Annotated in this window: 56 protein-coding genes, 1 tRNA gene and 3 pseudogenes (2 of these 60 cut by a window edge); 34 read left to right on the top strand and 26 right to left on the bottom strand. The window is 56.7% G+C overall.

Annotated features, from left to right (window positions below; all coding sequences use genetic code 11):
- The 12 genes from secY to RFER_RS21345 form a co-directional block, all read left to right on the top strand.
- Window positions 1–427: the final stretch of a preprotein translocase subunit SecY gene (gene secY, locus RFER_RS21395; RefSeq protein ID WP_011466467.1), read on the top strand. The gene continues 884 nt to the left of window position 1, outside the view; 427 of the gene's 1,311 nt are visible here — the last part of the coding sequence; its start codon lies beyond the left edge, outside the window; it ends in the stop codon at window positions 425–427.
- 14 nt (window positions 428–441) lie between these two features.
- A complete protein-coding gene (infA, locus tag RFER_RS21390; RefSeq protein ID WP_007869286.1) occupies window positions 442–660 on the top strand; it encodes a translation initiation factor IF-1 in 219 nt (72 codons plus the stop codon).
- A gap of 65 nt (window positions 661–725) precedes the next feature.
- Window positions 726–839: a 50S ribosomal protein L36 gene (gene rpmJ, locus RFER_RS23655; protein ID WP_084795560.1), complete on the top strand. Its 114-nt coding sequence runs from the start codon at window positions 726–728 to the stop codon at window positions 837–839.
- Window positions 840–863: 24 nt separating this feature from the next.
- Entirely contained in the window at window positions 864–1,229 is a 366-nt protein-coding gene (rpsM, locus tag RFER_RS21385; protein ID WP_011466465.1) for a 30S ribosomal protein S13, read from the top strand.
- 19 nt (window positions 1,230–1,248) lie between these two features.
- A complete protein-coding gene (rpsK, locus tag RFER_RS21380; protein ID WP_011466464.1) occupies window positions 1,249–1,653 on the top strand; it encodes a 30S ribosomal protein S11 in 405 nt (134 codons plus the stop codon).
- 95 nt (window positions 1,654–1,748) lie between these two features.
- Window positions 1,749–2,372: a 30S ribosomal protein S4 gene (gene rpsD / locus RFER_RS21375; protein WP_011466463.1), complete on the top strand. Its 624-nt coding sequence runs from the start codon at window positions 1,749–1,751 to the stop codon at window positions 2,370–2,372.
- A 117-nt stretch (window positions 2,373–2,489) separates the two neighbouring features.
- Window positions 2,490–3,479, top strand: a complete 990-nt coding sequence (locus tag RFER_RS21370) for a DNA-directed RNA polymerase subunit alpha (protein WP_011466462.1) — start codon at window positions 2,490–2,492, stop codon at window positions 3,477–3,479.
- 81 nt (window positions 3,480–3,560) lie between these two features.
- Window positions 3,561–3,959, top strand: coding sequence for a 50S ribosomal protein L17 (rplQ, locus tag RFER_RS21365; RefSeq protein WP_011466461.1), 399 nt, complete (start codon window positions 3,561–3,563; stop codon window positions 3,957–3,959).
- Window positions 3,960–3,981: 22 nt separating this feature from the next.
- A tRNA-Met gene (locus tag RFER_RS21360) sits at window positions 3,982–4,058 on the top strand.
- Between the two features lie 543 nt (window positions 4,059–4,601).
- Window positions 4,602–5,729 (top strand): DUF3800 domain-containing protein, encoded by a 1,128-nt coding sequence (locus RFER_RS21355; RefSeq protein WP_011466460.1) that lies wholly within the window; start codon window positions 4,602–4,604, stop codon window positions 5,727–5,729.
- Between the two features lie 112 nt (window positions 5,730–5,841).
- Window positions 5,842–6,438, top strand: coding sequence for an SMEK domain-containing protein (locus RFER_RS21350; RefSeq protein ID WP_166485886.1), 597 nt, complete (start codon window positions 5,842–5,844; stop codon window positions 6,436–6,438).
- An 18-nt stretch (window positions 6,439–6,456) separates the two neighbouring features.
- Entirely contained in the window at window positions 6,457–6,939 is a 483-nt protein-coding gene (locus RFER_RS21345; RefSeq protein ID WP_011466458.1) for a hypothetical protein, read from the top strand.
- A 34-nt stretch (window positions 6,940–6,973) separates the two neighbouring features.
- Here the strand turns inward: RFER_RS21345 and RFER_RS21340 are convergent.
- Both RFER_RS21340 and RFER_RS21335 read right to left on the bottom strand, forming a co-directional pair.
- Window positions 6,974–7,374 (bottom strand): annotated as a pseudogene (locus tag RFER_RS21340) (IS110 family transposase); the annotation flags it as partial.
- A gap of 412 nt (window positions 7,375–7,786) precedes the next feature.
- Window positions 7,787–9,787, bottom strand: coding sequence for a P-loop NTPase fold protein (locus tag RFER_RS21335; protein ID WP_041791095.1), 2,001 nt, complete (start codon window positions 9,785–9,787; stop codon window positions 7,787–7,789).
- Between the two features lie 535 nt (window positions 9,788–10,322).
- Between RFER_RS21335 and RFER_RS21330 the strand changes: the two genes are divergently transcribed.
- Complete coding sequence (locus RFER_RS21330) at window positions 10,323–10,949, top strand: choice-of-anchor E domain-containing protein (protein WP_011466455.1); 627 nt, start codon at window positions 10,323–10,325, stop codon at window positions 10,947–10,949.
- Between the two features lie 203 nt (window positions 10,950–11,152).
- On the opposite strand, the gene RFER_RS21325 is transcribed toward RFER_RS21330, so the two are convergent.
- Both RFER_RS21325 and RFER_RS21320 read right to left on the bottom strand, forming a co-directional pair.
- Window positions 11,153–12,427 carry a hypothetical protein gene (locus tag RFER_RS21325; RefSeq protein ID WP_011466454.1) on the bottom strand — a complete coding sequence of 425 codons (1,275 nt, stop codon included), beginning with the start codon at window positions 12,425–12,427 and terminating at the stop codon, window positions 11,153–11,155.
- 116 nt (window positions 12,428–12,543) lie between these two features.
- Window positions 12,544–15,228 carry a LuxR C-terminal-related transcriptional regulator gene (locus RFER_RS21320; RefSeq protein WP_011466453.1) on the bottom strand — a complete coding sequence of 895 codons (2,685 nt, stop codon included), beginning with the start codon at window positions 15,226–15,228 and terminating at the stop codon, window positions 12,544–12,546.
- A 219-nt stretch (window positions 15,229–15,447) separates the two neighbouring features.
- Here RFER_RS21320 and RFER_RS21315 point away from each other — a divergent pair, with 219 nt between their 5' ends.
- The 5 genes from RFER_RS21315 (at window position 15,448) to RFER_RS21290 (ending at window position 22,388) form a co-directional block, all read left to right on the top strand.
- Window positions 15,448–16,689 carry an acyl-CoA dehydrogenase family protein gene (locus RFER_RS21315; RefSeq protein WP_011466452.1) on the top strand — a complete coding sequence of 414 codons (1,242 nt, stop codon included), beginning with the start codon at window positions 15,448–15,450 and terminating at the stop codon, window positions 16,687–16,689.
- Window positions 16,690–16,731: 42 nt separating this feature from the next.
- Complete coding sequence (locus RFER_RS21310; protein WP_011466451.1) at window positions 16,732–17,847, top strand: saccharopine dehydrogenase family protein; 1,116 nt, start codon at window positions 16,732–16,734, stop codon at window positions 17,845–17,847.
- 95 nt (window positions 17,848–17,942) lie between these two features.
- Entirely contained in the window at window positions 17,943–19,184 is a 1,242-nt protein-coding gene (locus RFER_RS21305; protein WP_011466450.1) for a thiolase family protein, read from the top strand.
- A 26-nt stretch (window positions 19,185–19,210) separates the two neighbouring features.
- The gene (locus RFER_RS21300; protein WP_011466449.1) at window positions 19,211–20,812 is read left to right on the top strand and encodes an AMP-binding protein; all 1,602 of its coding nucleotides are present in this window, start codon (window positions 19,211–19,213) and stop codon (window positions 20,810–20,812) included.
- Between the two features lie 415 nt (window positions 20,813–21,227).
- Entirely contained in the window at window positions 21,228–22,388 is a 1,161-nt protein-coding gene (locus RFER_RS21290; protein ID WP_011466448.1) for an IS30 family transposase, read from the top strand.
- A gap of 400 nt (window positions 22,389–22,788) precedes the next feature.
- Here the strand turns inward: RFER_RS21290 and istB are convergent, their stop codons facing one another.
- A complete protein-coding gene (gene istB / locus RFER_RS21285; protein ID WP_011466447.1) occupies window positions 22,789–23,622 on the bottom strand; it encodes an IS21-like element helper ATPase IstB in 834 nt (277 codons plus the stop codon).
- Window positions 23,615–25,139 (bottom strand): annotated as a pseudogene (gene istA, locus RFER_RS21280) (IS21 family transposase). The gene istB and the pseudogene istA overlap by 8 nt, the downstream one beginning before the upstream one ends.
- Before the next feature lie 75 nt (window positions 25,140–25,214).
- On the opposite strand from istA, the gene RFER_RS24310 reads away from it, so the two are divergent.
- Both RFER_RS24310 and RFER_RS23800 read left to right on the top strand, forming a co-directional pair.
- Window positions 25,215–25,415, top strand: coding sequence for a hypothetical protein (locus RFER_RS24310; protein WP_166485782.1), 201 nt, complete (start codon window positions 25,215–25,217; stop codon window positions 25,413–25,415).
- On the top strand, window positions 25,399–25,800 hold the full coding sequence (locus RFER_RS23800) for a hypothetical protein (protein WP_085998766.1): 402 nt from the start codon (window positions 25,399–25,401) through the stop codon (window positions 25,798–25,800). The genes RFER_RS24310 and RFER_RS23800 overlap by 17 nt, the downstream gene beginning before the upstream one ends.
- Window positions 25,801–25,986: 186 nt before the next feature.
- On the opposite strand, the gene RFER_RS21270 is transcribed toward RFER_RS23800, so the two are convergent.
- Window positions 25,987–26,913, bottom strand: coding sequence for a hydroxymethylglutaryl-CoA lyase (locus RFER_RS21270; RefSeq protein WP_011466445.1), 927 nt, complete (start codon window positions 26,911–26,913; stop codon window positions 25,987–25,989).
- A gap of 10 nt (window positions 26,914–26,923) precedes the next feature.
- A complete protein-coding gene (locus RFER_RS21265) occupies window positions 26,924–28,129 on the bottom strand; it encodes a CaiB/BaiF CoA transferase family protein (protein ID WP_011466444.1) in 1,206 nt (401 codons plus the stop codon).
- 563 nt (window positions 28,130–28,692) lie between these two features.
- Here RFER_RS21265 and RFER_RS21260 point away from each other — a divergent pair.
- The 6 genes from RFER_RS21260 to RFER_RS21235 are packed head-to-tail and all read left to right on the top strand — an operon-like array spanning window position 28,693 to window position 33,690.
- Window positions 28,693–29,424 (top strand): Sua5/YciO/YrdC/YwlC family protein, encoded by a 732-nt coding sequence (locus tag RFER_RS21260; protein ID WP_011466443.1) that lies wholly within the window; start codon window positions 28,693–28,695, stop codon window positions 29,422–29,424.
- 40 nt (window positions 29,425–29,464) lie between these two features.
- The gene (dctP, locus tag RFER_RS21255; RefSeq protein ID WP_011466442.1) at window positions 29,465–30,466 is read left to right on the top strand and encodes a TRAP transporter substrate-binding protein DctP; all 1,002 of its coding nucleotides are present in this window, start codon (window positions 29,465–29,467) and stop codon (window positions 30,464–30,466) included.
- Window positions 30,467–30,497: 31 nt separating this feature from the next.
- Window positions 30,498–31,004, top strand: coding sequence for a TRAP transporter small permease (locus RFER_RS21250; protein ID WP_041791089.1), 507 nt, complete (start codon window positions 30,498–30,500; stop codon window positions 31,002–31,004).
- A 1-nt stretch (window position 31,005) separates the two neighbouring features.
- Window positions 31,006–32,274 (top strand): TRAP transporter large permease, encoded by a 1,269-nt coding sequence (locus RFER_RS21245; protein ID WP_011466440.1) that lies wholly within the window; start codon window positions 31,006–31,008, stop codon window positions 32,272–32,274.
- A gap of 32 nt (window positions 32,275–32,306) precedes the next feature.
- Window positions 32,307–32,987 (top strand): cysteine hydrolase family protein, encoded by a 681-nt coding sequence (locus RFER_RS21240; protein WP_011466439.1) that lies wholly within the window; start codon window positions 32,307–32,309, stop codon window positions 32,985–32,987.
- A gap of 22 nt (window positions 32,988–33,009) precedes the next feature.
- Window positions 33,010–33,690, top strand: a complete 681-nt coding sequence (locus RFER_RS21235) for a Sua5/YciO/YrdC/YwlC family protein (RefSeq protein ID WP_011466438.1) — start codon at window positions 33,010–33,012, stop codon at window positions 33,688–33,690.
- A 71-nt stretch (window positions 33,691–33,761) separates the two neighbouring features.
- On the opposite strand, the gene RFER_RS21230 is transcribed toward RFER_RS21235, so the two are convergent.
- From RFER_RS21230 to RFER_RS21195, 8 genes are all read right to left on the bottom strand, one after another.
- A complete protein-coding gene (locus RFER_RS21230; RefSeq protein WP_166485781.1) occupies window positions 33,762–34,976 on the bottom strand; it encodes an MFS transporter in 1,215 nt (404 codons plus the stop codon).
- Window positions 34,973–36,208, bottom strand: a complete 1,236-nt coding sequence (locus tag RFER_RS21225) for a CaiB/BaiF CoA transferase family protein (protein WP_011466436.1) — start codon at window positions 36,206–36,208, stop codon at window positions 34,973–34,975. The genes RFER_RS21230 and RFER_RS21225 overlap by 4 nt, the downstream gene beginning before the upstream one ends.
- 7 nt (window positions 36,209–36,215) lie before the next feature.
- On the bottom strand, window positions 36,216–37,661 hold the full coding sequence (locus RFER_RS21220) for an MmgE/PrpD family protein (RefSeq protein ID WP_011466435.1): 1,446 nt from the start codon (window positions 37,659–37,661) through the stop codon (window positions 36,216–36,218).
- An 84-nt stretch (window positions 37,662–37,745) separates the two neighbouring features.
- Window positions 37,746–38,105, bottom strand: a complete 360-nt coding sequence (locus RFER_RS21215; RefSeq protein ID WP_084795559.1) for a UTRA domain-containing protein — start codon at window positions 38,103–38,105, stop codon at window positions 37,746–37,748.
- Window positions 38,106–38,141: 36 nt separating this feature from the next.
- On the bottom strand, window positions 38,142–38,423 hold the full coding sequence (locus RFER_RS21210; RefSeq protein WP_041791087.1) for a GntR family transcriptional regulator: 282 nt from the start codon (window positions 38,421–38,423) through the stop codon (window positions 38,142–38,144).
- Between the two features lie 208 nt (window positions 38,424–38,631).
- Window positions 38,632–39,495: a GntR family transcriptional regulator gene (locus tag RFER_RS21205; protein ID WP_084795558.1), complete on the bottom strand. Its 864-nt coding sequence runs from the start codon at window positions 39,493–39,495 to the stop codon at window positions 38,632–38,634.
- Between the two features lie 375 nt (window positions 39,496–39,870).
- Window positions 39,871–40,089: a hypothetical protein gene (locus RFER_RS21200; protein ID WP_041791085.1), complete on the bottom strand. Its 219-nt coding sequence runs from the start codon at window positions 40,087–40,089 to the stop codon at window positions 39,871–39,873.
- Window positions 40,090–40,255: 166 nt separating this feature from the next.
- Window positions 40,256–41,053: a class I SAM-dependent methyltransferase gene (locus RFER_RS21195; protein ID WP_011466431.1), complete on the bottom strand. Its 798-nt coding sequence runs from the start codon at window positions 41,051–41,053 to the stop codon at window positions 40,256–40,258.
- A gap of 187 nt (window positions 41,054–41,240) precedes the next feature.
- On the opposite strand from RFER_RS21195, the gene RFER_RS21190 reads away from it, so the two are divergent.
- Together RFER_RS21190 and RFER_RS23155 are read left to right on the top strand one after the other, a co-directional pair.
- Complete coding sequence (locus tag RFER_RS21190) at window positions 41,241–42,236, top strand: DctP family TRAP transporter solute-binding subunit (protein WP_011466430.1); 996 nt, start codon at window positions 41,241–41,243, stop codon at window positions 42,234–42,236.
- 150 nt (window positions 42,237–42,386) lie between these two features.
- Entirely contained in the window at window positions 42,387–42,677 is a 291-nt protein-coding gene (locus RFER_RS23155) for a CoA transferase (RefSeq protein WP_244095767.1), read from the top strand.
- Between the two features lie 455 nt (window positions 42,678–43,132).
- Here the strand turns inward: RFER_RS23155 and RFER_RS24305 are convergent, their stop codons facing one another.
- The 6 genes from RFER_RS24305 to RFER_RS21165 all read right to left on the bottom strand — a co-directional run bounded on the left by RFER_RS24305 (window position 43,133) and on the right by RFER_RS21165 (window position 47,408).
- Window positions 43,133–43,294, bottom strand: coding sequence for a CoA transferase (locus RFER_RS24305; RefSeq protein WP_244095766.1), 162 nt, complete (start codon window positions 43,292–43,294; stop codon window positions 43,133–43,135).
- A complete protein-coding gene (locus RFER_RS25140; protein WP_166485779.1) occupies window positions 43,224–43,400 on the bottom strand; it encodes a CoA transferase in 177 nt (58 codons plus the stop codon). Before RFER_RS25140 ends, RFER_RS24305 begins: the two co-directional genes overlap by 71 nt.
- Before the next feature lie 9 nt (window positions 43,401–43,409).
- Window positions 43,410–44,561, bottom strand: a complete 1,152-nt coding sequence (locus RFER_RS21180; RefSeq protein ID WP_011466423.1) for an acyl-CoA dehydrogenase family protein — start codon at window positions 44,559–44,561, stop codon at window positions 43,410–43,412.
- A gap of 74 nt (window positions 44,562–44,635) precedes the next feature.
- On the bottom strand, window positions 44,636–45,154 hold the full coding sequence (locus RFER_RS21175) for a MaoC family dehydratase (RefSeq protein ID WP_011466424.1): 519 nt from the start codon (window positions 45,152–45,154) through the stop codon (window positions 44,636–44,638).
- A 39-nt stretch (window positions 45,155–45,193) separates the two neighbouring features.
- Window positions 45,194–46,036, bottom strand: coding sequence for an HpcH/HpaI aldolase/citrate lyase family protein (locus RFER_RS21170; RefSeq protein WP_244095765.1), 843 nt, complete (start codon window positions 46,034–46,036; stop codon window positions 45,194–45,196).
- Window positions 46,037–46,130: 94 nt separating this feature from the next.
- Complete coding sequence (locus RFER_RS21165; RefSeq protein ID WP_011466428.1) at window positions 46,131–47,408, bottom strand: acetyl-CoA hydrolase/transferase family protein; 1,278 nt, start codon at window positions 47,406–47,408, stop codon at window positions 46,131–46,133.
- Window positions 47,409–47,575: 167 nt separating this feature from the next.
- On the opposite strand from RFER_RS21165, the pseudogene RFER_RS23650 reads away from it, so the two are divergent.
- A pseudogene (locus tag RFER_RS23650) lies at window positions 47,576–48,215 on the top strand (IS6 family transposase).
- 296 nt (window positions 48,216–48,511) lie between these two features.
- Here RFER_RS23650 and RFER_RS21155 read toward each other — a convergent pair.
- The 4 genes from RFER_RS21155 to RFER_RS24295 form a co-directional block, all read right to left on the bottom strand.
- Window positions 48,512–49,708: an MFS transporter gene (locus RFER_RS21155; RefSeq protein WP_049765706.1), complete on the bottom strand. Its 1,197-nt coding sequence runs from the start codon at window positions 49,706–49,708 to the stop codon at window positions 48,512–48,514.
- 295 nt (window positions 49,709–50,003) lie between these two features.
- A complete protein-coding gene (locus tag RFER_RS21150; protein ID WP_011466426.1) occupies window positions 50,004–51,287 on the bottom strand; it encodes a TRAP transporter large permease in 1,284 nt (427 codons plus the stop codon).
- Window positions 51,284–51,958, bottom strand: coding sequence for a TRAP transporter small permease (locus RFER_RS21145; protein WP_011463783.1), 675 nt, complete (start codon window positions 51,956–51,958; stop codon window positions 51,284–51,286). Before RFER_RS21145 ends, RFER_RS21150 begins: the two co-directional genes overlap by 4 nt.
- A gap of 120 nt (window positions 51,959–52,078) precedes the next feature.
- The gene (locus RFER_RS24295) at window positions 52,079–52,282 is read right to left on the bottom strand and encodes a hypothetical protein (protein ID WP_166485778.1); all 204 of its coding nucleotides are present in this window, start codon (window positions 52,280–52,282) and stop codon (window positions 52,079–52,081) included.
- An 882-nt stretch (window positions 52,283–53,164) separates the two neighbouring features.
- On the opposite strand from RFER_RS24295, the gene RFER_RS21135 reads away from it, so the two are divergent.
- The 5 genes from RFER_RS21135 to RFER_RS21115 all read left to right on the top strand — a co-directional run.
- Window positions 53,165–54,007 carry an HpcH/HpaI aldolase/citrate lyase family protein gene (locus RFER_RS21135; RefSeq protein WP_244095765.1) on the top strand — a complete coding sequence of 281 codons (843 nt, stop codon included), beginning with the start codon at window positions 53,165–53,167 and terminating at the stop codon, window positions 54,005–54,007.
- A 39-nt stretch (window positions 54,008–54,046) separates the two neighbouring features.
- A complete protein-coding gene (locus RFER_RS21130; protein ID WP_011466424.1) occupies window positions 54,047–54,565 on the top strand; it encodes a MaoC family dehydratase in 519 nt (172 codons plus the stop codon).
- A gap of 74 nt (window positions 54,566–54,639) precedes the next feature.
- Window positions 54,640–55,791, top strand: a complete 1,152-nt coding sequence (locus tag RFER_RS21125; protein WP_011466423.1) for an acyl-CoA dehydrogenase family protein — start codon at window positions 54,640–54,642, stop codon at window positions 55,789–55,791.
- Between the two features lie 11 nt (window positions 55,792–55,802).
- Complete coding sequence (locus RFER_RS21120) at window positions 55,803–57,005, top strand: CaiB/BaiF CoA transferase family protein (protein ID WP_011466422.1); 1,203 nt, start codon at window positions 55,803–55,805, stop codon at window positions 57,003–57,005.
- A gap of 21 nt (window positions 57,006–57,026) precedes the next feature.
- On the top strand, window positions 57,027–57,084 hold the beginning of the coding sequence (locus RFER_RS21115) for a CaiB/BaiF CoA transferase family protein (RefSeq protein ID WP_011466421.1). It continues 1,106 nt past the right edge of the window; the window shows 58 of its 1,164 coding nt (coding positions 1–58); it begins with the start codon at window positions 57,027–57,029; the stop codon falls past the right edge of the window.

The following is a 57,084-nucleotide window of genomic DNA, read 5'->3' as shown; positions in this document are numbered from 1 at the left end:
GCGCTGGTTGAAAGACATTGCAGGATCTCTCACACCAGGGCAGCCTATCTACGTGATGCTTTACGCAGCGGCAATTATATTTTTCTGCTTTTTCTATACGGCACTTGTATTTAACAGCCGTGAAACTGCTGATAATTTGAAAAAGAGTGGCGCATTTATTCCAGGTATTCGGCCGGGTGACCATACCGCCAAATACATTGACAAAATTTTGCTTCGTCTGACTTTTGCTGGCGCTATCTACATCACAATGGTTTGTTTGTTGCCAGAGTTCCTGATCTTGAAGTACAACGTACCGTTCTACTTCGGTGGAACGTCACTTCTGATCATCGTCGTTGTGACTATGGATTTCATGGCACAGGTGCAGAACTACATGATGTCGCAGCAATATGAATCGCTGTTGAAGAAGGCTAATTTCAAGTCTTCATAAGGCGATTGGTAAATATGTCAAAAGACGATGTTATTCAGATGCAGGGAGAGGTGGTCGAAAACCTGCCCAATGCGACTTTTCGTGTGAAGCTTGAAAACGGCCATGTCGTGCTCGGGCATATTTCAGGGAAGATGCGTATGCACTACATTCGTATTTTGCCCGGGGATAAGGTCACTGTTGAGTTGACGCCTTACGATTTGAGTCGGGCAAGAATTGTATTCAGGGCTAAATAGCAGCAGCGATATTTCTGCCGTGCGCCGTGATGTCGAATTATTAAATATTGTTTAAGGAAAACGAAATGAAAGTTTCTGCTTCGGTCAAGAAAATTTGCCGTAACTGCAAGGTAATTCGGCGCAAGGGCGTTGTGCGCGTGATCTGTACCGATCCGCGTCACAAGCAGCGTCAAGGTTAATTACAAGAGTTTTAGAGGACGAAAATGGCACGTATCGCTGGCATCAATATTCCGCCGCAACAGCATTCAGAGATTGGCTTGACTGCCATATTTGGAGTTGGTCGCAACCGCGCTCGCAAAATTTGCGATGCTTGTGGCATCGCTTACTCCAAAAAGGTCAAGGATTTGACCGATTTGGAGCTGGAAAAAATTCGCGACCAGGTGGCGCAATTTACCATTGAGGGTGATTTACGTCGGGAAACAACGATGAACATCAAGCGATTGATGGACATCGGTTGCTACCGAGGTTTCCGTCATCGTCGCGGTTTGCCCATGCGTGGTCAGCGTACACGCACAAACGCCCGCACCCGCAAGGGGCCGCGCAAGGCGGCCCAGTCACTGAAGAAATAACAGGCATTGAAAGATCACCATGGCAAAAGCTCCCGCCAGTAATGCGGCCCAACGTGTTCGTAAGAAAGTTCGTAAGAATGTTGCGGACGGCATCGCACACGTGCATGCTTCGTTTAACAACACCATCATCACTATCACGGATAGGCAAGGTAATGCTTTATCGTGGGCGTCGTCGGGTGGTCAAGGTTTCAAAGGTTCCCGCAAGTCCACGCCATTTGCGGCCCAGGTGGCTTCAGAGGTGGCTGGACGTGCCGCCATTGAGCAGGGTGTCAAGAATCTTGATGTTGAAATCAAGGGTCCTGGGCCCGGTCGCGAATCTTCAGTTCGTGCTCTCGCTGCCCTTGGCATTCGCATCAATATGATTGCTGATGTGACGCCGGTGCCGCATAACGGATGCCGCCCGCAGAAACGTCGTCGTATTTAATTTAGCGTCGTATTTTTTAACCAAGCCCACCGCCACAGGCCCAGCACCAGTGGCTCCCGTGCGTATGTACGGCAGATGACATAAAGGAAGTTCAAGTGGCACGTTATCTCGGCCCCAAGGCCAAATTATCCCGCCGTGAAGGCACTGACCTGTTTTTAAAGAGCGCACGTCGTTCAATTGGAGACAAGGCTAAATTTGACTCTAAACCAGGTCAACACGGGCGCACGTCGGGCGCACGTACATCCGACTTTGGCCTGCAACTTCGTGAGAAGCAAAAGGTCAAGCGTATGTATGGGGTTCTGGAGAAGCAGTTTCGTCGTTATTTCGAAGAGGCCGATCGCCGCAAAGGCAACACGGGGGCTAACCTGTTGTCTCTTTTGGAATCTCGTCTTGACAATGTTGTGTACCGGATGGGCTTTGGCTCAACCCGTGCTGAAGCACGTCAGCTTGTTTCTCACAAAGCCATGACCGTTAACGGAAAAAGTGTCAACATTCCGTCATACATGGTTAAAGCGGGCGATATGATCGCTGTTCGCGACAAGTCGAAGAAGCAGAATCGTATTGTGGAGGCGCTGCAACTGGCTCAGCAGGTCGGTATGCCGGCTTGGGTTGAGATTAACGCTGAAAAAGCTGAAGGCACATTTAAGGCTGTTCCTGATCGCGATCAGTTTGCCGCTGATGTCAACGAATCACTGATTGTTGAGTTGTATTCGCGTTAATAGCGCGGGTCCGCACGAGTTTATTTGAAATTGTTCCTGAGACGTACACAACCGCGTCCCAGGGGCGTCGTCAACCTTACCGGTGTAACGAGCCGGGGGTATTGAGAGGGAGTTCCCATGCAAAATAGTTTATTGAAACCCAAGGCCATCAATGTCGAGCAAATGGGTGGCAATCGCGCCAAAGTTGCTCTTGAGCCCTTTGAACGCGGATATGGTCATACGCTCGGCAATGCATTGCGCCGGGTCTTGCTGGCCTCAATGCCTGGTTATGCCGCCACTGAAGTGACCATTGCCGGCGTCTTGCATGAGTATTCCTCTATTGACGGGGTGCAAGAAGATGTCGTTAATATTTTGTTGAATCTCAAAGGTGTTGTGTTCAAGCTTCACAACCGCGACGAGGTGACTCTGAGCCTGCGCAAAGACGGAGAAGGACTGGTTACGGCCAGTGACATTCAGACTCCCCATGATGTCGAGATCATCAATCCTGATCATGTGATCGCACACTTGTCGCAAGGCGGCAAGCTGGATATGCAAATCAAGGTTGAAAAAGGCCGCGGCTATGTGCCCGGGACGATGCGTCGGCATGGGGATGAGCCCACCAAGTCTATTGGACGTATCATTTTGGATGCCTCCTTTTCTCCCGTAAAGCGCGTCAGTTATACGGTTGAGAGTGCGCGTGTTGAGCAGCGTACGGATCTCGACAAGCTAGTTGTCGATATTGAAACCAATGGTGCTATTTCTGCTGAAGATGCGGTTCGTGCCTCTGCAAAGATTTTGGTTGAGCAATTGGCGGTGTTTGCACAGTTGGAGGGCAGTGAGTTAGCCGCGTTCGATACGCCTTCACCCCGCGGTAGCACGCAGTTTGATCCCATTTTGCTGCGTCCGGTGGATGAGCTTGAGCTCACGGTTCGTTCAGCGAACTGCTTGAAGGCCGAAAATATTTACTATATTGGCGACCTGATTCAACGCACGGAAAACGAGTTGTTGAAGACGCCAAATCTGGGCCGCAAGTCGCTCAATGAAATCAAGGAAGTGCTGGCTTCCCGCGGTCTGACTTTAGGCATGAAGCTTGAAAGTTGGCCTCCAGCCGCTCTCGAAAAGCGTTAATTTTTTGAGGCCTAGAAAGGGTCTCTGTGCCACGGGCAGTACCTGATACGGCTGCCTGTTAAATAACTCAAGGAAAGCACCATGCGTCACGGACACGGACTACGTAAACTTAATCGCACCAGCGAACATCGCTTGGCAATGCTGCGCAACATGATGAACTCGCTCATTGAGCATGAAGTCATCAAAACCACACTTCCCAAGGCCAAAGAGCTGCGTCGTGTTGTTGAGCCGATGATCACATTAGCTAAAGAAGCTACCGTTGCCAACCGTCGTTTGGCTTTTGACCGCCTGCGCGACCGCGACAGCGTCGTCAAATTGTTTAACGACTTGGGCCCCCGCTTCAAGGCCCGTCCCGGTGGCTATACCCGTATTTTGAAAATGGGGTTCCGCGTTGGCGACAATGCTCCCATGGCCTTGGTTGAGTTGGTGGACCGTGCTGAGTTGGCAGAGGCACCTACTGACGAGAAAAGTGAAGATTAATCGAGTACAATAGTCTTTTTATCGCGCGATGGAGCAGCCTGGTAGCTCGTTGGGCTCATAACCCAAAGGTCGTAGGTTCAAATCCTACTCGCGCAACCAATAGATACGGGGCTTTCCCCGTAAGTAAACGCCCACTAACAGTGGGCGTTTTGCTTTTGTGCCCAGATTGTGCCCATTCTGTGCCCGTATGGTGCCCATCACATTTTCAAGCTTCATCGAATTGACCATCGGTGCTGTGCCCAAAGGGGAAATGCGAAAATCACAGTGACCATTGGGTGTCGTCTCAGCAATTTGAAGCACGCACATCCGCCTGTGCGTCATTCAGCCGCGTGCATGCTGCACCCCAAGATTTCGACCGTCGGATTATCGGGCGCAGGACAATGACAATGAGGCTCCCCAAAGCTGACGGACGTGACCGACAGGACCCGACCAGTTGCGGTCATTGGCAAATGACCGCTATCAGGCACTGAGTTGTTAGACTCCAGTGGGGCGGGAGCTTATATCCGAGCGCAAGGTCCGCTGAGCTATAGTTGTGAATAAATAAATCGTCGAATGAAGCGATTTCGTCGTCTAGCTTGGGAATGCCAACATAGGCGCACGGCTACGTCGCGTTAGGCACCAAGAATTCCACACGGAGAGCCCATGGCACAGAAGATCTACTTTGATGAGTCGGGCTTTACTGGCAACAACCTTTTGGCGCCAGACCAGCGGTTCTTCGCCTACGCCTCGGTAGCAACTGACGATGCCGAAGCGAGAATCTTCGTCGACGAACTGATTGCGAAGTACGGAATTCAAGGCGGTGAACTCAAGGGCAGCAAGCTGGTCAAGTTCAACAAAGGTAGAAAGGCGATCGACGAAATACTGCTCAGATTCGGAGATCGAATAAAGATCTCAATTTCCGAAAAGAAGTTTGCTCTAGCATGCAAGTTTCATGAATACATATTTGAACCATGTTATTCGGATGCAAACTCCCTGTTCTACGGAATTGGTTTTCATCGATTCATCGCAAACATTCTTTATCTGGAATTCGTCGCGCGCGGCGCAGGCGCAGAACAGATATTCGCAGAGTTTGAAGAACTGATCAGAAACAAAGACGAGACCAAACTACCGAACATCTTTTCGTCCTCTGCGCATCCGGAAAACTCACCAATATTGACACAAGTTCGAGAGTTCGCGCAGTACCGGTCAGATGATATTCGCCGAGAGCTGGAGTCACTGGGTGATACAGGTGTCGGCAAGTGGGCGCTCGATCTCACAAACTCTGCACTCTTTACGTTGCTGGCTAATTGGGGGACGACGCATCCAGTTCTTACTGCCGTCTGTGATCCTTCAAAACCGTTGCAGCAGAATCAGGGAATATTTAATGCGATGGTTGGCAGAACCGGCGAACAAATCTTCAGCGACTTGATGGGCGAAAGACATCCTATTACGTTCAACTTGTCGGAACCTCTGGTCTTTTCTGACTCCAAGTCCACTCACGGAATTCAGATTGCTGATGCGGTTGCTGCGGCAGCTGTTTATACGTTCTCGGATGCACGAGACGAACACACAGAGAAGTGGCGCCCGTTGATGGGCAAAATTGCTCACTATGGCAGCATCATCCCCGATCACGACGAAGTCAGTCTCAGGGATCGTCGCGTGCAACGAAATGCTCTGGTTCTGCTAGAACTGCATTCGCGTGCGAAGAATGGCCAGAGTCTTATCGATGGGATGGGTGAGTTCATGCAGCTAGTAGGTCGGCGCCTGCTGACACACCCGCTTGGGGCCTAACCCCTCGCCGCTCAAGCGGAGCGCCAACGGCAGGACGCCAGCTCGAGCGTTAACGACTTCTTTGGAGCTGAACGAATGTCGTCTGTGCGTCTAATGCGTCTCTGCTCTAGGCATTGCGAACCTCAAGAGCAAGAATCAGATTCGGCTGAACTTCACAGCCATTGATGCTGCGGACGAGGACAAGAGCGGTGGGATTGTCGTGCAAGTCATGTCGCTTGCTGACGTCAAAAAGATCAACGAGACGATCGCAACCTTTGAGAAGAAAGACGCTGGCGGGAAGTGCTTGAAGGACGGCTACGTGGCGCTCTACATTTTCGGCTTCTGCAAAGCGTCAACAAATGCGGCCGTTCTTAGCTACTGCCAAGTGGTCGATCCCGGCTTCTTTGTCAACAAGCTCATTGACTTCGATGATGAAGAAAAGGTGCAGGTGATCATCGACACGGTCCGTCGTCATGTGGACTATTCTTCGATCCACCCTCATGACGATATTGAGTGTCTTAAGATTGTATTGGGCTACGTGGGTCGCAATGCCGTCAGGCACCGCATGTACTGCGAGGGCAACTTCTTACGAAATTGTCCGCAAGCCTTGGTTGCATGGGTCTTACCCATTGATGGGTTTCGCCATCAATGGGTGGAATCCCGGTATATTTGTCGTCTAGCATGGGAGTGCCAAGATGGGCGCTCGGCTACATCACATTGGGCGTCATAGCAGCGAACAGGAGCATCGATGAATCGCTATCAACAGCTTTCCGCGTTGGCCGCGAAGTACAGCCAACAGTTCTTCGAGCAGCAACGCCTTTGCCGTCGCCGCGCCGTAGCGCTGATTGAGGCTTACGCGGCGTACCTCGAATGCCCCCTTGCCGACATCGAGCAGGTCGAACTCGATGGCAACCTGAGCCCCACAGACAAGAGAGTCCCGATTGACGGAAAGCTGCCGCTTGTAGTCGATCGAGACGGTTACTGGCACTTCTGCTGGCGCATCCACTTCGATGCTGGCGCCAGTCAGTTCTCAGCGCATGAGCATGTGGTGTTCGCCATTCGCATCGACGAGGATCTTCTGAGCATTCGCGAAGATGGAGAGTTCACGGTGAAGGTGAGTGATCTCGCCAGTGCTGAACCATTCTTCAAGCACCTGTTCGAGAAGTCTCTGGTCGGCTTCGGAAAATCCCATGGCGAGCGAACTGCTCGCATCGGATTTATCGGTGAGTAGCGACCAATGACGCCCAACCCCTTCCATCGAGGGGAGCCGTGCGAGCTTTCACGAAGCCCTGGCGTACCGTATGCAATGCCAATACGCTTTGTTGTTCAACGTCTTTGATTGGCACAAAGCGCATATTGGGTCGGGCTACCGCCTCGCAGATTGCCTCGGCATCGGCCGCATCATTCTTGTTGGTCTTGACATAAGGCTTGACGAACTGGGGTGCCATCAATTTGACCGTATGGCCAAAGCCATGCAACTTGCGCGCCCAGTAGTGCGCTCCACCACAGGCTTCCATGCCGATCAAACAAGCTGGCAGGTTGACGAAAAACTCTGCCATCTGGTCACGACGTATGTGTTTCTTCATGACGGGCTTGCCAAGCTCGTTGACTCCGTGCAACTGGAAAACATTCTGGCCAGGTCGATGCCTACAGTTGAGACTTTCATAGTGGTTGCTCCTGTTTGCTGAAGGGGTTGCTAAGCAACTCCACTTTGACACACAACGGTGCCGCCTAAGGCGGGGGCGTTCATCCCATTGGTATCGGGCTGGCATTTCAACAATCTGGCCGTCGGGTAAGGGCACCCAGAAGCCGGCGACGGCAGGCTGGTGTGGAGCAGCCCAATGCAATCGAAGTCCCAGCGACAGGTTTAAGGCGTGGGATTCGAGGTGGCCGTTGGCTCTTGACGACCATGAGCCGACATTGGTGAGTGACGGGTCAGTGGGCTTGCAGCCCTACCAAATCCGAGAGCAGACCGGCCACAAATCGGATACCAGTTTGGCGAGATACATTAGGGCCATTGAGAAAAAAACCTTCTTTGTTCTTATCGAATGATTTCACGACTGAAGCATAGATGGCAACTACTGGCCCGCTTGTGACTGCGAAGCATTACCAAGTTGGCTTTTAAAGCTCACCCAATCTCTAATCATCATTTCAAGACCTGGCAAGAACCAAGTCTTCAAGGAATGCTTTGACAAGCTGATCGGGCCACGATGCGATTTAACTTTTTTTGACAGTTTTGCATAAACCTTCTGCAAAAACGGGAGTTCTTGCAACTTCCACTTTGTGTATTCATGCGGATGGATATATCGTTCTTTAAGTGAACGTTGGACTTTTTCAATCGTGGGAGTTGGAACTCTGCATAATATTTCTACGAAATTATCGGGGGATACAAACGCGAATACGGGGTCTTCTGAAAACCAACTCTCATCGTTGACGCTTCGCACCAAATGTTTTGACCAGAGCTCGGGGTTAGCTTCCAACATCGGCATCCAATCAATAGAGCGTTGACGAACCATGTCCATTCTTGCGGTAGTCTGTTGCTGTCGGTAATATGCAAAAAAATCTTGAAATTCTTTTGTTTCACGACCTGTAAACCCTAAACCGAAAGCAGCCCCATCTCCGCTAAATGACCCCGAACGGTCGCCACTTGAACCAGGGTCAATTTTCTTTTCTGCCGCAGAATCTCTCACCACTTTCTTGGCGATAGCGGCCATCTTTTTTTTCGTTTTTTTAATCAGTCCTTGCGAAGCAAGTGACAGCATTATTGATACAGCATGCAACAACTCGCCTTCTGAAACATAGTCAAGGGCGACTAGCCTGCGATAGACATCAGTTGAGAATGCCTGAAACTCCTCATCGGTCAGCGAATGAAGATACCAAAGTCTCCTCCATGAGGCTGTCGTTTCATTTGCGAGATAGTTGCTGTTGGCCAGAGAATCTTTTGCAGTTGCGTCTGACAAGTTACCTTGTCCAAAAAATTCAGCGTACGCCGAAGCCATCAATGCGAGGACCGGTTCTTGATCCAAGCCATGTCGGTTTAAGGCCAGCTCTTTGAGGCTAAGAGGGGTATCGTCTGAATTTTTTTCCTTGTCATTGAAATACTTAGACCAATCTTGCATTCCCAGATCATTCATATCACTTACGGTCAAAGTACCTGCACGATGTTCGATAGACAGCGTCAAGACGTCATTCAGTAGCCGACGTACAAACTCAATCTTCTGGCCAAGTGTATCTGTTTGTATACAGTCCCAAATATCTGAAAAATCGAAAATTGCCTGCCTGAGTTGACGCAAGTTGTCATACTCGGCCCGATGAAAAACTGCCAATACGTCATCACTACGTTCAGCTAGTATGGCGTGAGCTTTGCGCGAGGAAACCTCCTCCAAGAAATGAGTCAATGCGGCGTTTGCATTGGGTTTTATCTGAAATGTTCGTCCAATCACCTTTTCCTTAATAGCTGCAAAACCTGAATCGCGTGCAATAGATTTGGCTTCCTCATTTGCCAATACAAGAACACGATATCCATCGTGCTCAACAAACTGATTGATGAACCCTAAACAGTCCTCGATTGGCATTGAGCACCGCTCCAGATCGTCAAAGATCAATATAGCGCCTTCGGTGCTCGCCCACTTTTCCAACTCGGGCATTGCGATCTGCAAATTCCCATCGTCCTTGCCATCCCCATCCCAGTCGATTTTGATGGTGCCCTTCAGCAAGCTCTTTGCCAAGGCCAACGTCTTCTGGACTTTTGCATTTCCAAGTATGGGATGAATTTGCGCAAAAAACTGATCTGATATATCCGATGCCTTTGAGACCCCAAATAGGCTCACATACAGTGGCCTTTTCCCTTCAGATCTTAGTTTGTCTTGGTACCGGTCTATAAACCAAGTCTTGCCACTACCCCAAGGCCCCCTCAGCATCACAGCGTATCCAGGAGATACATCGCATAAGCAGTAGCGGTCTAAGAAATGCAGCAGAGCTTGATTGGGGTCGTCGATTTGAAGTTGCACAGCGGAATAGTCCCAAGAAAGTGGTTCGCCAATCGTACATGTGAATGCATTGAGGCGTTGGCTTTCCATGTCACGTCGTTGGGAAGACGTTATATGGTCGCGACGCGAGAACCCTGCGTAACACTGTTTTTTGTAACTGCGACCGTAGAAGGTTGCCAGCAATAGCACCTGAAGTAGCAATTGGAGTCTGAGTAAGGATTTTTGGGCTTGGCAAGGTGCGTCTGGGAATGACGGCTTTCGGATACCGATTTCACAACCCACTAAGGCCGCTTTGGGCACGGTCCTGACAATCAACTATCAAAACTGCGCGTCCGAAACCGGCCACTAAGCCGGCAGCTCTTGCAGCGGGTGATATTGCGGCCACTTCAAAACCCCGCCGTCGGTGCCTGACTTTGTGCCCGCGTGGTAATTCAGATCATGACCAGTAGTTGTCGGAAAACTTTACAGGGAACACTTCCAGTGAGACCCGGCTATCCACGCGCCCATTGATAGTAATCAAGTTTCTGTTAATTTTTTCGCATGGTACATATATTGCGCGGACTAAGAAAATATCTTGTTATTGCCATAGTTCATAAAAAATCAAAGTTCGAATGGAGCAGTCACTGTGAAAAGACTATACGTTCTTGCCATATCACTCGCTCTTGCGGCTTCGGGGAATGCCTCGACAGTCAGCTTCAGCTTTTCCAACGCACTTGCACCCGCTAGTTTTCAGCAGACCAACGACCTTGGCTTGTTTGACACGACCCTTGGCGCCTTAACCGGCGCCCAACTTTTCTGGTCTATCGGTACGGTGTTCTCTGTTACCGGAACCAACAACAGCGACGTATCTGAATCCGCCTCCTACAACCTAGGGACACAAGTTACTTTGAGCAGTTCACTTTCCGCCGTGAATTCGTTCCTGCCGGGCGCGATCACCTCGACCTTGCCAACGACCTATAATTTTGCGGCTCATGAGACGCATACGTTTGGCCCGCTCGGTGGGGCGCAAGGAAACGTGTATGACCTGTCTTCGATTCTTAGTTCGCTGGAGTGGTTCGGCACGGGGTCCGACAACTTCGTCATGACCTGCAATGCAGTCTCCGGCGCATCGGGCAGCGGGAGCAGTAACGTGGGTTTTTCTGGTTCGGCGCAAGCGCAGTGTGGCGCCTCCATCGTCTACACCTACGACGCGGCCGTGACCAGTGTTCCTGAACCAAGCTCTCTTGCCTTGGTTGGCCTTGCATTGGCTTAACGGTGCGCCGTCGCAAGTCCTGATCGCAGATTGTCAGGCGCTGTGTCTAGGGCCTATTGACCTTCTTGCCAGGACACTCATTTGCTGCTGGTGAATGTATATGCCGAGGCCTAGGCAGTGTGCTGACTACTGGCTCGGTGAACAGCCCGAACGACGATAAGAGTGACGTCAGTTCAAGCGCGCTTCATGGGCGGGGTCGCACCTTAGGTCAGGTTGTGCGAGCGCGCCATTTTGAGCAAGACCGAGCGGTCCACGCCAAAGCGGCACAGCGCGTCACACTGCTGCCTCAACTCTCCTGAAGGGAGGTAGCCCAGCCGGAATGAATCGCCACCACCCTGCATTGCGGGGCGCAACATTTGTGCGACCACCTCTTGCTCTCGTGCTTCCGGCGCGACCAGGTAGAAATGGCTCTGCTGGTCCGGGATGGACATGGCCAGGTCCTTCATGCGCAGGATGCCGGAGTAGATGGATGTACTCTGCTCCACTTCGAAGGCACAGACAAGTTGCGTCCCTCCCTTGGAAAACCAAAGCACGTCAATGAGCTCAACGGTCTGCCGCACGTCAACCGGCAGGGCCAGCGCCGGCAGTCTTGGCAGGGTGAGCATCGCAAAGCTATCTCCGCCACAGGTTCGGTTGCGGTCATTGCGGGCTACGAACACGTCGTAGCCAAGCGCCCGGCCGATGCGGATGAGGACGTGCTGGGTCTGGGTGTGCTCCGATGCCTCTTGCGCGTCGTGAAGGGTTTGTTCGTGCCGCTTCTTGGCAACCCTTTGAGCGACTTCCTGGACCTCGTGAAGAACGCTGTCTGCGTTACCGGGAAGCACAATCCGGTTCGAACCGATTTCGAATAACAATCCGGCCAGTGCGCCCAAGTCGTTGGACAGCAGCATGCGGTGCTGCTCATTTGTGCGCAGCATCGCTTCACGCATGGCGAAGTAGCTCTCCCAGCTTCCGAGCTTAAGCTTGGCGCCAAACAACGTGTTGAAACCGTTGACGATGGCCGTGTTGAACGGCGGGACCAGCGTTGGGTGCAGGAAATAGACGATGCTCGCTACTGAGGGCCCCAATCCCTTGATGGCCAGAGCGGCCAACCGGCTCATCTCGGCAAGCACTTGCCCTTCCTGAGTAGCGTTCAGGCAGGCGTTGAGGAACAGACCAAAGGCCTTCTTGTTCACCTCGTTTTCGTAGATGTCAGGGATGCGAAGTTTTGGCTTCCAGTAGAAGGGGTGTGCCGCGCCTTCGAACACCTGTTTTTGCTCGGTGATGGCGGCCAATACGACCTCGAGCGGAGAACCCTTGAAGTCGTTGCCGAAGGTGCCAGCAGATATGGCAGACACGGTGTTCCTGACGCCCAGGCGGATAGAGCGAAAGGCCTTCATCCGTGCTTCGCCCCCGACAAACCATGTGTTGTAGACCGACTCCGAGTCGCTCTTATAGCGGGCAATGAGGGTAGGGAGGTCAGTGATTTGCGCGTCCATAGATGGTTGTAAGCATGAGTTTATAGAGCTGGTCGGTAGCCGCAGACTTGCGCGCCTACCGATTCGAGTGTCCGCTTTTGTTACCGGGTATTGGCCAGGGGCAGCTTACTGGAATCTCATTCAGCAATAAGTCCAACAGCTCGCGCTAGGACCACTGCCTGTTCTCGTTGCTGAACTCCAAGCTTGCCGAAAATGCTTTTTAAGTGCGTTTTCACCGTTTCTGCGGATATGTTCATCGACCGCGCCACTTCTTTGTTGGATTGGCCTGACGCCACCAACATCAGGACGTCGCGCTCGCGCTCAGTGAGCGTCCCGGCAACGCCTGTTTTGTTGGCCTTGTCCGCTTCATTTGCGTCAACGGCCAACAGACGCCGAACGCTGATGGCAAGCTCGGCATTGCAGTGGCTACTGACCAAAAAGCGTGGCAGGAGGGCCTGCAGATCGCCTCCGGCGTCCAGAATGCTGCGGTGTACACCAATGCGCTGCGCTGTCAGTATTACCTCGCGCAGCGTCTCAAAGGCCCCATCACGGTCATCGTCCGCCATATGTGCCAACACCAGTGAAGTACCGGTTTGAATGGCACGCAAGTCGTTGCGCTCCGACTTCGCAAGGTCGAAGAGACGCCTCAGCGCAATGCGGGCCTCACTGGCACGTCGATCCGCCAATGCCACCAACGCATGCCCCCAGTCGCGAAAAACAAGCAAGTCGGTATGCACGCCTGATGGCAAAGTGGCTTTGAGTGCTGCGAGTCGCGCCAAACGAACAGCTGTCGCGTTGGCTTCGTCAAGTCGGTTCTCATCAATGAGCCGCTTCAACCGTTCCATCAGCATGGCGCCTACTAGCCTGTCCCAGCCTCGGTTGTATCCAATAGCCTCTGCATGCCCGATCAGCTCAAAGGCGCGTTCGCATTGTCCTTGGATCCACGCGATTCTGGAAAGAACCAAGTAGGTCTGCATTACGCTCTCAAGAATTGCGGTGTTGTCTGTGAGGGAGACCAACGGGTGTAACAATGCCGCTGCCTCCTCAAGCCGATCGTGCTCGTAGTGCAGCATGGCGAGCAACGGTGCGGCCAGAGCAGCGGACACCGACTGAGTGCCGGCATACATCTCGGCCTGCCGCAAGGCCTCGCGGGCATGGCGCTCGGCCAAGCCCAGACGCCCCTGTTCCATTTCAACATAGCCGAGAATCACTTCGCGATACACGGTGGAAAAGACGTTGCGCCGATCCTCTTCAAAAGAGTAGGGCTCCCAAGGCTGTTCGTAAACACCGGCCCAGTCGCGGCTTACCCAATGTACGTATCGCATGACGTTGGAGACCACGTTGAATGTCCATGCATCACCCTGCACGCCGAGCTCGCACCATGCGCGCGCCAGTTCACCAGCGCGAGCCGAATCGTCTTGCAGCCCCGCGGCCACGGCGTGAACTGCCAAACATTGGGCTTGTGCATCGGCGTGACCTGTGATGAGTGGGTTCGCACGCTCAATCTCCGCCAGTAGTGGCACGGCATCCTCGTAGCGCATGGCCAGAGTCAGCCCCCACGCTACGGCCAGTTGCACGCTTGGCTGCGATCGCAACAGCTCCGCAGGGAACTGGCGGCGCCAACCCACAAGCGTCATTAGATCGCCCGTTTTTACCAATGCCATGCAGCAGTGCACCATCCATTCGATGGCCTGGGTTCCGTCGCCGGCTGCCAAGGCGTGGCGCACAGCATCGGTCCAGGCGGACTGGCGTGCGAACCACTGCGCAGCACGACCGTGCAACTGGAGTTGGTCGATCTTCAGTCGCTGAGTGAGCGGGCCAAGCAAATAGTCGCGTAGCAGTTGGGGGTAGCGCAGCCATCGACCTTCGCTGTCCAGTGGCTCGACCAACTGGTTAACCTGCTCAAGCTGGTCAAGAAGCTCGGCGCTGTCTTCTTGTGCAGTCACGGCATTGCACAAATCCACGTTCAGATGTTCAAGCACAGCTGTTTGGGCCATGAAGCGAACCGTGTCGACTGGAATACTTGCCAGCAGATCTTCAATTAGGTGCGTGAAGGCACGCGACGCGCCGGAAGCACTTGCCTCAAGTACCCCTGCACCACCCGGCCCAAGCGCTGCGATACGCAGGGCCGCAGCCCATCCACCTGTACTTGCATACAACTGGGCAATTTGCGCTGCAGTTGGTGGCTGTGCGCAGGCTGTGCGCAGGAAATGGTCCGTCTCCTTTGCGTCGAAACGCATTGCGTTGGCATCGACATTGAGCCATTCACCATGGGCACGCAGCCGCGACAGCATCAATGGCGGTGCGTCCCGAGAAGTAATCACCAGATGCACGGTCGACGGCACATGCGATACCAAGAAGGCCATAGCGTCGTGAATGGCGGAATCGTGGATCCACTGGTAATCGTCCAGCACCACAAAGACTTCCCCCTGCACTTTTTCGAGGTCGTTCACCAGGAGCGAGACCACGGCACGTGGTGCGGCCAGCACGCTGCCTTGTAATAGTGCCAAGGCGGATTGACCAACGCCTGGTCCAAGACGATCTACCGCATGCGTCAGGCCATGCATGAAACGCACCGGCTCGTCGTCATCCTGCTCCAAACTCAGCCATGCGCAATGGTGACCGCTCGCAAGCCAGTGGGTCGTCCAAGCGGCGGCCAGGGTGGTCTTTCCAAAGCCACCCGGCGCGGTAAGTGTGACCAAGCGTGCGAATGAAGCAGCAGCCCGCACGACGTCCAGACGCGCACGATCTATTGCTCCGCGAGGTGCGCGCAAGGAATTCACCTTGGTGCCCAGCAAAGTGTCGCTTGAATTGATTTCCATAGTCTTGCGCAATCTAGCGCAAAGCTCCAGACGCGCCCATAGGGGTTTCCCTTCTCCCCCAGTCTACCCCCCGATGCCTCCCCCATCGACCACCTATCGAACACCCGCTACGGGGGATGGTCGGAACGCAGCGCGGCACCTAGCATTGAATCGAGCTGCAGATTGAAGCAGCGAAACACGCCGCTACTGCGGCAAATTATCAACAACAGGAGACAGACTATGACCAGCGCGTATGTACCACTCACCCCGCTAGGGGCTGAGCCCGAATTCAATGATATGGCTGCGGCAGTGCAGGCAACCGCCAGGCGCTTTGCACAAGAGGTGATGCGTCCCATTGGCAAGCAACTCGACCGCATGTCGCCAGAACAGGTGATTGCGGCAGATTCGCCCCTATGGGGGGTGTACCAGCAGTTTGCGGCTCTAGGTTTCGGGCTCGATAACTTGTTGGCCATGGAGCCGGCAGATCGGGCCCGCATCATGTGCATTCTGTTCGAGGAGCTTGGTTGGGGTGACTCAGGACTGGCCGTGTCCATCGGTGCCGGCATGATCCCCGCGATGATCAGCACAATGCTGGGCAACACATTCTGCCGGGGCCTGGCCAGCGATGACAAGTTGGGCGTCTGGTTGATCACTGAGCCGGACCATGGCACGGACTCGCTGGACCCTGACCGCAAGATTTTTCACCCACAAGGCAATTACGGTCGCCCAAATTGTGTCGTCACGATCACCGACGACGAACTGGTCATCAGCGGCCAAAAAGCGGCCTGGGTGTCTAACGGCACCATTGGTCAGGTTGGACTGCTGTATGCCGCAGCAGACGCCGGCAACGGTCCAGACACACAGCATGGCGCGGTGGTCATGGTGCCCATGGACACGAAGGGAATTTCACGCGGCAAGCCACTTGACAAGATGGGCCAACGTGCGCTGAACCAGGGTGAAGTGTATTTTGACAATGTGCGTTTGTCCAAAGAGCACTTGCTGGCCGGCCCCGACCAGTACCAAATGGCCACTTATCTGGTGCACACCATGGCAAACGGCCTGATGGGTGCAATTTTCACGGGCTGCGCACGCTCATCGTACGACCTGGCGCTGGCTTATGCGCATGAGCGCAAGGCGGGTGGCGTGCCCATCATCCGTCACCAATCGGTCGCGCAAAGGTTGTTCCACATGTTCCGTAAGGTGGAGGCCGCCTGCGCCTTGACGCGCCGCGTCGTGCACTACAACTTCCAGACGCCGCAACTTGCCTTGCAAGCCGCCATGGCAGCCAAGGTCAACGCGACGCAGACTGCTTTTGAGGTCGCCAGCGAAGCGCTGCAAATGCACGGCGCTAACGGACTGACACGGGATTACCCGGTCGAGAAAATATTGCGTGATGCGCGTGCTTCGCTGATTGAGGACGGCTGCAACGAGATTCTTGCCATCAAGGGTGGCTACTGCCTCACCAACCCCGACCTGCTTTAACCCAAAGCCTTTTCCAACACCAACGACAGGAGATAGAAGATCATGACTACCAATTACCAAGTGGTGCTGTATGGCGCCAGCGGCTACACCGGCAAGCTCACTGCGTGGAAGCTGGCCAAACGCGGCATCCCGTTCATTGCTGCAGGACGTGATGCTGCCCGCCTTGCCGCAGAAATGGAAAAAATTCCTGAACTCAAGGGCCACGACTATAAGTGCGTTAGCGTCAAGCACGACACCGCCTCGCTGATCGAGCTGCTACAGGGCAAGAAAGTAGTTCTAAATATCGTCGGGCCCTTCATGCAATTGGGCCTGCCAGTGGTGCAAGCCGCGCTGGCTGCCGGTTGCCACTATTTCGACACTACGGGTGAAACCGACTGGATCATGCGGCTGAAGAAGGAGTTCGGTGCAGCCTTCGCAGAGAAGGAACTCGCACTGTGTCCGGCCAACTCCTATATGTGGACCGAGGGTACGCTGGCAGCGGAGATTGCGCTGGAAACCCCGGGCATCGACTCGCTGGACCTGTTGTACTACGGCGACTCTGAGGTAAGCGTGGCATCGACCATGTCTTTTCTGCGCATGTGCACCAAGCCGATGTACTACCTTAAAGGCGGTGCGCTCGTGCAGTGGCCTTGGGCCACTGCCTATGACGTCACCGTTCCAGGCATCCACCGAGTGCTCAAGGCGCTGCCTTGGGGTGGTGCTGGAGAGCCTGTGTGGTACGAAGGCGATCCGCGCGTGAAGAACTGTTCGGTGCTGTTTTCATTGGGAAATCAGGAGATATTCATGAGCATCCTCGGGCTGCTACAGCAATTTGAGACGGACCATCGGCACCTTGACGCTGCGGCACAGGAAGAGGTGACCAACGCCATTGGCAAACAAGTGACGCAGGTGGAGCCGCCTCGTGAGTTGCCAGAAGTGCACCGCAACGTCGTGTCCTGCCAGGCGCGTGGCAACACAAAATCGGTCAGTGTCATCCTGCGCGGTAGCTGCGCTTACGCACAGACAGGCGTGTTCGCGGCCGAAGCTGCGATGCGCGTGCTGGCCGGCAAGCACAAGGCTGTGGGATTTGGCTCGGGTTCGGCCATTTTTGGCGCGCGGCAGCTGCTGGCGGTCCAGGCCGAAGAAGGCTATCTCTCCTATGAGATTACGCAACAGTAAAGCGCGTCATATGACGCAGACCTCCTGAGTCGGGTCTGCTTCATCAAACGCGCAAGTTTCACGGCGCAATCGAAGCGCCATCAACAAGGCAGGATATGAGCAACTCCATTTACGTTGCCGGAATCGGCATGACGCAGTTCGGCAGGCACCTCTCTTTAAGCGTCAAGGACCTCACGCGACTGGCGGTTGAGGCCGCGCTCGCGGATGCGGGCTGCGACAAATCGCAGCTGCAAGGGGCCTACTTTGCCAATTCGACGCAGGGCCATATGGATGGCCAGCACATGATCCGTGGTCAACTTGCGCTGCGTGCCATGGGCCTTCAGAGCTTGCCGGTGGTGAACGTAGAGAATGCGTGCGCCAGCGCCAGTACCGCATTCCAGATGGCGGTGATCCACGTGAGGGCCGGCGATGCTGATATTGTGCTTGCGGTGGGTGCCGAGAAAATGTTTTCTGCCGACAAAGCCCGCATGTTTGCCGCCTTTGACGGCGCCTGGGATGTGCACGATAAAGAGGCGGGTCGGGAGCGTTTGCTTCAGATGGGTGCTGGCGTCGAGCCACCACCCGGCAGTGTCTCCAGCAGTCCCTACAGCGTGTTTATGGACATTTACGCCGCGATGGGGCGCATGCACATGCGCGAGTACGGCACAACGCTACGCCAGTTCGCCGCCGTTTCGGCTAAGAACCATGGGCACTCGGTACACAACGTCAACTCTCAGTACCGCAATGCTTACACCATAGAGCAGATCTTGACCGCTGCGCCCATCACTTACCCCTTGACGCTGCCAATGTGTTCACCGGTAAGCGATGGTGCCGCCGCAGCCATCGTTTGCAATGAAGCGGGCCTGAAGAAATTACAGGGCCGGCGTGAGCGAGCGATCCGCGTGCTGGCGTATGTGCTGCAGACTGGAAGTGACCGCAGTGCGACCGACCTTGAGCACCACCTGGTGCGCATTGCGTCGCGCCGAGTCTACGAGCAAGCTGGTATCGGTCCCAACGACGTAAGCGTGGCCGAAGTGCACGACGCCACGGCAATTGGCGAAATCCTGCAATCCGAGTTGCTGGGCTTGGTGCCCATGGGCCAAGGCGGGCCTGCCGCCGAACGGGGTGAGACCACGATTGGCGGACGCATTCCGATCAACCCATCCGGCGGCCTTGAATCCAAAGGCCACCCCATTGGTGCCACCGGCATAGGGCAGATATTTGAGCTCGTGACCCAATTGCGTGGCGAGGCCGGAGCGCGCCAGGTCGATGGTGCCCGTATTGCCATCGCCGAGAACGGTGGGGGCCTAGCTGGCGAGGAAGAGGCCGTGGCCTGCGTGACGCTGCTGGGGCACTGATTAACAATGCCAATAGAGATTTCGATATGACGACTCTTACTGAAAATATTCTGGCCAACCTGATCGCCAACCGTGCAGCAGAGATGCCGGACTTCGATGTCCTCACCATCGAAGGTGCTGGCGTCTGCCCTGATGAGGTGCGCAACTACCGAGACCTTTGGGACAATGGTCGTCGCATGGCGCAAGTATTGCTGGATTTGGGAGTGCAGCCAGGCCACCGCTTCGCATTGCTTATGGCCAACCACGCCGAGTTTGTGGAGGCGATGGTCGCGGCAAGTATCGTGGGTGCGGTAGTGGTGCCAATTGACCCACGAGCCAAAGGCGACAAGCTGCATTTCATGTTGGAAAACGCCCAGTGCAGCGGTGCCTTCGTGGCGGACTATGCACTAGGCAATTTGCAGCCATTGCGTGTCACGCTACCCGGTCTGCGCTGGGTCATGGGCTTTGCGACCAATGAGGGCACGTGCCCCTTGTCGGACTACCCCGGCTTTGTGGATTGGGTGGCTGCAGCGCCAACGAATGCGCCCGATCTGCCGGTGCTGACCACTGACCCTGATAGCCCGCTGGAATTGATCTTTACCTCAGGAACGACCGGAGATCCCAAGGGGATTGTGCTAACAAACCGCCGCTACTGCGACACCTCGCTGTTGGCAAAGCGCCTCTTCGGGTATCGCGATGACGACAAGCTGTACTCTGGTTTATCGCTGACGCACGCCAATGCGCAAATCGTCACGCTCGGCGCGGCGCTGGCCTGCAAGCTGCGTTGTGTTCTTTCACGGCGCTTTACCAAGTCACGTCTATGGAACATCACCCGCAAGTATGGAGCGACCAGCTTCACCTTATTGGGTGGCATGACCACCGCCGTCTACGCAGAGTTGCCAAAGCCCGACGATGCCGAAAATCCGGTTCGTTTCGTTGTCTCGGCAGGCATGCCTGCGGCCATTTGGGGGGAATTCGAGCGTCGCTTCAATGTGCAGGTTCTTGAGTTTTATGGTGCGGCAGAAGGGGGCTTGAGTTTCAATCACCCGGGAGCTGGACCGGTTGGCAGCATTGGAAAGGTGGCTCCGACACTCAAACATCGCATCGTGGATGACCTAGGCAACGATGTGCCGCGTGGCGTACCAGGCGAATTGTTGTTTCGTCACGCCAATGGAGATCCCTTCGTGGTTGAGTATTTCGGCAATCCTGATGCGTCAACCAAAAAATGTGCCGGCGGTTGGTTGCATATGGGTGACGTCGTGCACGAAGACGAAAACGGTTGGCTCTTTTTCGACTACCGCAAGGGAAATGGCATCCGCCGGAACGGCGAGTTCATTGACACCACCTTCATTGAAAAGGTAATTGCCGAGTCAGGCTTGGTCGATGATGTCTACGTCTACGGCATTGCGAGCGCGAATTTGGTGCCAGGCGAAAAAGACGTCGTCGCTGCCGTTGTGGCTAAGAACGCGGTCACGTTTGACCCACAACAGCTGTTTGAATCGTGCAGGGGCAAACTCGACGCCAGTCTCCTGCCCGGATTCATCCAGGTGCTCGCCCAGATTCCAAAAACAGCTTCTGAAAAACCTCAGGACCGTTTTCTAATCGACGCGTTCAAGCAGGACTCGCACGCGGTTTACCGCCGAGTCTAATCTGCTGACCTGCACAACTGGTGCAGGTGCCGTCGCGTTATGCACTTGCGGTTGGCCTCGTCAAGACAACGAAAGTCGGTCTTCCACAGGCGGATAACGCCGCAGCCACCATCCACCTACCTGCCCCGCACCCCGACGAGGTGAAGGGCGATATTGACCGCTTGGACACCTGGCGTTTGAAGGTCGAATCGCGGAAAGACGCCGCGGCCGCAAACAGAAAGTGATCGCTCAAGGGGCTGCCTCATGGGTCATTGATTGGCTATTCAATTCGCCGGCATTCGTACGCTCAGAAATGATAGCTTGAAGGTCTGCTATGTGGCAACCATTTCGCGACGATCAATGGCTCCAATGGGCCTTGGATTCAACCGGTCGATGCAACACACTAGAAATTGCATAAGCAGAAGGAGTGTTGCAGATGAAGCAAAGGCCCAGGATTTACTACTCTGATAACCAGAAGGCTCTGATGTGGGAACGCCGGAAGAAGGGTGAATCCCTTCAACAGATTGCCCAGTTATTTGATAGAAACCACTCATCTATCAGCCGCATCCTGGGTGAGACTGGTGGCATACGTCCGGCGCAGCGTTGTCGTTCCCAATTTGCTTTGAGCCTGGCTGAACGCGAAGAGATATCTCGCGCACTGGCGGTGGGACGCTCGATCCGGTCAATTGCTTGCCTGCTTGGACGTGCGCCATCAACCGTAAGCCGTGAGATCCAGCGCAACGGTGGCCAGGGCTGCCACCGCGCGACCCTGGCCGACCAGGCTGCCTGGGATCGTGCGTGTCGCCCCAAGACCTGCAAACTGGTGGAGAAGCTAAAGCTGGCGAGCCTCGTGGCCGGTAAGCTCCAATTGCAATGGTCACCACAGCAAATTGCCGGATGGTTGAAGCAGGCTTATGCGGACGACGAGAACTATCAGGTGTCACACGAAACCATCTATCGAAGTCTCTTCATACAGGCCCGTGGTGCCCTGAAGAAAGAACTGCTGCAACATTTGAGGCGCACCAGGACCATGCGCCGTTCGCGCCACCACACCCAAAAGACAGACAACCACGGCAAAATCACCAACGCAGTGTCCATCAGCGAGCGTCCAGCCTCGGTGGAGGATCGGGCCATACCTGGCCACTGGGAAGGCGATTTGCTGTTTGGCAGCCTCAACAACCAGATTGCGACACTGGTCGAGCGTCAGACGCGTTACGTGATGCTGGTGAAGGTTGCCCACAAAGATACCCAGACGGTCATCAATGCACTGATCCAAAAAGCTCGCAAGCTGCCCCAGGAACTCTACAAGTCGCTGACCTGGGATCGGGGTCATGAAATGGCTGACCACAAGCGCTTCACACTGGCCACAGACATCAGTGTTTACTTCTGTGATCCCCAGAGTCCCTGGCAGCGTGGGAGCAATGAGAATACGAACGGACTATTGCGGCAGTATTTCCCCAAGGGAATCGATATCTCGAATTATTCACAGGCACAGCTCAATGCAGTGGCGAGAAAACTGAACGAGCGCCCAAGGAAAACTCTAAACTACGAAACGCCCGCTGAACGATTCAGCCAACTTGTTGCATCGACCGGTTGAATCCAAGGTCGCCACAAGTCAGAGGCGACATCAAACTGCTTGCCTGAAACTTGACGTTCGCAAATTCACCAAGTCGTGGTGACGGACAGCGGCCTGCCGTGGACGCGAACTACGTGCCCTCAGCAGTCAGCCAGCCACCAGAGTTGGTGGCTGCAGAGCGGACGGCGAGTGTCAATTGTCGGAAGTAGACTGTCGGCGCCGATTCAATATTGACCACCTGTGCCGATTGAATTTTGACCAGGGGCTAAAGCTGACTTCTTGAACGTCAACTGTGGATAACTATAGCGCTTTGCTGTTTTGCTGGACTCCTTTTGAATTGGCTGTTGGTGTGAATTCATCATCAGTGGGCAAGCTGCGTAGGGCGTAGCCCGAAGCTGCTTGCCCGCTGATTTGCTCTGCATCAAAGCTGATCAACATCCTCTTTCGGCTCTGAACCCTGGCGTGCTTCTGCCTTTCTGGATTGCTCTCTGGACTTGATGCGGCCCTTGGCTTCATTGGAGCTGTGCCGGAAGCGGTAAGACTCATTGCCGGTCTCCAGGATATGGCAATGGTGAGTGAGCCTGTCCAGCAAGGCCGTGGTCATCTTGGCATCGCCAAACACGCTGGACCACTCGGCAAACGTCAAGTTGGTGGTGATCAGCACGCTGGTGTGCTCGTACAACTTGGACAGCAAATGAAACAGTAAGGCGCCACCGGCCTGACTGAATGGCAAATATCCCAGCTCATCCAGAATGATCAGATCCATGCGCAGCAGACTCATGGCAATCCGACCCGCCTTCCCTTGTGCCTTCTCTTGTTCCAGTGCGTTGACCAGATCCACCGTGGAATAGAAGCGCACACGTTTGCTGTGGTGGGTCAGGCCAGAGATTCCCAAGGCGGTGGCCAAGTGCGTCTTGCCGGTGCCCGGTCCGCCAATCAACACCACGTTCTGCGCATCTTCGGTAAACGACAGGTTAGCCAGTTTGCCCATCAATATCCTGTCAACAATGGACGCCTCAAAGTCAAAGCCCGCGATGTCCCGATGCACCGGAAAGCGCGCCGACTTCATTTGGTGCGCAATGGAACGCAAGGCCCGGTCCACGTCTTCGGCCTGCAGTAAATGCTCAATCAACCAGCGCGAAGAATCCAGTGTTGAGTCGCCCCCTTGCGCCGTCAAATCAGCCCAGGCAGTGGCCATGCCGTTCAGGCGCAGTGCTTTGAGTTCGGACTGTATGTCACGTTTAGCATCACGCATGGCTCACCTCCTGCCCATCTTGATGAGTGGGGCGTAGTCGGTCATAGCGTGCGGTATCAGCTCGAGGGGCCTCATTGAGCTGCAAAGAGGTCTGGGCCTGCTCTGGTGTCGTTGGCGTATTCAATCGTGCCAGCACGTTCTTTACGTGTTCGGCGCTGATGCTGCCACTGGGCGCGGCAGCTTCAAGCACCAGTTCAACCGCCACCAGCACTTCTTCAAGTCCGGCCAGTGGCACCACGGCAAGCACTTCTGCCATGACACGGTCTCCACCGGTGTGGCGCAAGAGGGATTGGCGAAGACGCAGCAAGGGTGGTGGCATGTCCAGAAACGGAGCGCCGTTTCGCAAGGCGCCGGGCTTGCGTTGCACCAGGTCAATGTAGTGCTGCCAGTCATACGTGGTTTGCCCACTGCCGGTCAGCCTGGGGTGACTGGCAACCAGCGTATCTGCGGCTGCCACTGCAACCCTATTCGGATACAGCCGGGTGCTGACCATGTGACCGGCCCATTCGCAAGGCACCGAGTAGCGGTTGCGCGCCACCGCCACCAGACAGGTGCTGCTCACCCGTGCCTATTTCTCCACGTAGCCATCAAACGATGCGGGCATGCTTATGAGGTGAGCACGCTCCAATTCCAGCATCTCGGCCACGGTGAACTGCTTGTGAACAGGGTGTTGCGTGTCCGCCCAGATCGAGCGACAGCGCTCGCCCAGCCAGGCGTTGAGTTCAATGAACGAGCCAAAGCGACGGGTACCAGCTTCGATCCAAATACGTCGGCGACTGTCCTGCACATTCTTCTCCACCACGCCTTTCTCCCAACCGGATGCCACGTTGCAGAAGTCAGGATCGAACAGGTAGTGGCTACACATCGCCGCAAACCGCGGCATTGACGATGCGACCCTTGCCTTTCTTGACTTTGTCCACCGCTGTCTTCATGTTGTCGTAGATGCCGCGCCGGGTAACGCCACCGAGCGCATGGAAGGACCGGGTGTGGGCGTCAAACAGCATCTCGTGCCCTTGGCTGGGATAGGCCACCAGCCAGAAGGCACGACTGGCACACAGTTTGAGGTGGGCCACTTGCAGCTTGTAGAACACGCCACCCACCAGCAGTCCTTCATCGCTCCAGTCAAACTGGAAGGCTTCGCCCAGTTCGAAGCTCAATGGCACGAATGCTTTGCTGGGGGACTTGCCAGACTGCTCGCGCCAGGCGCGGGTGAAGTCAGTCGCTGCAATGTAGCCACCCCTATACCCTTGGGCCTGGATTTGTGTGAACAACGCCTTGGCCGTGCGGCGGGCGTGCTTGGGCCGATGGGAGTCGGCCGTGAGGGCCTGTTCCAGCGTTGCTTCAAAGGCAGTGAGCTTGCCTGCGGGACTTTCCCTGCTGTATTTGGGTACAACGTCGCTGGGTGCCTTAAGCCATTTCTTGATCGTGTTGCGTGACAGCCCGGTGAGCTTCGCAATTGCGGTGTTGGAGAGTTTGTCGCGCAGTTTCATGCGCCTGACCTTGTCTATCATTTCCATGGTGATCACCTTTGTCTCCTGCTGAATATTTCAGCAGGTCAGTGGAACACCCTGGTCAATTTTGGATCGGCGCTTGTGCCTTTAGGTGGTCAGTTTTCGGTCGGCGGCAACAGCGTACACCCAGCCTTGAAAGACCCACAGGCTTACTGGCCATTGGAGCGGTGGGGTGTTGCACACCTGTCTGGCGACAGGCTCGCCGCGCTTCGCCGGGTGTTCGATGAGGAGTTCTGGAGCACCGTGCCCGCCCTGGAGGGCGGCTGTGCAGGCCTGCCATGACCTGGTCGTCGGTGGGTACGAATTGGTCTGTGTATCGGCGCTCAGGGCGGAGTTCACCCAGGCGCGACTGCAAAACCTGAAGACACTGGGATTTCCCATCGAGATCGTTGTTGCAACGGGAAACGATGTAACGCAGCTGAGCCCCAAGGCGTCTGTAATTGAAAAACTCAAGCCGGTGGCCTTTGTGGATGATTTCTTGCCGTACCACCGAGGTGTTCCTCATGGAGTGCACAAGGCGCTGATCCGCAGGGAAGAAAATGGATCCCCAAATGTCGGCCCCGAACTCGAAAACGTGAATTCGCAGCATTTGAACCTGAGGGAGTTTGCCAATTGGTGGTTGGCAGGCGGAGCTGTCAAATCAATGTTCACAGGGGGAAAGACATGACCATGTCCTGTCAGTACCGACGCGCTGTTGATCCGCCTGCAAGGATTTCATTAACCCAGCCACGGAAAAGTGTGAAAGTGGCCTGAATTGGTCCCCCGCTGGTAGGGGCGTCAATATCGCGTCTGCGCCAACATCTGATGGCCAAGTTCGTTTCTCATCCAAAATTTGGCGCCCACAAGACCTGAACTAGCTGCCTTGCGCAACACGTTGCTGTTGTCGGTTCCGCAGCCACGGCATGGATCGGCCACCGAGCGGTCGACCCAGAAACGCTTCGGACATATCGACGGCCAGCAGTAGCACATCAAGGTTGATTCCGGTTGTGAAACCACACTGATGAGCTAGCATCACGAGGTCTTCGGTCGCAAGATTGCCGGCTGCGCCGGGAGCGAACGGGCAGCCACCGATGCCGCCGACGCTGGCGTCAAAACGGCGCACGCCTGCCTCTAATGCAGCATAGGCGTTTGCAGCTCCCATGCCACGGGTATCATGGAAATGGACCGCCAACATGTCGAGCGGAATGGATTGTGCGAGCACGCGCAGCAGTGCGGCAACCTGCCCGGGTGCGGCGGCGCCAATGGTGTCGGCGATGACAATCTCACCGGCTCCAGCAACGCGCATAGCCGCCGCAAGTCGCACGACTGTATCGGGGTCGGTCACGCCCTCGAACGGGCATTCCCAAGCGACTGCAATATAGGCGCGCGTCGCCAAGCCAGAAGCCCGGGCAGCATGCAAGGTTGCCTTGCAGTTCTCCTCAGCTTCGGCAAGGTTCATGTTGATGTTCTTGAGGTTCATCGTTTTTGTGGCCGAGATGACCACCGCGATCTCGCGTGCGCCCACTGCCGTTGCGCGCTCCAGTCCCTTAATGTTCGGGACTAGCGCGGAGGTGCGCAGGCCGGTCTCGCTCTCCAGAAAGCGCAAGCCGGCGATGACTTCCGCCGCGTCAGCCATCTGCGGCACGGCCTTCGGAGAAACGAAGCTTGTAGCTTCTACGCTACGCACGCCCGCGTCGGCCAGCGCGCGGATCAGACGCAGCTTATTGGACGTCGAAACGGTGACCGCCTGGCTTTGCAAGCCATCGCGCGGCGCCACGTCGGTTATGAAAATATGCTCCATGCGCGGCTGCTCAGGCGATGACGCCTGTAGCGCGGAGCTCGGAGAGTCGAGCTTCGTCATAGCCAAGAAAGCTTTTGAGGACAACCTCGGTGTGTTCACCGAGCGTGGGTGGGCTGGTGAAACTTTCGGGCCCGGCCCCAGGGAATTTCATCGGATTTCCCGGCATGCGCACCGTGCCACCCGACTTGAGTTGCACCTCGACCACCATGTCACGCGCGACGACCTGCGGATCGGCCAGGGCTTGCGCGAAGTCATTCACGGGTCCGCATGGGATGCGGGCGGCTCGCAGCTTGTCGAGCCAGTATTGTGCAGAATTTTGAGATAACTCTTCGTTGATGATGGCCTCGATGAACGTCTTCTCCGCATACCGTGCTGGCTGTTTCAGGTATTCCGGTTTCTTCAGTTCAGGCCGATCAATTACCTCTATGAACCGTTCGAAGAAGGCGTCGCCGATGCAAGCGATAACAATAAACCCATCTCTCGTGCTAAACGTGTTGTAGGGCACATGGACAAAATGGCTGTTGGCAATGCGGCCCGGAACATGTCCCGACATCAAATACATCGTCGCCATGTAGTTAAGCAGTGATATCTGTGCGTCCAGCATTGAGACGTCCACATGCTGCCCATGCCCGTCGCGAGCGCGAGATTGAAGAGCCGCGAGCACGCCCATTGCGCCGAAAATGCCGCCACCGAGATCGCCAATGGGAATGCCGCTTCGTACCGGGGCCCTGTCCGGGTCGCCCGTTATGCTCATGCCCCCCCCCATGCCCTGAACGACTTGGTCGAAAGCGGGGCGCTGGGTGTCCGGGCCCGTCTCTCCGAACCCCGTTACAGAACAGGTAATGATGCGCGGGTTGATGGCTGACAACGCCGCGTGATCGATACCCAGTCGTGCTGTGACCCCAACGCTGAAATTGTCAAACACCATATCGGCTTTGCGCACGAGGTCGTAGAACACCTCACGGCCCGAATGCGACTTCAGATCGATGCAAACACTCTCTTTGCTCCGGTTGAGCGTCAGGAAATAGGCCCCCATGCCGTCGCGTGAATAGTTGGGGTCAGTGGCCAGCAACTGACGCGTTCCTTCGCCCTGTCCGGGTGGCTCAACTTTTATCGTGCGTGCACCCAGATCAGTCAAAAGCATGGTCCCGTAGGGCCCCGACAACATGTGAGTCAGGTCCAGGATGGTGATTCCGTCGAGTGGTTTCATAGTCATATCGCGATATCCGCGGCAGTAGTTAACAGTTTTCCGTACCGGCTTGACTTCCAACAATGTGACAACCCGGCTCCAGACCGGCGTTTGACCTGGGGCCTCAAAGGGGAACAGAGTTTCTTCGAGTTTGTCGGTGCATTAAGTCATGCTAATTGTACGGATAAATATGATTGAGACAAGCGATGGAGCGTTGGGCGTAAATCTTAGCCAGGAAAGGGCAGGAGTCCTTGGGATGAATTTCCTGGCCCTGGGCGGCAGCGGGGCTGTGGAGAGATACGTTATACATAGGTATCAACGGGCGCACGATGGACTTTGGGACAAGGTCTCGGGGCCACCCACCAGCAAGGAGCGAACGCTGGCTCCTGATGCGCCTGCGCCGCCAAGAATGCGCCAGCTTCGATGCTGTCATCGTTGCCTTTACGCCGCCTTTGCGATACGCACTCAGTTTCAACACCGGGTAAACCCCAATGCATCCGGGCTAAATATACTATATTGTCCTTACAAATGAATATTTCGCTCTGATTGCTTGTCCAGAATCAGGCAGTACCTTTTCAGGAAACAGACTCATGCAACTAATTAATCGCGGTGCTGAACCCAGTCTTGACGTAATGAAGGCAGACGCACTCACCGCGTTTCGCATTCTGAAAGCGGGGGGCGTTGCTGTGCTTCCCTTCGATGTTTCCTATGCAATCTTTGGTCACACGTCACTCGCTGTGGAGCGAGTGTACGAACTCAAGAACCGCACCCCGACCAAGCCCAACGGTGTCGTTGGCAACTGGGACGTCTTCAATGCGGTGATGGCGACCACCGAGCGTGACAAGGCGCTGGTGAAGTGCATCACCCAGGATTACGACCTGCCATTGTCGATCGTGGCACCCTTTAGGCGCGACCATGAATGGCTGCAGACCTCTGACTTCGGCGCGGTACGCCGGTCCACAAAGGGTGACACGATGGATCTGCTGCTTAATGCTGGCGTCATCCACAATGAGCTCGCGCGCCTTTCCTGGGAGTCGTGCACTCCGTTGTTCGGCTCTTCTGCCAACAAGTCGTTGTCAGGAAGCAAGTTCGAACTTGAGGACGTCGAGGACGAACTCAAGGCCGGTTGTGACATCGTGATTGGCTACGGACGGTCAAAATATGCCAACAAGTACCAGATCGGCAGCACCATCATCGAGTTGCCGAGTTGGAAAGTGCTTAGATTCGGAGGGTGTTACGAGCGTCAGGCCGAGATCATCAGGAAGCACTTTGATGTCGAGCTTCCGCCTCGCCCTGCAACGGGAAGCATGTCGCTCGTCTAGTTTCCCCCAAACCCCTAACCCCTAATTCTTGGAGAACGCAATGAATTTCAGCTTGAAATCCTTAGGCGCCGCGTTGGCGCTCGGCATGAGCATCGCCGCTACACCAGCAGTCGCGCAGAGCAACGTCACGATCCGCTTTCCGGTCGAGTACGCGGCCAACTTCTCAGCTGGTTTGGCCGATCAGGACTTCGTCAAACGCATCGAAGAAATATCGAAAGGGCACATCAAAGTGCGCTTTGCACCCAACGGTTCGATGTACAAAGGGAATGAATTGGTGCAGGCGATGCTGCGCGGCGACGCCGAGATGACGACGCTTGTTCCGGCCTACTGGACCAGCATCGCCCCCAAGGTGCAACTATTCGATCTCCCCTACGCCTTCCCGGACTACGAGACATTCGATCGCGTTGCCAGCAACAAAGCATTTGTCTCCAAGGTCTTCGGTGAGGCCGAAGCCAAAGGAGCCAAGGTGCTGGGCCTGTTGGTGAATTGTTACATCTTGCCAGGCACACGTAGTCGTCAGCTTGTCGAGCCCAAGGACTTCAGTGGTCTGAAGTTGCGTGGGGTCGGTAAGGTGAACTCGACAACGATGAAGGTGCTGGGCGCGAATGCGGTCTCGATCAACATCACCGAGATGCCTGCTGCGTTGCAGCAGGGGTTGGTTGACGGCATGCAGACTTTGATGGATGCGTATGTGGAATACAAGTTTTACGACAACATCAAGTACGTCACCGACGCGCACTATCAACTGATCTATTACCCATGGACGGTTAACGCCAAGTGGTTCAACGGACTGTCCGCAGCCGACCAAGCGCTAGTGCAGCAGGCTGTAGACGACGCGATTTTGGCTAACCGTCAGCGTGTGATAAAGATCGCCGCCGACGCGACCAACGTGATGAAGGCTAAGGGTGTCAGCATCGTCAAACTCAGCGCGCAGCAAGAAAAAGCCTGGCAGGATGCGACTGCGCCGGTGTGGAAGCAGCTTGAGGCAGATCTTGGCAAGGAAATCATTGATGAGTTTAAGGCCGTGCGGGCCGTACGCTGAGTGACTTTTGAACCGGGAAAAAGACTACAAGATGAATGATGACGAAATCGTCATTCCACGGCGCCACACCTTTGAAGAATGGGTGGCGGCCTTTGGAATGTTCCTGATGTTGGTGCTCGTATGCGTCGAAATCACAAAGCGCGAGTTCTTCAACTCGTCGTTTCTGTGGAGTGAGGAAGTCGCACGCTATCTGATGATCTGGTCAATCTACTTCGGCGCATCCGCTGCGGTGGCTTCCGGTTCGCACCTGCGCATTGACATGCTGATCGATATGGTGTCCAGCCGAGTACGGAGACTGCTCGATATCTTTGCGCAGTTTTGGGTGTGTGCGTTTTCACTCGCGATCACGTACGCGGGTTACCACTATGTGGAGGACAGCTTCACTCAGGGCTTCGTGTCGGCGGATTCCAACCTGCCGTTGCAGATGGGTTGGATCCAACTGGTGATTCCCGTGACTTTCGCTCTTTCTGCATTCCACGCCCTGCGGCAATTGAGCAAGCTCGTCGCGACCGACCGTGCTTCTCCCAAGGAAATCTAATATGGCTTTCGCGGTACTCCTCTTCATACTCTTGCTGATACTGCTCACGGGCGTGCCAATCGCCTATGCGATCGGCGGAATTGCCGTATTGGGCAACCAGTGGTTCGACGCCACATCGTTTACGAGATTGGCGGAGACGCAATTCTCGAGCGTCAATAGCTTCGTGATCATGGCGATTCCGTTTTTCATCCTCGCTGGCAACGTCATGCTCAAGGGGCAGATGGCCCGCAGCCTGTTCGAGTTCATGGTGTCGCTGACACGGGGTATCACTGGCGGCGCCGCTATCGGCGCGACCGGTGCCTGCGCCATATTCGGCGCGCTGACGGGTTCGTCGGCTGCCGCCGCATCGGCGCTGGCGCCGGTGGTCGTGCCAGAACTGGAGCGTCACGGGTACCCGCGTGGCTTTGCTTGCGGGCTTATCGCTGCCGGCGGGACGCTTGGGATCATGATTCCGCCCTCGGTGGTGTTCGTGGTTTATGGTTCGTTGACGAGCACGTCGGTTGCCACGCTGTTTCTGGCCGGGGTGATTCCCGGGCTCTTTCTTGCTGCCCTACTGGCACTGACGTCGTATGGTATGGCCAAACGTTACGGCTATGGTGACACCCAGCCGCTGCAACTTAGGGAAATCTGGCGTGCATTCAAGGTGGCGATGCCGTCCATGCTAATGCCGGTCGTGGTGCTGGGGGGTATCTACAGCGGCAAATTCACGCCGACGGAAGCAGCTGCAGTCAGCGTCGTGTATTCGGTGATTGTTACAAAGTACGTCTATAAAACGCTAAAGTGGAGCGATCTGCCGGACATCTTTATTGACAGTGCAAAGAGCTCCGCGGTCGTGCTGATCATCCTGGCAGCTTCGCTCGGCGTCGGTTTGCTCGCTTCTTTCCTTGGCGCCGCAGATCAACTGACGACGTTCCTCATCAGTTTCAACCTGAGTGCTTGGCAGTTCCTGTTGGCCGTCAACGTGATCTTACTGATCCTCGGGTGCTTTTTTGATGGTTTCACGCTGCTGGTGCTGCTTACTCCGCTGCTGCTGCCTTCACTCAAGGCCCTCGATATCAGCCTGATTCACTTCGCAATTATTCTGACGGCCAACATTGAAATCGCCGCCATCACACCGCCCGTAGGGTTCAATTTGTTTGTTATCAGCGGTATCACCAAGGTTGGACTGACCGAAGTTGCCCGCGGTGTATTGCCGTTCGCCATTACCTTGCTCGTTGGTCTCTTTATCCTGACCTACGTGCCGTCGCTTTCTCTCATGCTTACTAAATAAGCGCCAACTATCATTATTCTTTGGAGACTCTTATGGCCACCTACGTTGATGAATTCACGCCCACCATTAAGGTCAATCAGGCGGACACGGCCCTCGTGGTTATCGACATGCAGTACGCGAGCGGTTCGCGACACAAAGGCCTGGGCGCCTTTCTTGCGAAACAAGGTCGCCTCGCGGACGCAGAATATCGGTTCAATCGCATCGAAACCCTGATCATCCCGAATACTCAGAAGCTGCTCGCGGCTTGGCGCGCCGCAAAGGCGCCTGTGATTTACGTTCGGGTGGGTTCCTTCAAGCCCGACTTCTCAGACGCAGCGCCGCATGTGCATGCGTTCTTCAAGATGAGCAATAACTATGTCGGCTCGCCCGAGCACGAGATCGTGGCAGAGCTCACTCCGATGCCGGGCGAGCCGGTTGTCGACAAGAACACCATGGGCGCATTCGCCAGCAGCAATCTGCAAGAGGTGTTCCAGAAGCTCGGCGTCAAGACTGCGGTCTACGTTGGTGTGTCGACGAACAATTGCGTGGATGGCACGGCCTGCGAGGCGACCGATCGCGGATATGGCTCAATCTTGGTTTCGGATGCCACCGGAACCTGCTCGGATCGTATGCAAGAGGTGACGCTGGAATCGTTCCTTCGCCTAAGCGGACGCGTAGACACGACCGACGCGCTCATTGCAGAGCTTCAAGCGTCAGCCGCGACCGCCGGCTAACGCGACCTTCTGGGAAACGGCCATGCCAGCGCTAGACCACCGTCAGGAAGCAGCACGAGCTTTCGATGCGATGCGATGCGGCGGCATCGCCATCGTGCCCAATGATGTCGGCTATGCGGCAATGGCGCACAGCTATGACGCGCTCCAGCGTATCTTCGACACCAAGGGCAGGGCGCCGACCAAGCTCAACGCCATGATTGGACACAACCAGCTGCACCGGCGCTTGCATCGTTGTAGCACGCGCGGGCGTGAAATTGTGGCTGCGATCACCGAGGATTACGATCTTCCGCTTGGCGTTATCGCCCCCGCGGATTTCACCGATCCTTTTCTCGCACGCCTAGATCCTCGTGTGATTGAGGCCAGTACACGGGATGGCACGCTGCTGATGCTGCTCAATGCGGGTCAGTTTCATTTCGCTCTGTCCGAGTTGAGTGATGCGCAGGACACGGCAATTTTCGGATCGTCGGCCAACCTCACCTTGCAGGGAACGCATTTTTCGGTAGAGGCGATTGAGCCCGAAATTCGGGCGATCGCCGATGTCATCGTAGATTATGGCGTTCTGAAATACAAGCCATACGGGTGTTCATCGACGCTGCTCGATGTCGAGAGCCTGACGGTCTATCGCCATGGCATCGCCTATGAAACGATCGCCTGGATCTTGAAGAAGCATTTTGGTCTGTCTCTGACACCTGTACCTTCTTGAGTTCACGCGCCTCGGATGCCGCGATCAAACTAGCGTCTTTGAATCGGTGGCGCACCATTCGCATGGTCTGCTCAGACCTTCATTGTCCGTGTGGAGAAGACCATCACCCCGAGCGGAATCGCGAGCAGGGCGAAGCCGACACCCATGTTGCCCAGCGCAGTGCTTAACACGCCGAATAAGGGTGCTGAGACGACGACGCCGATATAGGTGAAGAACAGGCAGCCAGCCGTAGCGGTACCGGCGGTGCCTTGTGGCGCCTGGCGAGCGACAGCGGCGAGATAAACGCCGTTCCAGCCGATTGCGGTGCAACCGAACACGCAGACGAGGGTCAGTACCAAGGCAGGCGATGTCGACGGTTGCAGCATCACCATCAGAATGCTGGACGCGGCCATGGCAGCCGCCAAAGCCCGCAGAGTGGCCATCGTCTTTCCTGTCATGTCGGCCACGGCGCCCCAAAGAATGCGCCCGACTACGCCGCCGCTCTGCGCCACAGCCAAGCCCGCACCAGCGGCCACGAGTGTCCAACCGAGCGATGCGTTGAGGTAGGTCACAAGGTACGAACTCAGGCACATTTGCACCGCCGAGAACACCAGCGAGCAGAGTGCGAGTACGCGCAAACCAGGGTGTGACAGCACCATGTGGATCGGCATCATGAAGCCCGCGCGAGTTGGCCACGGCGCGGACGGAGCGCGAGTGTTGTCGAGCTGGTGCCGCAAGGATTGACCGAGTGTGGCGGCCAGTACGCACAGGATCGCCATGAAAATGAGTGACGAACTGGTGCCGACATGCACGGCGATCGGTGCTGCGGCGAGTCCTGCGACCGCACCGCCTAGCGGGACCCCGGTCTGCTTCAAGGAGAATACCAATGCGTAACGATCGGCTGGTGTGGTACGCGCCAGGATATCCGAGCTGGCTGGCGTGATCGGCCCGTAGCCGATTCCCAACGCAATGGCGCCCAGGGCGGCGAGGAACGGGCCCAGTGAAGCAATCAGGAGCAGTCCGGCCGCACAAAAACCCAGCGCGACTTGACTCGTGCGAATCGACCCCCAGCGCTGAATGAAGGCAGCGGCATAAACGCTCGACAGGGCTGCAGCGATATAGGCCGTTGCAATGTAGGCCCCGATCCCCACGCTATCGACACCCAACTGGTTCAAAAGCGCAGGCGCAATTGCCGGAGGAGCAAGGATGGCACCGGTTGCCGAAACCTGGATCAGCATCGTGACGACAAGCGGGATGTTTCTTCTAACAAAAGAGGCGATGCTGTGCTCCGGTTTAGGGAGGTTCACGCGGAATACATGGGCAGTTCGCCTATCGCGCCTTCAGCCTGCAGCACAGCGATCTGTTCATCGCTGTAGCCAACTTCATGCAGCAGACTGTAAGTGTGCGCACCCATTGCCGGAGCGGCGTTGGTGGGAAGATCGACGCCGTTGATGCGTATCGGGTTGGCAATCATCCGTGCTGTGTGGCCGTCTTCGTAGCGAAAGTCGAGCACGCTGTCGCGCTCGGACACAAAGGGGGTCGAAAGCGCCTGGGCAACGTCATAGACCGGCGAGATTGGCACCTTGCCGGCGAGCAGGCGGATCCACTCCTCGGTGGGACGGCGCGAAAACGCAGTATCCAACAACTGCGTTACGCGGGGGCGGTTTGCGAGCCGCACGGCGAAGTTGCAGAGTTCCGGGTCCACTTTCCATTCAGGATGTCCGAGTTCGTCAGCGAGGATGGTCCAGAACTTTTCCTTGTTGCACATAATGAATACCCAGCCGTCCTGCGATCGATAAAGCTGGCTCGGCGTCAGGCTCGGATGGGTCGAGCGTTCGCCACGGCCGGTGACGGTGCCGCCGTTAAGAAACCAGGTGCCAGGATAGTTCAAGTTGTGCAGTGCCACGTCGAAGAGTGAGGTGTCAACATCCATGCCGACACCTGTGTCGCGGGCACTTACGACGCCAGCTAGTAGCGCGAATGAGGCCGCCAGCCCCGTCATCAGGTCGACGATCGAAAGTCCGTAGCGGGTCGGTGGCCCGTCAGGCTCGCCGGTGAGCGACATGTGCCCCGCTTCGGCCTGCATCAGGTAGTCATAGCCTGGCCAGGCCTTGCGGGAACCGTCTCGCCCGTATGCCGATAGGTGAGCGCAGATGATGCGCGGATTGATCTCACACAGATCCGCGTAGGTCAGGCCTAGCTTCTCAGGGTGATCGCCACGTAGGTTGTCGAGGACCGCGTCAGCTTCCTTCACCAGAGCCCGAAATGCCTCTATCCCCTTCGGGTGCTTTAGATCGAGCGTTATGCTTTTCTTGTTGCGGTTGAAGGTCTGGAAGAACTGGCTGTCGCCAGGACCAAAATAGTGGGGGCCCACCGAGCGGCCAATATCGCCGCCTTCCTTGTGATTCTCTATCTTGATCACTTCAGCGCCGAGATCCGCCAGGTATGATGTGCCGAACGGGCCGGCACCGTACTGTTCGACAGCAAGAATGCGCAAGCCGGCGAGCGGTAGCGGGCGTGGTGAAGCGGTTGCTTGCATGGGTTTCCTATTGAAGAGTCAGAAGTGATTCGAAGCGCGCGGCGCTGGGCAGGGTGTCGAGATGCAGGACCGCGTCAAGCACCTGCTGCGCCTGCTCATGAGTGGCCGTACGCGTGAAGTTCTCAAAGAATTTGGATTCGATGTCAGCGCCAGTGATCGGACGTTCAGCGTTGCCGCGGTTGATCGCCACGCGATGGCGGCGTGTGCTGCCATCGTCGAGTTCTACGATGACCTCCCCCGTGTAGTGGCGCGGATAGGTCGATGCTTCGTCGACCGCGTATTCAACGAGATCCATTAGGGCTTGTATGGCGCTGTCGGCGATGGCCTCGGCGTTGAGGTCGTCCAGCGCGAAGCGCCCTCGCAGGAGACCACAAGCCACGGCATAAGGCATGCTGAATTTCGCGTCGTAGTCGCTGACCGGACGGCGCTTGGCCTGCATTGGTTCGCAGACCACCTGGACCACGCCAGCAGGCACCAGCCCACGGATGCGGCGGATCCGCTGCGGATCAACGCCTTCGCGATGCAAGGCGATGGCCGCGTCAGCACAACCGTGCAACAGATGACAAGCAGGAAAAGGCTTGACTGCGACCTGCTCAAGCTCCCACTGTTGCATCAGGCCGGCGGTCGCGAGCGACTCATCGCAGGCGGCCAGCAGGTCCGGCGGCAGGTGGGTTCGAAACAGTCCATAGCGGCCTTCGTAGGCAGCGTGCGGCGCCGGTATCTGCGACTGCGCGTAGCTCGCCGCAGTGATTCCAGCGGAGGCTGCCCAGCCTGGATGCAAGCGCTTGGTCCACGACCCGTCTTCCAGAAATTGCAGGCTGCCGCTCGCCAGGGACAAGGCAATGCCCTGCGCATCGGCGAGCCCATCCGGTGAAAGGCCTAGAAGTTTGCCGGCTACGAGTGTGCAGGCGAAGGTTCCGACAAGGCTTGTCGGATGAAAGCCCGCGCGGTGAAAGCCGCCCTTGGCGACGCTCGCAATGCGCGCGCCCGTCTCAATGCCCGCAATGTACGCAGTCAGCAGCGCCGCACCGGTCGCGTCGCTACGCGCTGCCATGGCGAGTGCCACCGGGAAGGTGCTGACGGTCAGGTGAATGACCCCGGCGGTGTGAGTGTCGTCATAGTCGAGACCGTGCGCCAGCATACTGTTGACCAGGGCCGCATCGCGCAGCGGCAGGCGCGCAGCCATCCCTATTACGCCACGGGGACCATCACCCGAGAGTTGTGCCGCAGCGGCCGACATCGTCAGCGCAAAGGGCTCCTCCCGTGCGGCGACGGCGCAGCCGACCGCGTCGAGAATCAGGTACTTGGCGCGCTCAACGATGGCCGCAGGCACCCGATCAAGTGTCAGCTTCTCGACGAATGCGCCGATTTGCTCAGAGACTGTCTGCTCCTGCGCTTCATGTTTCATCGTTGAGTCGTGCATCGGGCGCGGGCCTTCGCTGGGTGAGGACATCGGCTTTCCTAGTGAAAATTGTTATTGTATGGACAATATACGATAAAGTGGAAAAGATGTCAAACCAGTATCATCCCCACGTCACTAGGGCGCCGCTATTTTTAATTGCGTGCGATAGGTGAAGCGATCGCCTGGATGAATGTTGTTGGCCACTTCAATGAGCCGGCGCTTTGAGTCGTAGTAACGACCGACAATACGTAAGCTTGGCGGGCCAGTCATGGTGCCGAGATTGCCGGCGTCATTGAGACCAGGCGCTATGCCTTGCAGTTCTTGGCCCACCCGCCGGATCGAAATCTTGTATTCCTTTTCGATCAGGGCATACATGGCCATCTTGCCTTCTCGCAGCTTGCCCTCAATGCCAGCGAAGACCCGGTTGATGAACAGGCGCGAGATGCAGATCGGCTGCTCGTTTCCGCTGTCGCGCCGGGTGCCCGTCGCACAAATCCACTCATTGTCGGGTTCGACGCCAAAATCGCGTGTCTACGCCATGGGCATGGCAATTTTTCCGGCGTAAACGAAATTCAGTGTCGTGTCCTGTGCGTACTGGAGCGGGTCGCGCAAGGACGTTGCGTCGTGGGTGTAGAGCGAGTCATCGGGTGTCGCGATCACGACCGTGCCGACACGCTGCCGACGAGCGACGAGTTCCGCCGATTCAAGGTTACGAACCGCCTCCCGCGCGGCAAACCGACTGATGCCACACTGCTCGCATAACTCTGCATCCAGATTGGTTAAAGAGAGTTCGGGAATCCACTTTAAATGCACCACCTACCGCGGGGGCAGGAAGGCGGCTGGCTGCTTTTCAGAGCCGCAGGCACCTGCTACAAGCGGAACTGGTGCACAAAGACGGCAAGGATTTCGGAGATGGTGAGGGCGGACATTTTTTGACCCAATCTCTAATTGTACGGACAATATTGATTATTGTCTCAAAAATGTCAACGGCAGGCAAGCGGCCCGCAGGCCAGGAGACCCGCTACTTGCGCAATTGCATGCGGTAAGTGAACCGGTCGCCTGGGTGGATGTTCTCAGCCACTTCCATCAGTCGGCCGCGTTCATCGAAGTAGCGGCGCACAATCAGCAGCGCCGGCGATCCTGGCAGTGCACCCAGGTTGGCGGCGTCGTCCGCCTCCAGCGCCACGCTCTGTAGGTCCTGCTCCACGCGCTGGATCGGCACGCCGTACTCGCGCTCGATGATCGCGTACACGGCGGTCTTGCGGTCGCGCAACCTCGCCTCGATGCCCTTGAGTTCGGGGTTGAGGTACAGGCGCGTCAAGCAGATGAGCCGGCCCGCCTGCTCCTGGCCCTTGGCATCCTCGACAATGCTGCCATGACGCAGGCCCACCGCATAGACCCACTCCTCGCCGGGGGCCGCACCGAACTGCGATGCCTTCTCTTTTGCCAGCGCGACCTTTCCGACAAACATGAAACGCAACTCAGTGTCCTGCGCGTACTGGAACAGATCGCCGACCGACGACACCGTGTGCGTGTAACGCGCATCCGAAGGGGTCGCAATGACCACGGTGCCGACCCGCTGTCGGCGTGTGACGAGACCTGCTGAGGACAACACGCGCACCGCTTCGCGCGCCGTGAAGCGGCTGATATGGAACTGCTCGCACAGCTCCAGTTCCGTGGGCAATCGCGCGCCAATCGGAAATTGGCAGGTCGCGATGGCGGCCGTCAGTTCGCGGGCGATCTGGAGGTAGCGGGGGCCGGATGTGTTATTGGCCATAGAATCAAATTCGCCGTCAACAGTGAGCCTAGTGCGTACCACTTTCTTGCTGGATGCAACTTTTGCGGTGGTTGTGCGCTTTGCGGCCCGTTTTAGTAGAGTTGTCATACCGCCATTTCACCACACCCTGCGCGCGTTGTAACCCGGAAATACGAGGCATACGTACGGCCTGCCAACCGGATGTCACATGATCCATCGCCACCCAGCAATTCGATTGGTCTAGACTGATTCGCCTGGACGACCGCATCGTGTGCTCGCATGTGGCCCGGAGCCAGTGGCCCTGATGCGTTCGTTGGCGGCTTCCGGCGTGCACGACGGTCGTTTCCAGGCATTCCTAGGCGTTCCGTTTTAGGATGCCGCGGCGGTTTTTTCGCGCAACATGAGCTTCACGACCCTTTGGGGCATGGGCAGAACTGGACCGCACAAACAAGACGCAGGTGTCGATGCAACGTTATTCGCGGTGACCACCCTCAAGGGGCCCGCTCACAACGATAGTTCGACGCGGATGTCTGCGCCAAGTGCTAGGTTCGATGCGTCGGTCTGTGCGGTCGGCTCCTGCAGTTTGACCGGCACGAATGGTTCATGCTGCGTGACCAGCTTCTTGTCTGAGTGTTCGCGCAGTCTGCGATGAATAATGTTGGCAATGCCATTGTCCAGGATAACACCTGCAATGAATGCGCTGCTTTGATGACCTTCTTGCATGACTTGGACCTTACGCTCAGGGTCTTAGAAAGGGCTCTTTGGGCGGGTTCCATCAACCTCGCTCGTCATGGTGTGCATGAGCTCCATCGAGAACACACCATCGTCTCGATTTCTCTTCAACTCGACGCGTGTTGGGCAGCCGCTTACCGACATCGCAACGCCCGCCTCACTTCACTGCGACGAACATAAAGCGATTGGCGCAAAAAAAATACTCACCATCGCGCTGACGAGAGCAGATGTCGGCGACCCAAGCGTCGGCTTCCAGCGCGTTCACACCGTTGCGCACAGCGGCGTTTCGGGCGATCGCTATCAAGCCGACGCCAAAAGAATCTGGGTCGTAGCGGGTTTCGAGCAAGGGGTAGGCCTCGGTCTTGTCCAGCCGCAGGCCCGCGTTGTGGAACATACGGTGTAGCTGGCGAGGTAACTGCCAGTGCGCAAAGCGCCAGCGGCCGTCAAATATACGCCGCATCTGCGCTGCATCCTCTGACTCGTACACGCACATATCCCAGTCGGTTTCCAGAACGGCCAACCGTCCGCCCGGACGCAACACACGCGCCGCCTCGGCAATCGCCTGCTCAACGTTTGGCACATACGAGTAGCTTTGCACCGCAACCACAAAGTCGACGCTCGCGTCAGGCAGATCCAACGCGGTTGCATCGCCCAAGCGTGTTTCGATCAGATCGGCCAGCCCTTCGCGCTGAGCCCGCTCGGTGACGCCTGCCACCATGTCGGCGCTTACGTCAATGGCGAGCAAGCGTCCACCAGGCATGACCTCGCGTGCGAGTTCGCAGCTTAGGTGCCCCAGGCCGCAACCGATGTCGACGCCAGTCTCTCCCGGTTTTGCCAAAATGAGTTCACGCAAACGGCGGCGCTGCTCAACGATTTGTGGGCTGGCGTACAGCTTGTCTAGGCGCGGCGCCATAGCCGCATTGAACACTTTAGCTTTGGAATTAAGGTCGGACATCGGTAGCCTTTCAAGCCGAATTCAAATGTACAGACATTTAATTTTAATCATTCACCAATGTTAATAGGAGTAAACCCTAGTTCCGTTCACAAAATCATTTTGTAAAATGTCCGTACAAACTAAAAATTTGTCAATGTTCGCGAGCTAGTCTCGTTCGCAGCAGTTCGTCCTAACTTTGGAGATACAGATGGTTCACCTCAAACGTTTAGTCGGCGCCGCAGCGCTGGTTTTCAGTTGTCTTGTCTCGGCGCAAGAGCCGATTGTCATCAAGTTCAGCCATGTGAACCCGGCCCAATCGCCGAAGAATCAGGCGGCCGAATATTTCAAGAAGCTCGCCGAAGACGGCACACATGGACGGGTGAAGATCGAACTTTACCCGTCCAGCTCGCTATACAAGGATTCAGAGGAATTGGTCGCTCTCCAACTCGGCTCGGTTCAGATGCTGGCACCGACGCTGGGGAAATTCGGTCCTATGGGTATGCGAGACTTCGAGGTCTTCGACCTGCCTTACCTGTTTGATAGCTTCGACCAGGTTCACCTCGTCACGCAGGGGCCGATCGGCAAGCAACTGCTCAAACAGTTGGAAGCGAAGGGCATTAAGGGGTTGGCCTTTTGGGACAATGGTTTTAAGCAAATGAACGCCAATAAGCCACTGCACACGCCAGCCGACTTCAAGGGTCTGAAGATGCGCATTTTCAGCTCCAAGGTGCTCGACGCCGAGATGCGCTCTCTTGGTGCCATTCCGCAGGTAATGGCTGCCAGCGAGATGTACCAAGCCATGCAGACCGGCTTGGTGGATGGTGGCGAGAATACAGAGTCGACCTTCTATCAATTCAAGATGTATGAGGTTCAGAGCAACATAACCCTTTCAAACCACGGATATGTGGGGTATGCCGTGGTTGCGAACAAAAAGTTCTGGGAGGGGCTTCCGCCAGACATTCGCGTCGTGCTAGACGATGCCATAGTCAAGGCGACCGAGTTCGGAAACCGCGTCGCCAAGAAGGAAAACGATGATGCTCTCGAAGCCATGCGAAAACTCAATCGCACCCAAATCATCACACTGACCAAGTCCGAACGCGACGAATGGAAAAAAGTGTTGCTCAAGTCACACCAGTCGGCCGATCGGATTGACAAAAATATGCTACAGGCTATATATAAAGAAACAGCCACCGTGAAAAACTGAGCACGGCGACCAGACCGTGGCACTGTATCAATGTGCTGGACCCCACACACATGCAGTCAGGTCCGTACGGCACGATGATACTGACAGATATGGGTGCGCGGCACAATTATGATAGAGGCGCCGAGGCGAAGCGAGGGTAGACGTGAGTTGTTGGTCACCGACCCGCAATTCTCGCGCGACGGCATGGGCGCACACTTCATGACGCAGAACCGTAGCAAGCAAGGCGTCTCCATCAACCTGCACATCAAACCGGGGCACCAAGTGGTCTACGACCTGGTGCGCCAGGCCGACGTAATGTTCGACAATTTCGGCACCGGCGTAACCAGACGTTTGTGTATTGATCCCAACACGCTGACAGCGATCAACCAGCGCAACATCCCACGCTCGGTTACGGGTTTCGGCGAAACCGGTTCCAACACGAAACGCCCGCCCTTTGACTAAGTGGCGAAGGGCATGGTGGCAGCGTCTTTGGTGTCATGGTGTGCTCGCGGCCCTGGGGCAGCTTCAACAGGGCCATCAGGCTGGGGCCGTGTCAAGGCGCGGAAAGCAGGTTCTCGATCAACTTCCTCTCGCATCCTCTGAGGCTGAGCGTGCAGCGGTCGGAGCGGCGGTACAGCTTGTAACACGCCATGCCATCCAAGCCGCTCGCCCTGTGCCGGTGTCGAGCTCGCGGTGTTCCCCAAACGCTGGGATGATGTTGTTCATCATCCGAGACACAAGACTGTCCCGCATCGAAATGTCCAGAGTGCCACCCATTCCCGTGCGCTCGCGTTGCAGCGATGTCATCAGGAGCCGACCAGGGTCATCATCGACCCAGCCGTGTCGGCGGCGCGTCTGCCGGGAGTGGCCGGCTGTCCGTCGGATTCACGGTTCAGGCGGACCATGCTCGACCAGGCCTAGGTACTGAAGACGTGCGCTTCACGGCTGGCGAGTGCACCTGTCTGGCAAAAGGTCGAGATCGGGCAGTACACAACGCGCCGGTCAACCTCATGCACTGCTGCAGGCCCCACGCCCAACCAATCCACAACGCCGGGGCGAAGCGCTTCCGATCGCAACATGGGAATTGGCCGAAAGGCGCAAGAAAGCCTGTGCCTCCGCAGGCACCTTCAGGTCGAACACCATGCTCTGTTTGTTGTGATGCGTGTTGCGAAACTCCACTGTCATGCCGTTCGCCTAGATCTTGTAGCGTTCAATCAGTTGCTTGGCAATGACCTGGCGCAGGATTTCGTTGGTTCCTTCGCCAATGACCATGAGCATCGAATCGCGGTAGAAGCGTTCAATCTCGTACTCCACCGATAGGCTGTAGCCGCCGAAGATGCGCATCGCTTCTTGCGAACAGTGCACACCAGCCTCGGAGCCCGCAAGCTTGGCCATTGCAGCTTCCAAATCGCAGCGCTCGCCACTGTCGTACTTGCGCGCGGCGTTTTCGATCAGGCGCTTGGCGCCTTCCACCTGCGTCACCATGTCGGCCAGCTTGAGTTGGATGGCCTGATGCTGCCAGATCGGCTTGCCGAACGCGCTTCGTTCCTGTGCATAGCGCAGCGCCATTTTCAGCGAGCCTTCGGCGATACCGGCGCCGCGTGAGGCCACATTGATGCGTCCCAGTTCCAGCCCGCCTGCGGTCTGGATGAAGCCGCGGCCTTCGACGCCGCCGAGCAGGTTTTCTTTCGGCACGCGGTAGTCATCAAAACTGAGCTGGCAGGTGTCGATGGCGCGGTAGCCCATTTTCTTGAGCTTGCCGTCAACGTTATAGCCCGGGCCCTTCTCGGCAATAAGCATACTCATGCCCTTGTGGCGGGGCTGCGCCTCGGGGTCGGTCTTGACCAGCAGCAGCGTCATGTGGCCGTGCAGACTGTTGGTAATCCAGGTCTTGCTGCCGTTCACCACATAGTGGTCGCCGTCGAGCTTGGCCACGGTACGAATCGCCTGCAGGTCCGAGCCGGCGTTGGGCTCGGTCAGGCCCAGGCTGCCGCGCATTTCACCCGTGGCCATCTTCGGCAGGTACTTGCGCTTTTGTTCTTCCGTGCCGTTGCGCTCGATCGCCGAAGCAGCGATCAGGTGCGAGTTGAAAATGCCCGAAGGTGCCATCCAGACCGAAGCCACCTTGATGACGATCTGCGCATAGGTCCAAGCCGACAGGCCCAGGCCGCCGTACTCCTCGCCAATCGTGGCGCCGAACAGACCCAACTCCTTCATCTGCTCGACGATGGCGTGCGGGTATTCGTCGGCCAGGTCGTATTGACGTGCGACAGGACGCAGTTCTTTTTCGACCCAGACCTCGACGGCGTCGACGAATTCCTGCTGGTCGTTGCTTGCTTCAGCCATAATTTTTTCCTTTTTTGATCGGTTGAGGAGCGAGTTTTTCGCGCTCGCGTGACAGCGGTCTATCCCGCAAAGAATCAGTAATTGACTTTGTCTTCGATGCTGTGGCCGATCTTGGCGATCAGCATGGTGCGGCTAAAGGTGCCAATGACCTTGCCATCCTGGTTCAGGCCGGTGGTCTTCACGGTCACCAGGCCAGCGCCGGGGCGCGATTTTGACTCGCGCTTGTCCGTCACCTCCGACTCGGCATACAGCGTGTCGCCGGCGAACAGCGGATGCGTGAGCTTGATGTCGGTCCAGCCCAGATTCGCGATGGCCTTCTGGCTCACGTCGGTGACGCTCATGCCCACCATCAACGCCACCGTGAACGGACTACAGATGATGCAGCGCTTGAACTCGCTAGCCTTGGCGTACTCGGCGTCGAAGTGCATCGGGTGCGTGTTCATCGTGAGCAAGGTGAACCAGGTGTTGTCGGTCTCGGTGACGGTGCGGCCCGGGCGGTGCTCGTAGATGTCGCCGATGTTGAACTCTTCGAAATGGCGGCCAAAGGACTCGCGAAAGCGATGCTCACCGACTTGCTTGACGACCTGAACCATGATGTATCTCCAGTAAAAATGTTGTGTGAAATGAGAGGACTACTGCAAACGTGACAGCTCGACGATGCGTCGAGCCTTGCGCACCAGCGGTGCGTCAACCATGCGCCCCTGGTACAGGAACGCGCCGCTAAACTCGCCGTCGGGAACGGCCTGAACCAGCAACTTCGCCCAATCCAGATCGGCCGGCGTCGGCGCGAAGGCCGCATGAATGATCTGGATTTGCTGTGGATGAATGGCAGTCTTGCAATCAAAGCCGAGCGCGAGCACCTTGCGGGTCTCTTCGCTCAAGCCTGAGAGGTTGCCAATGTCGACATGCGGCACGTCCCAGGCCTGCACGCCAGCAGCGCGCGCCGCATTCACAAGGCGGCCACGGGCCGAAAACAGCCCTTCCCAGTCAAATTGCGCCCCCAGCTCGGCCGACAAGTCAGCGCCGCCCAACATCAAGGCACCGAGCTTGCCGCCAGCGCGCCCAATGGAGCGTGCGTTCTCGATGCCAAGTGGGGTTTCGATCAGTGCCGCGATGGCGCCGATCTGCGCCCCGGCCCAGCCAGCTATGCACTGGATGTCGGCCTTGTCTTCAACCTTGGGCAACAGCAACCAGTCAAGCTGCACGCCCGAATCGACCAGCGCCACCACGTCACGCAGGCCCTCTGCCGTGCGCAAACCGTTAAGGCGGAGCGCGACACGCGGGCCAGTATCCGTTCGGGGCTGCAGTTTGAGCCAACCCAGCACGTTGTTGCGTGCTTCGAGCTTGCGCTGCGGATGAACCGCGTCTTCGAGGTCGATGCACACCAGGTCGGCGCCAGCTGCCATCGCTTTGGCAAACCGCTCGACCTTTTCACCTGAGACAAACAGCATGGAACGGGGGGGATTGGATTGCACAGGCTTGCTCTCAATATTTAATGTACGGACAATTGTAGTGGGAATGCAAGTTATGTCAAGATTCATCCAATAGGCGATTTCCGTAGAAATGCCATCAACTGATATCGAGCGACGCTAGTGCGCCTTCAAGCTGTTCGCGGTCATCCGGGTGGGCGATAGCGATTAGGCGCGTCGCGCGCTGTGCGCGCGACGCGCCACGCAACGACGCAACGCCGAATTCTGTAATAACCATATCGGCATCTGATGCACTGATGGTTGCCGGACCAGACAAGCGTGAAACGATTCCCGAAATGTCACCATTGCGACCACGTCGGCGCGCCGGCAAGGCAATGATCGAAAGCCCATTTAGCGAGGCTGCAGCGCCACGAACAAAATCGTTGAGTCCGCCGATCCCGCCGACATAGCGACCGCCAGCTAACTCCGAATTTACCTGCCCGTACAAATCTACCTCAAGCCCGCTGTTGATTGCGGTGAAGCGGGGCAACGCGGCAAGCGATGTAATCCCGTGCGTAACGGCAGGCGGCGCCATGCGCACGGCCTGATTGAGTTCCACAACGCGATAAAGCGCCGCATTGCCGTAAATGGCAGAGATCACACTCACCCCGGGATAGTCACGCCGGTATGAGTTGTCTGCCGCACCCGACATGACGAGCGCCCACAGCGGCTCAGTCATTAGGCCTGTGTGAATCGAGAGCCTGCGGTGTCCGGCGAGGCCCTCAGCGACCGCGTTGGCTAGTGATCCAATACCAATCTGGATCGTCGCCCCGTCCTGGACCTGTGTCGCGACATGGGTCGCAATCGCACGCTCGGTGGCACCGGCGGTTGCCGTCAGACTCTCAACCAGCGGGTACGACGACTCGACGATATGCGTCAGCGAAAGATCCTCGGGCAACTCGCCTCCATGCACGCATGGCGCCATCGCATTGACCTCTGCCACGACGATCTTGGCGGTACGCGCCGCCTTGATCGCATAACCGTGGCTGGCACCGAGATACAGCCGCCCTGTGGCCGCGTCTCGAGCAAGTCCGAGTAGTGCTACGTCCGCAGCATACTTGGTACACCAATGCTCGCTTACGGAGTAATGGATCGGAAATACGGTAAGCCTACGGCTACGCGCCATGGTGGCGGCGGCGCCCATGCCACCGAAAGTCGCGATTGCCATATCCTGTGGCAACGCCTGTGTCGCGGTTGAGAATGGGGTGCCGATCAACAGCGAAGCAGGCATATGGGGAGGCGGGGTTTGCGCCAAGGCGTTGGCGAGTGATGCTATCAAGGCCATCGGCTCGGACGTCATTTGCGAGCAAGCCAGCTTCGCTCCTGGATGCAAGATTTCGCGCCAAGGCAGATCGGAAGCGGACGGGTAGTGGTGCATAGGGGCGCGGCCTGAGAGGTGATAAGCTGGTGGACGACATCATTATTGTCCGTATAAATAATTCTAGCGTCTCTCGCAATCGTCACGCATTTAGGTTCTGTCGCGTTGATGGTCAAGCCGCCCGCTTGTCTATGCTGAGTGCTATGACAGAAAAGGTTTGAAACGCGATGCTGGCTACCAAAGGGATGCGATTCCCAATCGTCGTCATTCTGGTGTGCATCCGTTGATACGCGGCTTATCTGTTGAGCTACCGCCAGTTGGAAGAGACGATGCAGGCGCGCGGCGTGTCTATCGATCGTTCATCGATTAATCGCCGGCGATCCGGCTTTGCCCCTTGCTTGAGAAGGTATTTCGCAGGTACAAGCGTCCGGTGGGCGGGAACTGGCGCATGAACTAGACCTATATCAAGGTCAAAGGCATCTGGAAATATCTCTACCGCGCGGTAGACAAGCAGGGCAAGACGATCGACTTCCTGCTGACGGCCGGGCGCGACAAGGCCGCAACCATACGCTTTTTTGGCAAAGCCATGCAGGTCAACGGTGCACCTGAGAAGGTCAGCATCGACAAGCAAATTATTGTCCGCCAAGTCAAATACCTGAATAACATCGTGGAACAAGACCATCGAGCAGTGAAACGAGTCACCAAACCTATGCTCAACCTCAAGTCATTTCAAGCTAGCAAATGTGTGCTGGCGGCATCGAGTTGATGCACGTGATTCGAAAAGGGCGGTTCATACTGAAGGGCAGCGACGAGATGTCGTTCGCCGACCAGTTTTACGCGTTGGCAAGACAAATGCGTCCTGTCTGAGCGTCCGGCATTCGTCCCAACCCGAAGTTCGCTCGTCCGCGGCTAACGCGACAACCCAGCACCATGCCTTGTCAGGCCCCTGTTCAGCTTGGCGTAGCCAAAGCGCTGGGCCACACGAACTATGTGGGCATATCTCTTACCATCATTGACCGGCACGCAAAAGCGTAACTTCTACGGCGCCCGCCAGGAACCCAAAGAGTTGGGAAATAATCGGTCCAAATCTGCTGCTCAGGCTTACACCTCATCAGATAAGGTTAACCTTCGATAACACCTCTGAAATAGAGGTATCGTGACAATCACCCTTTTGCGGCCAGTAGCGTTTTTTTCTGGCGTACCAGCAACACACAGCACGCCAGCGTGGGCAACGCAAGTGCAGCATAACCGGCCCGGTAGCCGCCAAACAAGCCAGACATGGCCCCAAAAAGCGGGGGCCCGAGCACCACGCCCAAGAAAGTGACGGCCAATGTGCCGCCGGTTGCTAAGCTGGCCTGCCCCTTGGGCGCCTGACGGGCCACTTCGGCCAGGTACACCCCATTCCATCCAATGGCGGAGGCACCAAACACCGCCAGGATGCCCAGCAGCAGAACGGTTGGCATGCTGGTGCTCAACGACGCAGTGGCCACGCTGCTCAAGGCCATCAGAGCCGCTAGCACCGCCAGCATTCGGCGCGCGCCCAGGAAACGGTCAGACACATAACCCCAGAATACCCGCCCCCCGACACCTGCGAGCTGCGAAACCGACAACGCCATCCCGGCGGCCACCAGCCCCTGGCCCAACGAGTCGTGTAGAAAGGTCACCAGATATGTCACCAGTGACAGTTGCGTGGCCGAAAAGAAAAAGGAACATGTCGCGAGCATCGCGAGCGCCCGATGCGACAGCACCAGCCGCAGTGGCTGCGCCAGATTGCTCAGCGACAAGGGGCATTTCGGATTGCGATCCAAATCCATTTCCTGACGCATCGGCTGAGCGATAACGGCGCAGACCAGGCACAGCAGAGAAACCAGCAGCAAAGCGCCCTGCCATCCTGTCACCAACAGCAGGCTCGGCACGATAAGCCCTGCCAAGACACCGCCCAAGGGCACACCCGTTTGCTTGAGGGAAAACACTAGCGATAGGCTGCGCGCCGGTGTGGTGCGTGCCAGCAAGTGGGAACTGGCCGGTGTCACTGGGCCGTAGCCGATCCCGATCAACAACGCGCCCAGCGCAATCACCGGCACCGAGTTGACCGTGCACAGCGCCAGACCAAGTGCACAGGTCAGCAAACCCGCCTGGCTGACACGAATCGCGCCATAGCGCGCCACCACCGTGCCAGCAGCCAGGCTAGCCAGAATAGCGCCAACATAAACAATGGCAACATACACACCCACGTATACCGAAGAGACCCCCAGCGCACCCGCTACCACTGGCGCCATCACAGGCAAAGTCAGCAAAGCCATCGATACCATGGCCTGGATGGCCAACGTAACGGCCAGCATCAACCAGTTATTCTTCAAGATCAGTCTTTCAAAAAAAGGGGAGACTATCCTCCCGCAGGCAATATCGTGGGCCAACAGGCTCGTTGCCAACCATATCATGCAGGCCCAGCCATGCAACCGAGCCGACGGACCGACAACGTTGCAGTCCTCGCACCCAGGCAAAAAGTCCGGTACGTGCCCGTCACCGACTCCTTCAGACTCTTGCGAATAGTTTGTTCACAACAATCTGAACTGGTCGATCACCACCCTTCACCCGCCCACGAAAGGCCAAAGGAGTGCTTCATCTTAGAGATGAATGAGGCCAGTTGCCGCGCTACATCATCCCCAGCATGCGGGGGAACCAGGTTGACAAGGGCGGCCAGTAGGTCACCAGCACCAGGAAGCCCAGCATCGCCAGCAGCCACGGCCAGACCGCCACCGTCAGCTCGGTAATCCCCATCTTGGTAATGCCGGAGGCCACATACAGGTTCAGGCCCACCGGCGGGTGGCACATGCCCACTTCCATGTTGACCACCATGATGATGCCAAAGTGCACCGGGTCAATGCCCAGCTTCATGGCCACCGGGAACAAGATCGGCGCGAAGATCAGCACAATGCTGGAGGGCTCCATGAAGTTGCCCGCCAGCAGCAGCATCACGTTCACGGCCAGCAAGAAGCTGACCATGCCCAGGCCGTTGCCCAGCATCCAGTCGGCCAGCGCCTGCGGAATGTTCTCATTGGTCATGATGAAGGAGAACAGCACGGCGTTGGTGATGATGTAGAGCAGCATCGCCGACATGTTGGCCGAGTTGAGCAACACTTTGGGCACGTCCTTGAGCTTCATGTCCTTGTAGACAAAAACGGCCACCACAAACGCATAGACCGCGCTCATGGCCGCCGCTTCAGTCGGCGTGAACATGCCGGTGTAAATGCCGCCCATCACGATCACGATCAGCAGCAAGCCCCAGGCCGAGGTCTTGAAAGCCTTGAAGCGCTCGGCCCAGGTCGCCTTGGGCAGACGCGGGTAGTTGAACTTCTTGGCCCGATACCAGGTGACACCGCCCAACACGCAGGCCAGTGCGATGCCCGGTACCACGCCGGCCATGAACAAGGCGCCGACCGAGGTGTTGGTCGCCACCGAATACATCACCATCACGATCGAAGGCGGAATCAGAATGCCCAAGGCGCCCGAGGTGGTGATCACGCCCGCGCCAAAGCTATTGGGAAAACCCGCTTTGGTCATGGCCGGCAGCAAGATCGAGCCGATCGCCACCACCGTGGCGGGCGAGGAACCCGACACCGCCGCAAACAGCGCACAAGCCATCACACCGGCCAGGCCCAGGCCTCCATACCAGTGGCCGACCATGCTGGAGGCAAAGTTGATCATGCGCTTGGCCACGCCGCCGTGGGTCAAAAAGTTACCCGCCAGGATGAAGAACGGGATCGCCATGATCTCGAACTTTTCAATGCCGGTAAAGAGCTTGAGCGCCACCGACTCCAGCGGCACATGGGTAAAGCCAAACAAAAAGGTCAGAACGGTCAAGCCGAGTGAAATCGAGATTGGCATGCCGGTGAGCATGAGCACCAGCAAGAGGACAAAAATAATGGCGGCATTCATTTCGAATCCCCTTCTTTGTTCTGCAAATCAGAAGGGTGCAGGTTGTCATCCATGGCAAGCGGGTTGAAGTCGACCGGGGGTGTTTCGGCTTCCAGACCCTCGACATGGCCGTGGTCGTGGTGCGGCAGTTCACCGGTTTTAAGAAAATTGACCATGACTTGCAAAAACCGGAAACACATCAGGCTGGTGCCCAGCGGCACGGCGCTGTAAACCATCCAGGTTGGCATTTCGAGGTCCGGCGTAGTGGGACCTTCGGGTATGCCTTCTACGGACAAACCCAACAGGTTGAACCAGGCATGGTGCGCGCCGTTGTCCCAGACAAAAGTGGCACCCAGGGTGGCCACAATGCCGGTGAACAGGGCGCCCGCACACAGTCCGAAGACAATGAATTTGCTCTTCATCTTGTCTTGCATGCGGTTGATCAGCACGTCCACCCCGACGTGGATGCCGGTGCGCACGCCATACGCGGCGCCAAACTTGGCCATCCAGACAAACATGATGATGGTCAGCTCCTGCGCCCAGCTCAAGGAGAGGGACAAGAGCCAGTCTTGCACGCCGGGTATCGGCAGGCCAGCGGCGTAGCGGTGCACCACCGCCACAAAGATGATCAGCGTCGCAGCGCCCATCAGGAAGGTGACCAGCCACTCTTCCAGGTGATCAAGAAATTTCATGGTTTGTGTCTCATATTTGTCCTTCGTAAAAGACCAGTAGCTTCCAAATATTCTTTACAGGAGAGCGAGTCGGTTGGGCTCTAAGTCCTGGTCTGAATCCGTTGATGGTGGTTTAAGCAGTTAATCCATAAAGGTAGTTTCGAATATGGACAGGCTCAAAACCAGTGGGATTTCATATAGACCGTGATGTTTAAGATGCATAAATCTCTCTTTGATGGCAATCAACACATGGGTGGAAATAGCAGTCACGATTTCTGTCTTCACTGCGCTCTCGCTGAGGCCAAAGAACACCTTGATGCGCAAACGCTGTTTGATCCACTTCAAGAACTACTCCAGCTATCTGCGTTCGCGATACAGATCGGCAATCAACTCGGGCTTCAAGACAGAGTTGTTGGTCAAAAACACCAGACGCTATCCCGCGTCGTTTTTGACCACCTCCGTTGGGCTTAGTCGGGGTGCGGTTCTTTACATCGAACATGCGCTTCACTGCGCGCGAGGTGTGACCGAAGATCGCGCAGGAAACATCGAGGGGCAGCAGGACCAAACCGTCCGCCTTAAGGATCGGAAAGGCCGTGACTGCGGCTGCCCTGACGAATTCAGAACTGGGGCGAGCGTCGCGAATGATCGATGACATGAGTCCGTCTCCCGAGATGTACTGGCTTGACTCAGTCCAATGAATAGAATCAAGATATTTATTTGTATGGACAATACAACGTATTTAGCTGGTACGCATCAGGGTTTACCCATACTCAAGCTGATATTCCGGTTTTGTCGCGTCGTCGGCCGACGAACATGCTTCTGGTTGCAACGAAGCCAGTGCCTCAGACCGGACGGATTTGCGCTACCAAAGCATAAAACTGGTTGGCAAACGACATCTCGGCGCAGCTCTACATCATGAACTGACCTTTGCGAATCACGTGCATCAATTCAATGCCTGCCAGGACGCACTTCGCTGATTGAAATGACTTGAAGCTGAGTATCGTAAGCGGCTACGGACAAATGCACGCCCAAATGATGTCGACCGGGAAACGCATGTCTTTGGTAGCCAGCACTCCTTCTTCAAGCCCTTTCAGTCACAGCGCTCGGCATAAACGAGCGGGCCGATTGACTGTCAACGCGAAAAGGCTCCTCTTGCCAGCCTTCTTTCTTGACAGGCACCGCAGTCCGAATGATAATGTCCGTACATTAAACATTGAGAGCAAGCCTGTGCAATCCAATCCCCCCCGTTCCATGCTGTTTGTCTCAGGTGAAAAGGTCGAGCGGTTTGCCAAAGCGATGGCAGCTGGCGCCGACCTGGTGTGCATCGACCTCGAAGACGCGGTTCATCCGCAGCGCAAGCTCGAAGCACGCAACAACGTGCTGGGTTGGCTCAAACTGCAGCCCCGAACGGATACTGGCCCGCGTGTCGCGCTCCGCCTTAACGGTTTGCGCACGGCAGAGGGCCTGCGTGACGTGGTGGCGCTGGTCGATTCGGGCGTGCAGCTTGACTGGTTGCTGTTGCCCAAGGTTGAAGACAAGGCCGACATCCAGTGCATAGCTGGCTGGGCCGGGGCGCAGATCGGCGCCATCGCGGCACTGATCGAAACCCCACTTGGCATCGAGAACGCACGCTCCATTGGGCGCGCTGGCGGCAAGCTCGGTGCCTTGATGTTGGGCGGCGCTGACTTGTCGGCCGAGCTGGGGGCGCAATTTGACTGGGAAGGGCTGTTTTCGGCCCGTGGCCGCCTTGTGAATGCGGCGCGCGCTGCTGGCGTGCAGGCCTGGGACGTGCCGCATGTCGACATTGGCAACCTCTCAGGCTTGAGCGAAGAGACCCGCAAGGTGCTCGCGCTCGGCTTTGATTGCAAGACTGCCATTCATCCACAGCAAATCCAGATCATTCATGCGGCCTTCGCGCCGACGCCGGCCGATCTGGATTGGGCGAAGTTGCTGGTTCAGGCCGTTCCCGACGGCGAGTTTAGCGGCGCGTTCCTGTACCAGGGGCGCATGGTTGACGCACCGCTGGTGCGCAAGGCTCGACGCATCGTCGAGCTGTCACGTTTGCAGTAGTCCTCTCATTTCACACAACATTTTTACTGGAGATACATCATGGTTCAGGTCGTCAAGCAAGTCGGTGAGCATCGCTTTCGCGAGTCCTTTGGCCGCCATTTCGAAGAGTTCAACATCGGCGACATCTACGAGCACCGCCCGGGCCGCACCGTCACCGAGACCGACAACACCTGGTTCACCTTGCTCACGATGAACACGCACCCGATGCACTTCGACGCCGAGTACGCCAAGGCTAGCGAGTTCAAGCGCTGCATCATCTGTAGTCCGTTCACGGTGGCGTTGATGGTGGGCATGAGCGTCACCGACGTGAGCCAGAAGGCCATCGCGAATCTGGGCTGGACCGACATCAAGCTCACGCATCCGCTGTTCGCCGGCGACACGCTGTATGCCGAGTCGGAGGTGACGGACAAGCGCGAGTCAAAATCGCGCCCCGGCGCTGGCCTGGTGACCGTGAAGACCACCGGCCTGAACCAGGATGGCAAGGTCATTGGCACCTTTAGCCGCACCATGCTGATCGCCAAGATCGGCCACAGCATCGAAGACAAAGTCAATTACTGATTCTTTGCGGGATAGACCGCTGTCACGCGAGCGCGAAAAACTCGCTCCTCAACCGATCAAAAAAGGAAAAAATTATGGCTGAAGCAAGCAACGACCAGCAGGAATTCGTCGACGCCGTCGAGGTCTGGGTCGAAAAAGAACTGCGTCCTGTCGCACGTCAATACGACCTGGCCGACGAATACCCGCACGCCATCGTCGAGCAGATGAAGGAGTTGGGTCTGTTCGGCGCCACGATTGGCGAGGAGTACGGCGGCCTGGGCCTGTCGGCTTGGACCTATGCGCAGATCGTCATCAAGGTGGCTTCGGTCTGGATGGCACCTTCGGGCATTTTCAACTCGCACCTGATCGCTGCTTCGGCGATCGAGCGCAACGGCACGGAAGAACAAAAGCGCAAGTACCTGCCGAAGATGGCCACGGGTGAAATGCGCGGCAGCCTGGGCCTGACCGAGCCCAACGCCGGCTCGGACCTGCAGGCGATTCGTACCGTGGCCAAGCTCGACGGCGACCACTATGTGGTGAACGGCAGCAAGACCTGGATTACCAACAGTCTGCACGGCCACATGACGCTGCTGCTGGTCAAGACCGACCCCGAGGCGCAGCCCCGCCACAAGGGCATGAGTATGCTTATTGCCGAGAAGGGCCCGGGCTATAACGTTGACGGCAAGCTCAAGAAAATGGGCTACCGCGCCATCGACACCTGCCAGCTCAGTTTTGATGACTACCGCGTGCCGAAAGAAAACCTGCTCGGCGGCGTCGAAGGCCGCGGCTTCATCCAGACCGCAGGCGGGCTGGAACTGGGACGCATCAATGTGGCCTCACGCGGCGCCGGTATCGCCGAAGGCTCGCTGAAAATGGCGCTGCGCTATGCACAGGAACGAAGCGCGTTCGGCAAGCCGATCTGGCAGCATCAGGCCATCCAACTCAAGCTGGCCGACATGGTGACGCAGGTGGAAGGCGCCAAGCGCCTGATCGAAAACGCCGCGCGCAAGTACGACAGTGGCGAGCGCTGCGATTTGGAAGCTGCAATGGCCAAGCTTGCGGGCTCCGAGGCTGGTGTGCACTGTTCGCAAGAAGCGATGCGCATCTTCGGCGGCTACAGCCTATCGGTGGAGTACGAGATTGAACGCTTCTACCGCGATTCGATGCTCATGGTCATTGGCGAAGGAACCAACGAAATCCTGCGCCAGGTCATTGCCAAGCAACTGATTGAACGCTACAAAATATGAATGGGGTAAAAATGAAGAAGCCTTTACCCCTGGCGGGTGTGCGCATCCTCAGTGCCGAACAGTACGGTGCCGGTCCGTTTGGATCGATGATGCTGGCCGACCTTGGCGCCGAAGTCATCAAGATCGAAAATCCGCGCGACGGCGGCGATATCTCGCGGACGACAGGTCCGTACTTTCTCGGCGATAAGGACAGCCATTTCTTCCAGTCCTTCAACCGCAACAAGAAAAGTCTGACCTTGGATTTGAAGTCCCCGGACGGGCAGGAGGTGTTTCGCCGCCTTGCTAAAAGTTCGGATGCGGTCATGAACAACCTCCGCGGCGACCAGCCTGCCAAACTAGGCCTCACTTACGAAGCGCTGAAGGCGGTGCGGCCGTCGATCGTCTGCGTGCACCTGTCGGCCTACGGCCGCGACAACGATCGCGCCCATTGGCCCGGTTACGACTATCTCATGCAGGCCGAGGCGGGTTATCTGTATCTGACCGGTGAGCCAGACGGACCGCCCGCCCGCATGGGCCTGTCCATTGTCGATTACATGACGGGGATCACCACGGCGCTCTCCTTGTTGGCGGCACTGATGGGCGCGCAGCGATCGGGGCAGGGCCGCGATGTGGACGTTAGCCTGTTTGACGTCGCCTTGGCGCAACTGACTTATCCGGCGACGTGGTTCATGAACGACGGGCATGTCACAAAGCGCATGGCGCGTTCGGCGCACCCATCGGCCGTGCCGTGCCAGTTGGTGCGCGCGAGCGACGGCTGGATGTTCGTGATGTGCATGACGCCCAAGTTCTGGCAGGCCCTGGTCGAGGGTATCGGCCGACCCGAGTGGCTGGACGATCCCCGTTTCGCAACGCCCGCGACGCGACGCGACCATCGGGATGTGCTCAGTGCATTGCTTGACGAGGTCTTCTCGGGAGCGACAACCCGTAAATGGATGCAGCGGTTTGCGGGCAAGCTGCCGGTAGCGCCGGTCATGGACATCGAACAGGCGCTGACGAATCCTTTCGTCGGCGAGGTTGGCATGGTCCAGTCGATGCCGCATCCCCATGCACCCGAGGGTGCGCTTCGTGTCCTCGCAAATCCAGTGAAGCTCGATGGAGAGCGCTTGCCAACCAAAGCGTGTGAGCCACTCGGCACCGCAACTGATGCGCTCTTGCACGAGGTCGGTTATAGCGACAGCGCGATCGCGTCCCTGCGAGCCGCAGGCGTCGTTTGAAACAAGAAAGATGAGGACACCGTGAAACTAGAAGGCATTAAAGTTCTCGATCTGTCGCAGTACCTGCCAGGTCCACATC

It is taken from the genome of Rhodoferax ferrireducens T118 (genome assembly GCF_000013605.1).
GTDB classification, from domain to species: Bacteria; Pseudomonadota; Gammaproteobacteria; order Burkholderiales; family Burkholderiaceae_C; genus Rhodoferax; species Rhodoferax ferrireducens.
This window is presented reverse-complemented; position numbering and strand designations above follow the sequence as displayed.

What these genes read in the sequence shown, in the direction of transcription:
- infA (WP_007869286.1), top strand. Translation starts at nt 442, where the DNA reads ATGTCAAAAGACGATGTTATTCAGATGCAGGGAGAGGTGGTCGAAAAC.
- rpmJ (WP_084795560.1), top strand. Translation starts at nt 726, where the DNA reads ATGAAAGTTTCTGCTTCGGTCAAGAAAATTTGCCGTAACTGCAAGGTA.
- rpsM (WP_011466465.1), top strand. Translation starts at nt 864, where the DNA reads ATGGCACGTATCGCTGGCATCAATATTCCGCCGCAACAGCATTCAGAG.
- rpsK (WP_011466464.1), top strand. Translation starts at nt 1,249, where the DNA reads ATGGCAAAAGCTCCCGCCAGTAATGCGGCCCAACGTGTTCGTAAGAAA.
- RFER_RS21370 (WP_011466462.1), top strand. Translation starts at nt 2,490, where the DNA reads ATGCAAAATAGTTTATTGAAACCCAAGGCCATCAATGTCGAGCAAATG.
- rplQ (WP_011466461.1), top strand. Translation starts at nt 3,561, where the DNA reads ATGCGTCACGGACACGGACTACGTAAACTTAATCGCACCAGCGAACAT.
- RFER_RS21355 (WP_011466460.1), top strand. Translation starts at nt 4,602, where the DNA reads ATGGCACAGAAGATCTACTTTGATGAGTCGGGCTTTACTGGCAACAAC.
- RFER_RS21345 (WP_011466458.1), top strand. Translation starts at nt 6,457, where the DNA reads ATGAATCGCTATCAACAGCTTTCCGCGTTGGCCGCGAAGTACAGCCAA.
- RFER_RS21335 (WP_041791095.1), bottom strand. Translation starts at nt 9,787, where the DNA reads ATGGAAAGCCAACGCCTCAATGCATTCACATGTACGATTGGCGAACCA.
- RFER_RS21325 (WP_011466454.1), bottom strand. Translation starts at nt 12,427, where the DNA reads ATGGACGCGCAAATCACTGACCTCCCTACCCTCATTGCCCGCTATAAG.
- RFER_RS21320 (WP_011466453.1), bottom strand. Translation starts at nt 15,228, where the DNA reads ATGGAAATCAATTCAAGCGACACTTTGCTGGGCACCAAGGTGAATTCC.
- RFER_RS21315 (WP_011466452.1), top strand. Translation starts at nt 15,448, where the DNA reads ATGACCAGCGCGTATGTACCACTCACCCCGCTAGGGGCTGAGCCCGAA.
- RFER_RS21310 (WP_011466451.1), top strand. Translation starts at nt 16,732, where the DNA reads ATGACTACCAATTACCAAGTGGTGCTGTATGGCGCCAGCGGCTACACC.
- RFER_RS21305 (WP_011466450.1), top strand. Translation starts at nt 17,943, where the DNA reads ATGAGCAACTCCATTTACGTTGCCGGAATCGGCATGACGCAGTTCGGC.
- RFER_RS21300 (WP_011466449.1), top strand. Translation starts at nt 19,211, where the DNA reads ATGACGACTCTTACTGAAAATATTCTGGCCAACCTGATCGCCAACCGT.
- RFER_RS21290 (WP_011466448.1), top strand. Translation starts at nt 21,228, where the DNA reads ATGAAGCAAAGGCCCAGGATTTACTACTCTGATAACCAGAAGGCTCTG.
- istB (WP_011466447.1), bottom strand. Translation starts at nt 23,622, where the DNA reads ATGCGTGATGCTAAACGTGACATACAGTCCGAACTCAAAGCACTGCGC.
- RFER_RS21270 (WP_011466445.1), bottom strand. Translation starts at nt 26,913, where the DNA reads ATGGAGCATATTTTCATAACCGACGTGGCGCCGCGCGATGGCTTGCAA.
- RFER_RS21265 (WP_011466444.1), bottom strand. Translation starts at nt 28,129, where the DNA reads ATGACTATGAAACCACTCGACGGAATCACCATCCTGGACCTGACTCAC.
- RFER_RS21260 (WP_011466443.1), top strand. Translation starts at nt 28,693, where the DNA reads ATGCAACTAATTAATCGCGGTGCTGAACCCAGTCTTGACGTAATGAAG.
- dctP (WP_011466442.1), top strand. Translation starts at nt 29,465, where the DNA reads ATGAATTTCAGCTTGAAATCCTTAGGCGCCGCGTTGGCGCTCGGCATG.
- RFER_RS21250 (WP_041791089.1), top strand. Translation starts at nt 30,498, where the DNA reads ATGAATGATGACGAAATCGTCATTCCACGGCGCCACACCTTTGAAGAA.
- RFER_RS21245 (WP_011466440.1), top strand. Translation starts at nt 31,006, where the DNA reads ATGGCTTTCGCGGTACTCCTCTTCATACTCTTGCTGATACTGCTCACG.
- RFER_RS21240 (WP_011466439.1), top strand. Translation starts at nt 32,307, where the DNA reads ATGGCCACCTACGTTGATGAATTCACGCCCACCATTAAGGTCAATCAG.
- RFER_RS21235 (WP_011466438.1), top strand. Translation starts at nt 33,010, where the DNA reads ATGCCAGCGCTAGACCACCGTCAGGAAGCAGCACGAGCTTTCGATGCG.
- RFER_RS21225 (WP_011466436.1), bottom strand. Translation starts at nt 36,208, where the DNA reads ATGCAAGCAACCGCTTCACCACGCCCGCTACCGCTCGCCGGCTTGCGC.
- RFER_RS21220 (WP_011466435.1), bottom strand. Translation starts at nt 37,661, where the DNA reads ATGTCCTCACCCAGCGAAGGCCCGCGCCCGATGCACGACTCAACGATG.
- RFER_RS21205 (WP_084795558.1), bottom strand. Translation starts at nt 39,495, where the DNA reads ATGACAACTCTACTAAAACGGGCCGCAAAGCGCACAACCACCGCAAAA.
- RFER_RS21200 (WP_041791085.1), bottom strand. Translation starts at nt 40,089, where the DNA reads ATGCAAGAAGGTCATCAAAGCAGCGCATTCATTGCAGGTGTTATCCTG.
- RFER_RS21195 (WP_011466431.1), bottom strand. Translation starts at nt 41,053, where the DNA reads ATGTCCGACCTTAATTCCAAAGCTAAAGTGTTCAATGCGGCTATGGCG.
- RFER_RS21190 (WP_011466430.1), top strand. Translation starts at nt 41,241, where the DNA reads ATGGTTCACCTCAAACGTTTAGTCGGCGCCGCAGCGCTGGTTTTCAGT.
- RFER_RS24305 (WP_244095766.1), bottom strand. Translation starts at nt 43,294, where the DNA reads ATGTTGCGATCGGAAGCGCTTCGCCCCGGCGTTGTGGATTGGTTGGGC.
- RFER_RS25140 (WP_166485779.1), bottom strand. Translation starts at nt 43,400, where the DNA reads ATGACAGTGGAGTTTCGCAACACGCATCACAACAAACAGAGCATGGTG.
- RFER_RS21180 (WP_011466423.1), bottom strand. Translation starts at nt 44,561, where the DNA reads ATGGCTGAAGCAAGCAACGACCAGCAGGAATTCGTCGACGCCGTCGAG.
- RFER_RS21175 (WP_011466424.1), bottom strand. Translation starts at nt 45,154, where the DNA reads ATGGTTCAGGTCGTCAAGCAAGTCGGTGAGCATCGCTTTCGCGAGTCC.
- RFER_RS21165 (WP_011466428.1), bottom strand. Translation starts at nt 47,408, where the DNA reads ATGCACCACTACCCGTCCGCTTCCGATCTGCCTTGGCGCGAAATCTTG.
- RFER_RS21150 (WP_011466426.1), bottom strand. Translation starts at nt 51,287, where the DNA reads ATGAATGCCGCCATTATTTTTGTCCTCTTGCTGGTGCTCATGCTCACC.
- RFER_RS21145 (WP_011463783.1), bottom strand. Translation starts at nt 51,958, where the DNA reads ATGAAATTTCTTGATCACCTGGAAGAGTGGCTGGTCACCTTCCTGATG.
- RFER_RS21130 (WP_011466424.1), top strand. Translation starts at nt 54,047, where the DNA reads ATGGTTCAGGTCGTCAAGCAAGTCGGTGAGCATCGCTTTCGCGAGTCC.
- RFER_RS21125 (WP_011466423.1), top strand. Translation starts at nt 54,640, where the DNA reads ATGGCTGAAGCAAGCAACGACCAGCAGGAATTCGTCGACGCCGTCGAG.
- RFER_RS21120 (WP_011466422.1), top strand. Translation starts at nt 55,803, where the DNA reads ATGAAGAAGCCTTTACCCCTGGCGGGTGTGCGCATCCTCAGTGCCGAA.